This window comes from Bisbaumannia pacifica (assembly GCF_007989625.1).
GTDB lineage: Bacteria > Pseudomonadota > Gammaproteobacteria > Pseudomonadales > Halomonadaceae > Bisbaumannia > Bisbaumannia pacifica.
Genome location: NZ_BJUK01000024.1, coordinates 1 through 56,828 on the forward strand (window position 1 = coordinate 1; position 56,828 = coordinate 56,828).

Sequence of the window (56,828 nt, forward strand, 5' to 3'; positions counted from 1 at the left end):
TCTCTACGGCTCGCCGCGCGGCGCCCTGCGCCTGGCGTTGCTCGATCACTGCCTGCCCCGCCAGCTCGAGCTCGACGGCCAGCCGCTGCTCGACGTCGGCGGTGGCCTGGGCCAGATGGCCGCCTGGTTCGCCGCCCGCGGCCATGAGGTGACCCTGGCCGAACCCGCCGAGGAGATGCTGTCCCGGGCCCGGGCAGCCCTGGCGGGGCAGTCGGTGCGCTTCCTGCGGGAACCCCTGCAGCGGCTGCCCGAGGCGGCCCCGGGGCCCTGGCCGCTGATCGTCTGCCATGCGGTACTCGAGTGGCTGGCCGACCCCGAGGCGGCCCTGGCCACCCTGGCGAGCCTGCTGGCTCCCGGCGGTCAGCTCTCGCTGATGATCTTCAACCGGGATGCCCTGCGCTTCTCCAATGTGGTCAAGGGCAACCTGGAGAAGGCCCTGGCGGATCGCCTGGAGGGCGCCGGCCGACGCCAGCGCCTGACGCCCATCTCGCCGCTGACCCACGATCAGATCGCCACCTGGGCCGAGGCCCAGGGGCTCGAGATCACCGCCGTGGCGGGGATTCGCGTCTTCCAGGACTACCTGCGCGAGCGCCATCCCGACGAGGCACAACTGGAGCAGCTGCTGGCGCTGGAGCGGCGCTACTGCGACGTCGAGCCCCACTGGCGCCTGGGGCGTTACCTGCTCTACACCCTGCACAAACCCGAGTGACTGCCATGTCCGCCGAGACCCCCGTCTGCCAACTCCTCGAACGCCAGGAGCAGGACCACCGCCACTGGCTCTGGGTGGCCCCGCCCCGGGACGCCTGGTTGTCCCCGCAAGAGACTGCCCTGCTGAGTGGCGATGCCGCCCAGTCGGCCGACTGGCGCGCCCGGGGCGGCGTGGTTCACGACCCCTTCGCCACGACACCCCTGGGCGAGGTGCCGGGGGCGGTGCTGTTCTGGCCCAAGAGTCATACCCTGGGGGAGTGGTGGCTGCTGTCGCTCTGCCAGCGCCTGCCCGAAGGCACGCCGCTATGGCTGGTGGGGGAGAACAACGGCGGCATCAAGCGGGTGCTCAAGGTGCTGGCGGCCCTGGGGCTGGGCTGTCGCAAGCGCGACAGCGCCCGCCGTTGCAGCCTCTTCGAGACCCGGGTGGGGCGGGTGGCCCTGGATCCGGCCCTGGCCTGGCAGAGCTTCGAGGCCGAGGGGCTGACCCTGCACAGTCACCCGGGGGTCTTCGGCCATGGCAAGCTGGACGACGGCACCCGGCTGCTGCTGGAGACCCTGGCGCCGCGCCTGCCCGAGGGCCCCTTCCGCGCCCTGGACATGGGCTGCGGCGACGGCATCCTGGCCTGCTGGCTGGCCCGCCGCGGGGCCCGGGTCAGCGCCACCGATATCAACGCCTTCGCGGTGGAGGCGACCCGGCGCAGCCTGGCCGCCAACGACCTGGCCGGCGAGGTGGTGGCCGGGGACGTCTATTCGGGGTTGCCCGAGGGGGCGCGCTTCGAGCGCATCATCAGCAACCCGCCCTTCCATCAAGAGAGGGCCATCGACTATGGCCCGGCGGGGCGGCTGATTCGCGAGGCGCCGGCCTACCTCACGCCCGGCGGCGAGTTGTGGCTGGTGGCCAATGCCTTCCTGCCCTATCCCGACCTGCTCGAGGCGAGCTTCGGCGGCTTCGAGATCCTCGCCGACGATCGCCGCTTCCGGGTCTATCGGGCCATCAAGTGCTGATTATTTCGTGCCCGGCTCACGGTAGCGGATCTCGGTAATCAGATAGGTGGTCTCGCCGCCGGGGGCGGCCACCGTCACCTCATCCTCCTCCTCCTTGCCCAGCAGCGCCTTGGCCAGGGGCGCGTCGATGCTGATCCAGCGCTTGGCGGTATCGGTCTCGTCATGGCCGACGATGCGCAGGGTCATCGCCTCGCCGTTGTCATCCTCCAGGGTAACGAAGGCGCCGAAGTAGACCCGGGAGGTGTCCGCCGGCAGGCGATCCACCACCTGCAGTTCGTCGAGGCGCTTGGTGAGGTAGCGGATCCGCGCGATGACCCGGTTGAGTTCCTTCTTGTTGTAGGTGTAGTCGGCGTTCTCGCTGCGATCACCCAGTGCCGCCGCCTCGCCCACCTTGGTCGATAGGGCCGGGCGCTTGACTCGCGAGAGGTGGTCGAGGATGCCGCGCAGGCGCTCGGCGCCCTCGGCGGTGATCAGGTGGCTCTTGGGCTCCTGGCGCGGATCCTTGGCCGGATCGCGCCAGCGGGTCATATTACGACCTTTCATGAGGTTCTCCATTGGCTATTGCTGGGACCTTACTGCGCCGTTGGGCCGGCGCCAAGGGACGGCTACGACTTTGGTGGGCTAGGGTGTGATTCAAACGTTCGTTAGAGTGACGGTGGCGCCACCGTCACAATAACAAGCAAGGAGCCCGATCATGTCCAAGCGTCATGCCTTTCCCGCCCTGGCCCTGGGCGTCAGTCTCGTTTTCTCGCCGCTGGCCGTTGCCCAGCAGCAGGAGGTCGCCGAGCTGCGACGGCAGTGGGAGCGGATCACCACCCAGCCCGGTGAGCAGGGCGATGCCCTGGCGGCCCTGGCCGAGCGAGCCGAGACCCTGGTCGGGGAGTACCCCGAGGCCGCCGAGTTGCTGACCTGGCAGGGCATTATTCTCGCTTCCGAGGCCCGCGAGCGCGGCGGCCTGGGCGCCCTGAGCCGGGCCCGTGGCGCCCGTGAGGCCCTGGAACGGGCCGTCGAGCTCGACCCCCAGGGTCTCAACGGCTCCGCCTATGTGACCCTGGGGGCGCTCTATGACCGGGTGCCGGGGGGGCTGATCGGCTTCGGCGATGACGACACCGCCGAGGCGATGTTCCAGCGGGCCCTGGCGATTCGTCCCCAGGGCATCGACGTCAACTTCTACTATGCCGAGTTCCTCGTCGAGTCGGGACGCCAGGACGAGGCCATAGCACACGCCCGCCGCGCCCTGGAGGGCGAGACGCGCGGCGAGCGCCAGGCCTCCGACGAGGCGCTGCGTACCCAGGCCCGGGCCCTGCTGCGCCGCCTCGAGGGCTAGGAGAGGGCTGGCGGGGGAGAGAGGCGGTTGGCATCGCCGTCCCATGACCGGATAATGGCCCCTTCGTTGACCCCGGAGGTGTCATGGCCGATACCGGCGACCGATCCTTGACCCTGCTCAGGCCGCGCTTCGGCAATGCTGACGTGGAGCGCCTGGAGACCACCCGCCTGCATCAGGGCTTCTTCCGCCTGGAAGAGCGCACCCTGCGCCATCGCCTCTTCCAGGGTGGCTGGAGCCCTACCATCAAGCGCGAGGTGCATGTGCGCCGGGATGCCGTGGGGGTGCTGCCCTACGACGTGGAGCGCGATCGCGTGGTGCTGGTGGAGCAGCTGCGCGCCGGCGCCTTGGACGACCCCCAGGGCCCCTGGAAGCTGGAGCCGATCGCCGGCCTGGTAGAGGCGGGGGAGGCCCCCGCCGAGGTGGCCCGCCGCGAGGCCCTCGAGGAGGCGGGGTGCCGCCTCGCCGAGCTGATCGAGTTGCACAGCTACTACCCCAGCCCCGGCGCCTGCGACGAGCGGGTCACCCTCTACCTGGGGCTGACCGACAGCCGTGGGCTCGGCGGCGTACATGGCCTGGCCAGCGAGCACGAGGATATCCAGGTACATGTGCTACCCTTCGGCGAGGCCTGGGAACTCCTCGAGGCCGGACGACTCGACAACGCCATGTGCCTGATCGCCTTCCACTGGTTGGCACGGGAGCGGGCCGCATTGCGAGCACGGAGGTAACGCCATGGCAAGAGCCGCCTATGTATCCGACCTCAAGGGGCTGCAGGCCGAATGCAGCATCAACTACCTGCGCCTGTCGCGCCTGGTGGGGGAGCTTAGCCCCGGCGAGACTCGCGAGATCGCCCTGCGCGGTCGCGAACAGCGCTTCGGCTCCCTGTGGCTGGAGCTGGTCGAGGAGGCGCCTTATACCAGCCGCCTGCGGGTCTCCCAGAGCGGCATCATGGATGCCTTCGTCGAGCCGCCGCGCATGCTGGTGCACCTCTACCACGACGTGCGCATGGCCGAGGTCACCGACTTCCAGCGCCAGCGCCACTTCCACGGGCGCTATCGCTACCCCAATGCCCGCATGCATCAGCCCGACGAGAAGCTGCAGATCAACCGTTTCCTCGGCGAATGGCTGGAGCATGCCCTGGCCCACGGTCACTCCCTGGATCTGCCGGAGCTGAATTGATGCGTCTGGTGCAAGTCACCGATTGTCACCTGCATGCCGACCCCGAGGCTCGCTCCCGGGCCGGCGTGCCCCTGCGTCAGCTGCACCGAGTGCTGGAACACGCCCGGCGGCTGCGCCCCGACCTGCTGCTGGTCACCGGCGATGTCAGCCAGGACGAGACTCCCGCCTCCTATCGCCATGCCGCCGAGGCTTTCTCCGCCATGGAGTGCCCCTGGTTCTGGTTGCCCGGCAACCACGATCATGGCGACTTTATGACCGAGACTCGCGACTTCCATGACGAGCTCGACCTGGGCGCCTGGCGGCTGCTGATGCTCGATACCCGGGTGTTGGGGCGGCCCCATGGCGAGCTGGGAGCCGAGCGCCTCGCGGACTTGGCCGACAGCCTGACCCTGGACGAGCGCCCGACCCTGGTGGCCATGCACCATCCGCCCCTGGCCATCGGCTCCGCCTGGATGGACGCCATCGGGTTGGCCGACGGTGAGGCCTTCTGGGAGACCCTGGCGCCGCATCCTCAGGTCAAGGCGGTGCTCTGCGGGCATATCCACCAGGCCTTCGTCGGGGCGCGGCGCCTGCCCGAGGGCGAGGTGGCGGTCTATGGCACGCCCGCCACGACCGATCAGTTTCTCGGTGGCTCTCCCGAGTTCGCCATCGACCAGGCCTCGCGGCCCGGCTACCGGGTGATCGACCTGGATGGCGAGCGGCTGACCACCTGGGTCGAGCGGGTCGACCTCTGATGGCGTGCGCTTGCTTATTCCTTTGTAGGCTAAAAAGATAGTTCTTAATTCTTTGACGTTATTGTTGCGCCCTCAGTACCCTAGCTGGCATGACGCTGCCATGGCGCGTCCGCGGGCGCTTTTCCGGTCGATCGACCGCTAGCGCTCGGCGTCGACCGGCGCCACTGGCAGCCCACCCACGGCGATGCGCCGTCCCAGGTTACAAGAGGTTGCCAAGCCGCGATGCTTTCTCCCGAGCGACAGACCCATCTCAAGCAACTCGAAGCCGAGTCGATCCATATCATCCGTGAAGTGGCCGCCGAGTTCTCCAACCCGGTGATGCTCTACTCCATCGGCAAGGACTCCTCGGTGATGCTGCATCTGGCGCGCAAGGCCTTCTATCCCGGCACGCCTCCCTTCCCCTTGATGCATATCAATACCACCTGGAAGTTCAAGGAGATGATCGAGTTCCGCGACCGCATGGCCGCGGAGGCCGACATGGAGCTGATCGAGTACATCAACGAGGAGGGGCGGGCGGCCAATATCACCCCCTTCGATCACGGCAGCGCCAAGTACACCGACACCATGAAGACCCAGGCCCTCAAGCAGGCCCTGGACAAGTACGGCTTCGACGCCGCCTTCGGCGGCGCCCGCCGCGACGAGGAGGCCAGCCGCGCCAAGGAGCGGGTCTACTCCTTCCGCGACAAGTTCCACCGCTGGGATCCCAAGAACCAGCGCCCGGAGCTGTGGAGCCTGTTCAACGGCAAGATCAACAAGGGCGAGTCGATCCGCGTCTTCCCGCTCTCCAACTGGACCGAGCTGGATATCTGGCAGTACATCTACCTGGAGCAGATTCCTATCGTGCCCCTCTACTACGCCGCGCCGCGTCCGGTGGTGGAGCGCGACGGCATGCAGATCATGGTGGACGACGAGCGCCTGCCCCTGGAGCCGGGCGAGGTGCCCGAGGAGAAGTGGGTGCGCTTCCGGACCCTGGGTTGCTACCCCCTCACCGGCGCCGTCGAGTCCCAGGCCGCGACCCTGCCGGAGATCATCCAGGAGATGCTGCTGACCCGCACCTCCGAGCGCAGCGGCCGCGCCATCGACCACGATCAGGCCGGTTCCATGGAGAAGAAGAAGCGCGAAGGCTACTTCTAACGACGCGCCGGCGGTTCATCGGGTCACCAGCTTCCAGTAAAGGGTTTGAAGATGTCACATCAATCGGCACTGATCGCGGACGATATCGAACAGTATCTCCACGAGCACGAGAACAAGGATCTGCTGCGCTTTATCACCTGCGGCAGCGTGGATGACGGCAAGTCGACGCTGATCGGCCGGCTGCTCCACGATTCCAAGATGATCTACGAGGATCAGCTGGCGGCCATCACCCAGGCCTCCAAGACCAGCGGTACCACCGGCGAGGAGGTGGACCTGGCGCTGCTGGTGGATGGCCTGCAGTCGGAGCGCGAGCAGGGCATCACCATCGATGTGGCCTATCGCTTCTTCTCCACCGACAAGCGCAAGTTCATCATCGCCGACACCCCGGGGCACGAGCAGTACACCCGTAACATGGCCACCGGGGCCTCCACCGCCAGCCTCGCCATCATCCTGATCGATGCCCGTTACGGGGTGCAGACCCAGACCCGGCGCCACAGCTTTATCGCCGACCTGCTGGGCATCCAGCACCTGGTGGTGGCGATCAACAAGATGGACCTGGTGGACTTCGCCGAGCAGCGCTTCCACGAGATCGTCGCCGAGTACCAGCAGGTGGCCGAGAAGCTGAATGCCCGGGATATCCGCTTCGTGCCGATCTCGGCGCTCAAGGGCGACAACGTGGTCAACCCCAGCGAAGCGATGCCCTGGTACGACGGCCCGGCGCTGCTCGAGCTGCTCGAGGGCGTGGAGGTCTCTCGGGACCAGAACCTCACCGACCTGCGCCTGCCGGTGCAGTACGTCAATCGTCCCAACCTGGACTTCCGCGGCTACTGCGGCACCCTGGCCGCCGGTATCCTGCGCCCCGGCCAGGCCATTCAGGTGCTGCCCTCCGGCAAGCGCTCCACGGTGGCGCGCATCGTCACCCAGGATGGCGACCTGGAGGTGGCCTATCCCGGCCAGGCGATCACCGTGACCCTGGAGGACGAGATCGATATCTCCCGGGGCGACTGGATCGTCGCCGCCGATGCCGAGGTGCCCGGCTCCAATGTCTTCGAGGCGGACATCGTGTGGATGCACGAGGACGCCCTGACCCCGGGCCGCCTCTACGACTTCAAGCTGGCCACCCGGGACCTCTCCGGCCAGGTCAGCGCCATCGACTACCAGGTGGACGTCAATACCCTGGAGCACCACCCGGCGGAGCGCCTGGAGCTCAATACCATCGCCCGCTGCCAGGTGGAACTCACCGCCGAGGTGCCGGTGGACGACTATCGCCGCAGCCCGGGCACCGGCAGCTTCGTGGTGATCGATCGCCTGAGCAACGTCACCGTGGGCGCCGGCATGATCCGCGGCCTGGGGCAGGCCCGCCAGAGTCGGCCCGGCCAGGTGGACTGGGCCGCCTTCGAGCAGGACCTCAATGCCCTGGTGCGCAAGCACTTCCCGCACTGGGAGGCCAAGGACATTCGCGACCTACTCGGCTAAGTCGCCGCCGAGCGAATCCGGCACCAAGCGACGCCCCCGACGGTGACAACCGTCGGGGGCGTCTTTGTATGGGCCCGGTGCTTGGCCTAGCGGGCCAGTACCAGGGCCGGGGGCTCGCCATCGTCGCTGGTGGTTTCCCGGAGCTCGGCATCGAAGACCCTGGCCAGGCGGGCGGCGCTAAGCACCTCCTCGGGTGTGCCGGCGGCGATCCGTTGTCCCCTCTCCAACAGCCAGACCCGGTGGGCGAAGCGCCCCGCCAGGTTGAGGTCGTGTAGCACGCAGGCGATGGCCAGGCCGCGTTCGCTGGCCAGGCGCCGCAGCAGCCGCATCAGGCGCTGCTGCTGGCCGATATCCAGGGCACTGGTGGGTTCATCCAGCAGCAAGAGCCCCGGCGGGGACTGATCGGCAGTGGTGCCCGTCTCTCCCGCCAACTGGTCCGCCGCCAATTGGCAGAGCGCCCGGGCCACCAGGCAGCGCTGGGCCTCGCCGCCGGAGAGGCCGGTGATGCGCCGCTCGGCCAGATGGGTCAGGTCTAGGGCTGCCAGGCAAGCGTCGACCCGCTCTGGGGCGGCGTCGCTGCCGAGTGCCACCAGCTCGCGCACGCCCCAGTCGAAACTGGGGCGTACCTGCTGGGCCACCAGGGCGCGACGCCGGGCCAGGGCCTGGGGGGCCCAGGCGGTCAGCGGCATGCCATCCAGGCAGACGCTGCCCCGCTCCGGGGCACGGAAGCCGGAGAGCAGGGTCAGCAGGGTGCTCTTGCCGGCGCCATTAGGGCCGACGATGGCCAGCAGCTCACCGGGTAGCAGGCGGTCGCTGATGGGCTCGAGGCGTGGCGTGGTGGTAAAACCGGCGGAAAACAGGGTCAGCATAGGCGTCTCTCGGGCATAGGCGTCTCTCAGGCGCGGCGGCGCATCAGTAACCAAAGCAAGATAAAGAGCCGGGCCCTATTAGGGCGTCTCTCAGGCGCGGCGGCGTAGCAGTAACCAGAGGAAGTAGGGACCTCCCAGCAGGCTGGTCAGCAGGCCCACCGGGATCTCCGCGGGGCTGGCCAGGGTGCGGGCCAGGGTATCGGCCACCAGCAGCAAGAGGGCGCCACCTAGCATGGAGGCGGGGAGCAGCAGGCGATGCCCCGGCCCCAGCCAGAGGCGCAGGCAGTGGGGCACCAGCAGCCCCAGGAAGCCGATGATGCCGGCCAGGGCCACGCAGACCCCCACCCCCAGTGCGGTGGCCAGGATCACCCGACGCTTGAGGGCGCGGGCATCGAGGCCGGCGCCGTGGGCGGTGAACTCGCCGAGCTGCAGCAGGTCCAGGCCGCGGGCCGTACGCAGCAGCCATAGCAGCGCCGGGGGAATGCAGAGCAGTGCGCCGATGGCCGCCGGCCAGAGGGCGTGGGCCAGGCTGCCCATGCCCCACAGGCTTAGCTGGCGCAGCTGCTCGTCGCTGGCCACGAAGGCCAGCAGGCCGCCGAAGGCGCCAGTCAGGGTGTTGATGGCCAGCCCCGCCAGCAGCAGGGTAAAAAGCGCCTCCTGGCCGGGGCGTTGGGCGCCCAGGCGAAAGACCAGCAGGCAGACCGCCAGGGCCCCCAGGAAGCCGGCCAGGAACTGTCCGTAGAGACCGGAACCGCCCAGCAGCACGATCCACAGCGCCACGGCCAGGCCCGCGCCGCTGGCCAGCCCCAGCAGGCTGGGGTCGGCCAGGGGATTGCGAAACAGCCCCTGCATGGCGGCGCCGCTGCCGGCCAGCATGGCGCCCACCAGGCTGGCCAGCAGCAGGCGGGGCAGGCGCAGCTGCCACCATACCTGCCAGTCCGACGAGCTGGGCCACTCGCCCAGCAGCAGCCGCGGCGAAAGCCCCAGGCTGCCGCTGAAGGCGCCCAGCAGCCAGGCCCCCAGCAGGGCCAGGAGCAGGCCGGCCAGGGTGCCGGAGCGGGTCGGCCAGGCGGGGGAGGGCCAGGGCAGGGAAGGGCGTCGCAGGATCATGGCTCACCTCTTGCCGCTGCCGGTTGCTCCATGGCTAGGGATTCCAGGCGTTCATAGAGGGCCAGCAGGGGCGCCTGATGGAGAGGGCGGGCGCTCATGGGGTCGCCTCCGTGCTGGGCAGTTGCCCCATGGCCAGGCGCTCCAGGCGTTCGTAGAGTGCCAGCAGGGTCGCCGGGGTGCGCGGGCCGAAGCCCAGCAGCGCCTGATCATCGAAGACCACCAGGCGCCGGGCCTGACCCGCCGGGGTTAGGGCCAGCCCCGGCAGTTGCCAGAGGCGCGCCTCGCCGCCCATGGCCTCCAGGCCGCCGCGGGTGGCGATCACCACCTCCGGGGCCTGGCGGATCAGTGCCTCGCCCCCCACCGGCTGGTAGCCCGGCATCTCGGCGAAGGCGTTGGTCACCCCCACGGCATCCATCATCGCCTGGGCGGCGGTCTCGCGACCGGCGACCCGGGGCGTGGCACCGCCATGGCCGAGCAGGAACATCGCCCGCAGCGGCGGCAGTTCTGGCAGGGCGGCGAGTTCGGCGATCTCCGCCTCCAGGCGGCTGGCCAGGACCTCGCCGCGCTCCGCTTGACCGAGGGCGTCGGCCACCGCCCGCACCTTGGCGGGAATCGCCTCGAGGCGTGGCGGGGTGGCGATGCGGATCACCGTAACGCCGCTCGCCTCGAGCTGGGCCAGCACCTCCGCCGGGCCGGCCTGGTCCGCCACCAGCAGCCGCTCCGGGCGAAGCGACAGCACCCCCTCGGCGGCCAGCTGGCGCAGGTAGCCCACCGAGGGGAGCGCTTCGATCGCGGCCGGGAACTGGCTGGTATCGTCGCGACCGATCAGCCGCTGTGCCTCGCCCAGTTCGGCAACGATCTCGGCCAGGTCGCCGCCGAGTACCAGGTCCCTTGACGGCGGCTGCGCCGCCGTGGTCAGTGCCGAGATCGGCATCAGCCAGGCCAGGGCCAGGCGCACCAGCCAGCGGTTCATGCCACCGCCTCCTCGTCGCGCAGCTCGGCCAGCAGATCGCGCCAGTCGCCGCGTTCACCGCTGCCCTCGCGGCGTTCGGCGTAGAGCTGCAGGATCAGCTCGCCCTGGGCATCGAAGGCCTCCAGGCTGGTGACGCCGCCGTCCCGATTGGGCTTGTGTACCGACCAGACGCTGGCGATGGCGGCGTCGTCCAGGTGCAGGGTGAAGTCCTCGCCGAAGAGGTTCAGCCAGCCGCGCATCCGTTGGGGCGCCGGCAGCCGCCCGGTACGGATCTGGACGCAGCCGGGGCTGGCGACGAAGAGCATCAGCGGCAGTTCCCGCTCGGCGGCCCGTGCTAGGGCCGTGGCCACCGCCGTGGCGTCGAGGCGACGGGTAAAGCGCCCCTCCATCAGGGCATTGGCCTCGTGGCGGGCCAGGCCGTGGCGGCGCAGCAGGGTAAAGAACTGGTGGACGTCGCGCATCCGCGTCCAGTCGTCGGCCAGGCCCGGGGCCTCCGGCAGAGGCCGCGGCGCGGGATCTGCCGTGCCGGTAAAGACCGGCGGATGGGCGTTGCCGATGCTCTCCAGGGCCGGCCAGCCCTTGCCGGGCCAGGTCTCCAGGCAGAACAGCTTGAGCAGGGCGCGACCGTGGCGGTCGAAGACCTGCAGGCTCAGGCGCTCATGGGCCTCGCCCTGCGCATCGGGCAGGGTGTCACGGATCAGGCAGGCCCAGTGCCAGTGGGCGAACAGCAGGCGCATGTCCAGGCCGCCGGGGGCCAGCAGCAGGCCGGCCTGGGGGGCGCCGCCGAGCGCCGGGCACTCCCCCTGCTGTTCCAGCACCGCATGGCGGGAGCGGGTCAGCGCCTTGACCCGTCCCAGGGTATGGAAGCGCGCGGCGAGCTCCGCCGGCGTCAGGGACAGGCCGATGACATCGCGGCCCAGGCGGGCCGCCTGGAGGGCGCCCTCGCTGATCGACAGGCGTTGGGCGATATCGATGGCGGGCAGGCGCGGGGTGGCGCGGCGGGCGGCATCGAAGGCGGCCAGGATGGCACTCTGGTCGTGGGAGGGGGCGCGTTCGAGTTCGGGCATAAGAATCACCATTGCAGGCTGAGGTTGACGAGCAGGCTGCGGCCATCGCCGAGGCTGCCGTCGGGGCGATACCAGGTCTTGTCGGCGAGGTTGCGCAGCTTGAGGCTGGTCTCGACGCTGGCGTTGGGGGCCCAGGCCAGTTGCAGGTCGTGCAGCCCATAGCCGGGGGCCCGGGCGTCACCGGCGTCGTGGGATTCGGCGAAGCGGCCTCGCCAGCCCAGGGTCAGGTTCGGTGACGCGAAGTGATAGTCGAGGCCGACCAGGGCCTCCAGGGGCGTGAGCCGGCCCAGGGGGTCGCCGCTGTCGCGGTCGCGGCCGCTCACTTCAGCGAGGCCGAGCTGGGCGTGAAGGGGCCCAGGAGACCAGCTCAGGCGGGCATCGAAGCCCCAGAGGTGGGCCCGGGCGACATTGGCGGCCCGGGTGGTGCCAGCCAGGACATCCACCTCGCTATCGATGAAGTCATCGGCGCGGGTGTCGAAGTAGCTGGCGCGCAGGCCCCAGTCGCCGGTCTGCCAGGCGAGGCCGCTCTCCCAAGTGCGGCTGGTCTCCGGCCTGAGATCCGGGTTGGGCACCCAGAAGTTGTCTGGAAAGCAGAAGAAGGGGGAGGGGCAGAAGCCGGCGAAGTGGCGCTCGTCGGCGTAGAGCTCGGAGAGCGTCGGCGCGCGAAAGGCCTCGGCATAGCCGCTGTAGAGCATAAGGCCGTCGAGGGGGCGCCAGGCCAGGCGCAGCCGTGGCGAGACCTGAGTCTCGCGACTTTCTCGGCCGGCGCTGTCCTCGGCCCGGTAGTGATCGAAGCGAGCGCCCAGGCCGAGGTCGAACTCCCCGACCCCGCCGCTATCCAGGTAGCGGCCCACCGTCAGGGTGTCGTCCAGGTAGAGGGCGGCAGTGTCGATATCCGCCTCGGGGAAGCCACTGGCATCGTCCCCGGGGCGCTGGCGGGCGCGATCCAGTTCGGCGCCGAAGGCTAGGGTCTGGGTCAGCCAACCGTGCTCCAGGCGGTGGTAGCCGTCGCCCTGCAGCCCCAGGCGCGCCTGGGTGCGCTCGGCGGTGGGCTCGTCGATGGCCTGACGCGCGAAGGTCAGACGAGTCTCCCAGCGGGTGGCGACGTCGGGCTGCCAGCGGTGGCCGAGCTGGACGTTATCGCTGGTGACCCGGCGATCGCGCAACGGGTTGCTGGCATTATCGGCCAGGGCCTGGGGGTTAGCAGGCTGGGTGCTGTCCTCCCGATAGTGCTGCCAACTGGCGAAGAGGCGCTGATCCGGGGCGATCTCGAGACCGCCCTTGGCCAGCAGGCTGTCGAGGCTGGCGTCATCCGGGGCGGTGTCGCCGCCAGCGCGACGGATATCCCCAGACTTGCTACGCCCCAGCGCCAGCAGTCCATCCGCCTCGCCGAGGGTGGTATCGGTGCGGCCGAAGAGGGAGAGAGTGGCGCCCAGCTCGTTCCGATCGCTGGCACCGCGCAGGGCCAGGCGGCCACCGCGGGTCTCTCCGGGGCGCAGCAGGTCCGCCGCCTCCACGGTCTCGAAGCTGATTACCCCGCCCATGGCGTTGCCGCCATAGAGGCTCGACAGGGCGCCACGGGCCACTTGCACCTCGCGCAGCAGGGCCGGATCGAGGAAGAAGTTGCCGAGATGGCCGGTGGTGATGTCCTGGCGTACGCCATCGAGGCGCACCAGCACCCCGCCGCGGCCGAAGCCGCGCAGGCTCAGGGTCTGGCCGTTGCGGCGTCCCTGTCCGGCCACCTGCAGGCCGGGCAGGTCGCCGAGCAGCTCTTCGATACGCCCAGCGGTGCTTAGCGCCGGGTCATGGCGGTCGATCACATCGAGGATCAGTGGCGCCCGTGCGGGGTCGGTGGGGGCGCGGGTGCCGGTGACGACCAGCGGTGCCGAGGTTTCGACACGCTCGGTCGGCAGGGTATCGGCCAGCAGGCCGGGGGAGGGTATCAGCAGCGCCAGGGCGGTGCCGCAGCAGAGTGCTCGCTTCATGGGGATGACGTTGTCCTTGGGGCATGACGTCATCGAGCGGCTGGCTGGGCGTGGCCTGGCTGGCGGGTCTCGATGTGGGTTGGGATGAGTAGGGAAGAAGTCCGCTTCAGCAGGTCAGGATAAGCTTGCCATTGCGGGTCTCGCGGAGCTGATAGCGGCGCCCTTGGTGCTCGATCTCCAATGGTCCCCGGCCATCCAGCAACTCGCGGCTGGGGATACGGTTATCACGGATCACCAGGGTTCTGGCATCATGCGGTGCCTGGGGGAGGGCCTGATGGGGTAAGGGCCGGTCCATGGAGCCTCCTGAAGCGTCGGTAAACGATAATTATTATTATTTGTATCTTTCTCTTAGTCAAGCCCGGAACGGCGGGGCTCCCGATGGGTCGAAGCGAACAGAGCGATGGCGGAGGGCGGAAGACGTGATCTGGCTGCTGTTGGTGGGCGGGCTCCTGGCCCTCTTCCTGTTGCCCAATGCCTGGGCGCGCTGGGCATTGGCGCGCCATGGCGCTCCCCGGGACGACTACCCTGGCAGCGGCGGCGAGTTGGCCGAGCACCTGATCGAGCGCCTGGGCCTCGAGGGGGTGGCGGTGGAGGTCACCACGGCCGGGGATCACTACGACCCCGCGGCCCGGCGGGTGCGCCTGAGCCCGGAACATTTCGAGGGGCGGTCGCTGACCGCGGTTACGGTGGCGGCCCATGAGGTGGGGCACGCCATCCAGCATCACCAGGGCTATCAACCGCTGCTGGCGCGGACCCGCCTGGTGCGCCTGGCCCAGGGCGCCGAGAAGCTCGGCGCGGCGCTGATGATGGCCGCGCCGCTGCTGTTCCTCTTGACCCGTACCCCCACCGGCCTGGCCCTGGTGATCCTGGCCGCGGTGTTGAGCTTCGGCACCGCCGCCCTGGTGCACCTGATCACCCTGCCGGTGGAGCTGGATGCCAGCTACCGACGCGCCCTGCCGCTGCTCGAGGAGTATCTGCCTCCCTACGATATGCCGGCGGCCCGTCACCTGCTGACCGCCTGCGCCTTTACCTATGTGGCGGCGTCCCTGGCCAGCCTGCTCAACCTGGGGCGCTGGCTAGTGATCCTGCGGCGCTAGCTACGCCGCGTCGCGGCGAATCGCTCGGCGACCGTGCGTGGCAATAGCCGAGCGCCCACCGGGCGTTACGACGGGCGATTGGCGATGATGACCGCTCGGCGTGGGGCCGGGTAGCCCTCCCGGGTCTTGGTCGGGTCCTCGGGATCGAGGAAGTCGGCCAGGGACTGGAAGGTCATCCAGTCGGTGGCGCGCTGCTCCTCGGTGGTGGTGATCGCCTCGTCCACCACCCGGACATCGTCGAAGCCGCAGCGCTCCAGCCAGTGACACAGGGCGCGTGAGGAGGGCAGGAAGTAGACATTGGGCATGGCGGCGTAGCGCTCCCCGGGCAGCAGCACCGTGGTCTCGTCGCCCTCCACCACCAGGGTCTCCAGCACTAGCTCGCCCCCCGGGCGCAGGCACGCCTTGAGCTTGTGCAGATGTTCCAGGGGCGAGGGGCGGTGGTAGAGCACGCCCATGGAGAAGACCGTATCGAACCACTGCAGGTCGTCGGGGACCGCCTCGATGCCCACCGGCAGGAAGTGGGTGCGGTGGGTGTCGCGGTCGCCGACGAAGTGGCGTACCGCCTGGAACTGATAATAAAAGCGCGGCGAGGGGTCGATCACCAGCACGAAGGAGGCCCCGGCTCCGGCCATGCGCCAGCCGTGGTAACCGCTGCCGCCACCCACGTCGAGCACCCGGCGCCCGGCCAGGTCGGCCAGGTGGGGGGCCAGGCGCTGCCACTTCCAGTCGGAGCGCCATTCGGTGTCGATGGTGATGCCGCCGAGCCGATAGGGGCCCTTGCGCCAGGGGGCGAGTTTCCTCAGCAGGTTCTCGCACTGGCGGCGCTGGCTGTCGCCGAGGGCCACCTCGACGCTGACGGTGTCGGCGTCCAGGTAGGCCTCGCGCTCCTTGGGGAGCGGCGGCAGCTTGGCCACGGCCTTCTCCCAGGCCGGCAGGTCGCCATAACGCTTGCGGTCGAGGCCCTGGGCCAGCTGTTCCGGCAGGCGGGCCAGCCAGGTCTCCAGGCCCTGGTCGAGGAAGGCGCGGTAGAGGTCGCGATGGGAGTTGTTCATGGGGTCCTTAAAAAGTGCACCAGCCGCTGGCCTCCATCAGCCGGTAGCGCCAGTAGCGCCAGGCCGTGGCGTCGTCCCGGGCCGGGAAGGGGCGGCTGTGGGTTTCTCCGTGGCGATTATGCCAGTAGCGCAGGAAGCTTGCCCGGGCCCGGCGGATCACCGGATGGTCCGCCGGCGCCTGCAACTGGATATTGGCCTCGAAGTTGTTGTCGTCGAGGCTGCGTCGGCTAAGGTTCGCCGAGCCCAGCAGCAGGGTGGCGTGGTCCCCGGGGCGTTGGTGAAGCAGCCACTTGCCATGCCCTTGGGACTCGGCGTCGCCATACCAGCGGATGGCCAGGCCACGGCGGGCCAGCTCCCGGGCCGCCGGCCGGTTGGGCAGGCCGGGGCTGGCGCGGCCGAAGTGGCGGTCATTGGGGTCCAGCAGCACGCGGATCGCCACGCCGCGCCGCCGGGCGGCCAGCAGGGCGTGGATCACCCGGCGGTGGGCCAGGTAGTAGGCGCATACCCAGAGGCGGTCGCCGGGGCGGGCCTCGGCGAGCAGCCTCAACAGGGTGTCGCGGATGGCCCCTTCGGTTAGCAGGCGCAGCCGCGGCAGGGTCGCAGGAGCGTCGGAGGGCGGGGCCGGGCAGGGCGGTAGCCAGGTGAGGCCGGAGCGCCGCGCCAGGGTCAGTTCACTATGCAGCAGGTCGAGCGCCACGGGGCCGCCCAGGCTCAGGGCGGCGTTGCGGTAGTCGCGGCTCGCCTCGTCGGCATTGGCCGACCCCACCACCGCCCGCCAGCCGTCGCCCTCGTCCACCACCAGGGTCTTGCGATGGTCGGCGTTGAGGTTGAGCAGCGCCAGGTAGCTGCGCAGGGAGACCCGACCGGGCCCCAGGGGATCGGGCAGCCAGCCGCCCCGGGGCGAGTTGCCCAGAGGCCGAAACAGCCCCCGCCAGAGTGCCGACCAGCTCGGGTTGGGATCGCGTCCCGGGGTCAGGTCGCAGCTGACGAGCCGAATGCCGGCGCGACGCAGGCGTTCCAGATGAGGCGCCTCGCGGCCGCCATAGCGGTGATTGATGGGGTCCACCAGGACCACCGCCTCCAGGGCCGGGAGGCGGGCCTTGCGCTGGATCAGTGCCCGGCACAGCGCCCGCCCCAGGGGACCGTCGTCGAGCAGGAAGAGGTCGATCACCACCAGGCGGCGGGCCTGGGCGATCAGTCGCCGCCACTCGGCGAAGATGGCCTGGCGCCGCTGGCGGCGGCCCGAGGTATCCGCATAGGTCTCGTCGAGTAGCAGGCGCGGGGCGTCGGCGCTCCGCCAGGGCCCCACCACATGCAGGCCCGGCGGCAGGGGCTTGCGGCTGTGCCACCAGGCGGTGGCCAGCCAGGCGCCGCCGAGGGGCAGCAAGAGGGCGAGCAGGGTCGGCGACATGGAGAGCCTCCCGGCCTCGCCGATGCCCGCTACTCCTTGAAGGCGATCAGCGAGGCGAAGTTGAGGAACTGGAACCAGGTCAGGCTGCGCGAAAAGCCGGCCTCGGCCAGGCGCGCATGGTGCGCCTCCAGGCTATCGGGGATCAGCACGTTCTCGAGCGCCGTGCGCTTCTGGCTGATCTCCAGGTCACTGTAGCCGTTGGCGCGCTTGAAGTCGTGGTAGCGCTCCACCAGCCAGGCGTTCTCCTGCTCGTCGGCGGCCTTGATTTTCTCGGAGAGGATCAGCACCCCGCCGGGCTCCAGGGCCTCATGCAGGCGGCGCATCAGGGCGTCGCGATCCTCGGGCGGCAGGAACTGCAGGGTGAAGTTGAGCAGGATCATGCCCGCGGGCCGGTAGTCTAGGGTACGAATGTCCCCCTCCAGCACCGTCATGGCGTGCTCGGGGCACTCGCTACCCAGGGTCTCCCGGGCCCGGCTCACCATGGCCGGAGAGAGGTCCACCCCGGTGTAGTCGAAGGCCGCCGGCGGCAATCGCCCGGCCAGGGCCAGGCCGGCGGCCCCCAGGGAGCAGCCCAGGTCGTAGACCCGGGCGCCGTGGCGCAGATGACGTTCGCCGATCACTCCGAGCATGCCGAGGATCTGGCCATAGCCCGGCACCGAGCGGCGAATCATGTCGGGAAAGCAGGCGACCACCTGCTCGTCGAAGGAGAAGCGCGCGACCCGGTCCAGGGGTGTGGAAAAGATCGCGTCACGGTAAGATGCGTCACTCATGGCATGGTGGGCCCGGGGGAAATACGGCCATTCTACTGCGTGTCGCGGGATGACACGACCCCGGCGAAATCCGGTGATGGACGCCACCAGGCGTTGAGGCCCGGGGCTATCCTGGGCGCGGGCAACGTCGCGAAGACGCCGTAACCCCCTCCCTGGGCGCTCGGCATTCTCGTCCCCGATAGTGACGCTTCGCTCCGGCCTGCTCCCCGCGTCCCTGGTCAGCTCTATGGCAGTGCCCCCAGGCAAAGCCGTACCGACAGCCCTTCAAGGAGAGAGAGTTATGCCGTCAGCGTCACCCCTGTCGCGGCGTCCCGCCTGGCGGGCCCTGGTTGCCCACCGCGAGGCCCTGGGGGAGGTGCATCTCAAGACGCTGTTCGCCGAGCAGCCCGGCCGCCACCGGGCCTTTACCCGCAGCGCCGCGGGGCTGACTTTGGACCTGGCCAAGCAGCGCTGGAGCCCCGAGACCCGGGAGCTGCTGCTGGCCCTGGCCCGGGAGGCCGGCGTGCCCCGGGCCATCGGCCGGTTACTCGATGGCGAGCGGGTCAATATCAGCGAGGATCGCCCGGCCCTGCATACCGCCCTGCGCCTGCCCGCGTCGGCCTCCCTGGTGGTAGAGGGCGAGGACCTGGTGCCGGCGGTGCATCACACCCTGGCGCGCATGGAGGCCATGGTAACCAAGCTGCATGCGGGCCAGTGGCGGGGCGCCACCGGCAAGCCGATCCGTGACGTGGTCAACCTGGGGGTAGGGGGGTCCGACCTGGGGCCATTGATGGTGACCCACGCCCTGGCCGATTTCCGCGCCGAGGGGAGCCAGGCGCTGGAAGTGCACTTCGCCTCCACCATGGACGGCTCCCAACTGGCCGACTACCTGGGGCGCCTCAATCCCGAGACCACCCTGTTCGTGCTCTCGTCGAAGTCCTTTACCACCATCGATACCCTCTCCAATGCCCGCACCGCCCGGGACTGGCTGCTGGCGCGGCTCGCCGGCGAGCGTGTCGGCATGCCGGCGGCGCTGGTCATGCGCCAGCACTTTATCGGCGTCTCGGCGAGCCCCGAGAAGATGCACGATTGGGGCATCGATGACGCGCACCAGTTAGAGTTCTGGGAGTGGGTCGGCGGACGCTATTCGCTTTGGGGGGCCATCGGCCTGCCCATCGCCCTGGTGGTGGGCATGGACCACTTCCGGGAGCTGCTGGCCGGGGCCCATGCCATGGATCGTCACTTCCGCGAGGCGGAACTCGCCGACAACCTGCCGGTATTGCTGGCCCTGGCGGGGATCTGGAACGTCAACTTCCTGGATATCCGCGCCCACTCCATCCTCCCCTACGACGGCCGCCTGGAGTACTTCGCCGCCTACCTCGAGCAGCTGGAGATGGAGTCCAACGGCAAGTCGGTGACCCACGACGGCCATCAGTTGGACTACGCCACCTGCCCGGTGCTCTGGGGCCAGTTGGGCCCCAATGCCCAGCACGCCTTCTATCAGTTGCTGCACCAGGGCACCCAGGCGGTGGTCTGCGACTTTATTGCGCCGCTGCGCCGCTATGACGAGGTGGCGGACGCCGCCACCCGGGCCCACCTCAAGGAGCAGCACCGCCTGACCCTGGCCAACTGCTTCGCCCAGTCGCGGGTGCTGATGCTCGGCGACGAGGCCCTGGCGGATGGCGACGCCCAGCCCAGCCACAAGCGCTACCGGGGCAACCAGCCCTCTACCACCCTGCTGCTGGAGCGCCTGACCCCGGCCACCCTGGGGGCGCTGATCGCCCTCTACGAGCACAAGGTCTATGTCCAGGCGGTGATCTGGGACATCAACCCCTTCGACCAGTGGGGGGTGGAGCTGGGCAAACGCATCGCCGGCGAGACCGAGCGGATCCTCGCCGGCCGCCGCGGCCAGGAGGCCATGGACGACTCCAGCCGCGGGTTGATCGAGGCCTTCTGGGCCGCCGAGGCGGAAGCGCCATGAGCAGGACTATCCAGACGAGGTGCCTCGGGGCCCCAAAGGCCGCGGCTACTCTGGGGGCAGGCACCCGGCAGGCCGGACCCTCGCGAAGACCCTGTGAACCCCTCCCTGGGCGCTCGACTTTTTCCTGCGGCGCTCTCGCATCCGGCTTCGCTTGCAGGGCCGGGGTAGGCCATCCATGGCCTACCCGTTCGGAAGGGCCTTCCTCATCCCTGAAAAAGACGCTTCGCTCCGGCCTGCCCCCAGCGCCCCTTGTGCCTTCATTCGACGGCAAAGCTGGTGTCAGATGTTGTGTGCTGGTTATTCATCCAGGGGTTGCGGTATGCTAAGCGCGCCGCGACACGGGGAGCCGGCCTCGGGCCTGCTCTATCTGCATGGTTTCAATAGTGGCCTGGGCTCTCCTAAGCTGCGCCTGATGGTGCGGGCCGGCGAGGCCCTGGGCCTGGCCTGCGCCGCCCCCCAGCTGCCCCATCGCCCCGAGGCGGCCCTGGCCCTGGCTGAGGAGGCGCTCGGGGCGTTGGGCCCTAGGCCGTTGCTGGTGGGCAGCTCCCTGGGAGGCTTCCTGGCCAGTTGCCTGGCCGAGCGACACGGCCACGCGGCGGTGCTGATCAACCCGGCGCTGCGGCCGGCGGCGCTGATGGCCGACTGGATCGGCGAGGACTTCGTCAACGACCATACCGGGGAGGCCTTTCGCCTCACGGTGGCCCACCGGGAGGCGCTCCTGGCCATGACCCCCGAGCGGCTGACGCCGGAGCACTACCTGCTGCTGCTGGGCACCGCCGACGAGGCCCTGGACTGCCGCGAGGCCTTCGCCGCCTACCGCGGCGCCGCCACCCTGCTGCATCCCGGCGGCGATCACGCCTTCACGGCGCTGGCCGACTACCTGCCGGCGGTCCTCGCCTGGGGCGGCCATCGCCTGACCCCGTCCCAGGCGGCGAGTCTCGTCAGGGCGTTGGAGCAGGAAGCGCCGTCCGGCGATACCATGGGCATCGATAACGACTAGCGACCGGAACATTTATGACGCAATACAGTGCCAGCTCCATCGAGGTACTCTCCGGACTCGAGCCGGTGCGCAAGCGCCCCGGCATGTACACCGACACCAGTCGCCCCAACCACCTGGCCCAGGAGGTCATCGACAACAGCGTCGACGAGGCCCTGGCCGGCCATGCCCGGGAGATCAGCGTGCGCCTCGGCGAGGATGGGCGCATCGAGGTGGCCGACGACGGTCGCGGCATGCCCATCGATATCCACCCGGAGCATGGTGTCTCCGGGGTCGAGCTGATCCTTACCAAGCTGCACTCCGGCGGCAAGTTCTCCGACTCCAGCTACCGCTTCTCCGGCGGCCTGCACGGGGTCGGGGTCTCGGTGGTCAATGCGCTCTCCACGCGCCTGGAGGTCGAGGTGTGCCGCGACGGCAGCCGCCACGCCATCGCCTTCGAGCGGGGCGAGAAGGTCGCCGACCTGGCCGTGATCGGCAGCTGCGGCAAGCGCACCACCGGCACCCTGGTGCGCTTCTGGCCCGAGGCGAGCTACTTCGATAGCCCCAGGCTGGCGCTGGGGCGGCTGAAGCACCTGCTGCGGGCTAAGGCGGTGCTCTGCCCGGGACTCAAGATCACCCTGGTGGAGCCCGACGGCACCGAGAGCGCCTGGCAGTATGAGGATGGCCTACGCGACTACCTGGCCCAGTCCACCGATGGCTATGAGGTGCTGCCCCAGGCGCCCTTCGTGGGCCACTTCGCCGATGACGACCAGGCGGTGGACTGGGCGGTGCAGTGGCTGCCGGAGGGCGGCGAATCGCTGCAGGAGAGCTACGTCAACCTGATCCCTACCCCCCTGGGCGGCACTCATGTCAATGGCCTGCGCTCGGGGCTGCTCGAGGCGCTGCGCGAGTTCTGCGACTACCGCAGCCTCCTGCCCCGGGGCGTCAAGCTGACCGCCGACGACCTCTGGGAGCGGGTCGCCTTCGTGCTCTCGGTGAAGATGCTCGATCCCCAGTTCGCCGGTCAGACCAAGGAGCGCCTCTCCTCGCGTACCGTGGCGGGCTTCGTCTCCGGGGTGGTCAAGGACGCCTTCTCGCTGTGGCTCAACCACCATGTCGACCAGGCCGAGGCCCTGGCGGAGCTGGTGATCAGCGCCGCCCAGCGGCGCCAGAAGAGCGCCAAGAAGGTGGCGCGCAAGAAGGTCACCTCGGGCCCGGCACTGCCCGGCAAGCTGGCGGACTGCTCCGGCCAGGACCCCGCCACCAGCGAGCTGTTCCTGGTGGAGGGCGACTCCGCCGGCGGCAGCGCCAAGCAGGCTCGGGATCGCGAGACCCAGGCGATCCTGCCGCTGCGCGGCAAGATCCTCAATACCTGGGAGGTGGACAGTCACGATATCTACGGCTCCCAGGAGGTGCATGACATCGCCGTGGCTATCGGCCTCGACCCGGGCAGCGACGACCTCTCCAAGCTGCGCTACCACAAGGTGTGCATCCTCGCCGACGCCGACTCCGACGGCCTGCATATCGCGACCCTCTTGTGCGCGCTCTTCGTGCGCCACTTCCCGGCCCTGGTGGACGCCGGCCACGTCTATGTGGCCATGCCCCCCCTCTACCGCATCGACCTGGGCAAGGAGGTCCACTACGCCCTGGACGAGAGCGAGAAGGCGGCCACCCTGCGCAAGCTGGAGGGCAAGCGCGGCACCCGGAAGGCCGGCCCCATCAACGTGCAGCGCTTCAAGGGCCTGGGCGAGATGAGTCCCCTGCAGTTGCGCGAGACCACCATGGCTCGGGACACCCGGCGCCTGGTGCAGCTGACCCGGGACGACGGCGACGGCACCCTGGAGATGATGGACATGCTGCTGGCCAAGAAGCGTGCCGCCGACCGCAAGAGCTGGCTCGAGGACTACGGCAACCTCGCCGATATCGAGGTGTAGCGCCAAGCGCCAAGGGCGAGCGGCGCCGGGGACAGGTCGGAGGGGAGGTCCTATGCCAGGGATGGCATCGGTAGCGCCCAGGGATGGGTTCACAGCGCCTCCCCGAAGGCCTGTCGCCGGATCAGCCGTGACTCGGAGCCACTGGTGCCGATGAGTGTGCAGAGGGATGATCCCTCGACGATTCCACAAGTGTGAACAAGGCCACCGTGCTATGACCATGGATATCCAGGTGGCGGAGGGCGACGTCGAACGCCTTTCGCTGCGCGAATATACCGAGAAGGCGTACCTCGACTACTCGATGTACGTCATCCTCGACCGGGCGCTGCCGCATATCGGCGACGGCATGAAGCCGGTGCAGCGGCGCATCGTCTACGCCATGCGCGAGCTTTCGCTCTCCGCCAATGCCAAGTACAAGAAGTCGGCGCGCACCGTCGGCGATGTGCTGGGCAAGTTCCATCCCCACGGCGACAGCGCCTGCTACGAGGCCATGGTGCTGATGGCCCAGCCCTTCAGCTACCGCTACCCGCTGGTGGATGGCCAGGGCAACTGGGGCAGCCCCGACGATCCCAAGTCGTTCGCCGCCATGCGCTACACCGAGGCGCGGCTCTCCAAGTTCAGCGAGGTGCTGCTCTCGGAGCTGGGCCAGGGCACCGTCGACTGGACCCCCAACTTCGATGGCACCATGAACGAACCCGTGGTGCTGCCGGCGCGGCTGCCCCATGTGCTGCTCAACGGCGGCACCGGCATCGCCGTGGGCATGGCCACCGATATTCCGCCCCATAACGTCTCTGAGGTGGTCGAGGCCACCTGCCATCTGCTGCGCCATCCCGAGGCCACCACCAGCGACCTGATCGAACATCTGCCGGCGCCGGACTTTCCCAGCGCCGCCGAGATCATCACCCCCCGCGCCGACCTCAGGAAGCTCTACGAGAGCGGCCGCGGCTCGGTGAAGCTACGCGGGCGTTACGTCCTCGAAGAGGGCCGGGTGGTGGTCACCGCCTTGCCCTACCAGGTGAGCGGCGCCAAGGTGCTGGAGCAGATCGCCGCCCAGATGCAGGCCAAGAAGCTGCCCATGGTCGCCGACCTGCGCGACGAGTCGACCCATGAGGAGCCCACCCGCCTGGTGATCGAGCCGCGCTCCAACCGGGTCGATATCGAGGCGCTGATGGCGCACCTGTTCGCCACCACCGACCTGGAGAAGAATATCCGGGTCAACCTCAATGTCATCGGCCTCGACGGCCGGCCCCGGGTGATGCCGCTGCCGGAGCTGCTCGGCGAATGGCTGCGCTTTCGCCGCACCACGGTGCGCCGGCGCCTGGAGCATCGCTTGGGCAAGGTGGAGGAGCGCCTGCACCTGCTCGAGGGCCTGCTGATCGCCTACCTCAATATCGACGAGGTGATCCGCATCATCCGCGAGGAGGACGAGCCCAAGCCGGCCCTGATCGAGGCCTTCGGCCTCTCGGAACGCCAGGCCGAGGCGATCCTCGAGCTGCGCCTGCGCCACCTGGCCAAGCTCGAGGAGATGAAGATCCGCGGCGAGCAGGACGAGCTGAGCAAGGAGCGCAAGCGCCTCCAGGCCCTGCTCGGCAGCGAGGCCAAGCTCACCGACCTGATCGAGCGGGAGCTGCGCGAGGCGGCCAAGGACCACGGCGATGCGCGGCGTTCGCCGCTGGTCGAGCGCCAGGAAGCCAAGGCGCTCTCCGAGGTGGAGCTGATGGGTGCCGATCCCATCACCGTGGTGCTCTCCGAGAAGGGCTGGATCCGCGCCGCCAAGGGGCACGAGATCGACCCCGAGGGCCTGGCCTTCAAGGCCGGCGACCGCTTCCTGCTGGCGGCCCGGGGCAAGACCAACCAGCCCCTGGTGCTGCTCGACGACACCGGTCGCGCCTATACCCTGGCCGCCCATAACCTGCCCAGCGCCCGCAGCCAGGGCGAGCCGGTCACCGGCCGGGTCAACGTGGCCGCCGGTGCCCATATGGCGGGGCTGATGCTGGCCCCGCCCGAGGCGCGCTTCCTGCTGGCCTCCGACGGCGGCTATGGTTTCGTGGCGCGCCTCGATGACCTGACCGGCAAGAACAAGGCCGGCAAGGCGGCCCTGAGCCTGCCCAAGGGCTGTGCCGTGCTACCGCCGCGGCATATCCCCGAGGGCAACAACGTCCGAGTGGCGGTGGTCTCCAACGAGGGGCGCCTGCTGGTCTTCCCCCTGGAGCAGCTACCGGAGATGGCCAAGGGCAAGGGCAACAAGATGCTCGATATTCCCGGGGCCCGGGCGGCACGCCGCGAGGAGCTGGTGCGGGATATCGCCCTGCTGGCCGAGGGCGATGCCCTGGTGATCCACGCCGGCAAGCGTCACCTCACCCTCAAGACGGCGGATCTCGACTACTATGCGGGCGAACGCGGCCGGCGTGGCAGCAAGCTGCCCCGGGGCTTCCAGAAGGTGGATAAACTCGAGAGCTTGAAGCCGGAGGCTTGAAGCTTGCAGAAACAACCGGCTCGGCGCTGGAGATGGGACGCTTCCCGCCTCCGGCTGCTGGCTCAAGACTGGGGTTAACATGACACGACGAGTATTGATTCGCGCCACCGGGGCGGCACGCCCCGGCCAGCTGGCCGGGCTGGGCAAGGCACTGGCCCGCAGCGGGGCGCGGCTGCTGGACATCAACCAGAGCGTGACCTTCGGCATGCTCTCCCTGGAGGCCCTGGTAGGCCTCGACCACGAGAGCGACCTGGAGGCCCTGTTGGGGGAGGCCGGGGACGAGCTGGGCCTGGACGTCCAGGCGATCCAGGTAAGCGCCGAGGACTACCAGCGCTGGAGCAGCCATGCCAGCCAGCCGCGGCTGATCCTGACCCTGCTGGCGCCGCATCTGCCGGCGGGCATCCTCGCCGAGGTGGGGGCGCTGACTGCCGAGCACGGCCTGACCGTGGAGCTGATCCACCGCCTCTCCGGCCGCGAGCCTCTTGACGGTGGCGTGCCCGTTGAGCATGACGTCATCCAGGGCGCCTGCGTGGAGTGCTGGCTGCGCGGCGAGGAGGTCGATCTCGACGCCCTGCGCGAGAAGGCCCTGGCGCTGGGTGCCATGCATGGCGTCGATATCGCCATCCAGGAGGACTCCATCTGGCGTCGCCACCGGCGCCTGGTCTGCTTCGATATGGATTCCACCCTGATCCAGGCCGAGGTGATCGACGAGCTGGCCCGCCGCCACGGCGTCTACGACGAGGTGGCCGAGGTCACCGAGCGGGCCATGCGCGGCGAGCTGGACTTCCAGCAGAGCTTCCGCGAGCGGATGGCGAAGCTCCAGGGCCTCGACGAGTCGGTGCTCGCCGAGATCGCCGAGGAACTGCCGCTGATGGACGGCGTCGAGCGGCTGATGACCCAGCTCAAGCGCCTGGGCTACCGCACGGCGATCCTCTCCGGTGGCTTCACCTACTTCGCTCGCCACCTGCAGCAGAAGCTCGGCTTCGATGAGATTCATGCCAACGAGCTGGTGATCGAGAACGGCAAGGTCACCGGCGAGGTCAAGGAGCCGATCCTCGACGCCGACCGCAAGGCACTGTTGCTGCGCGAGATCGCCGAGCGCGAGGGGCTGGCCCTGGAGCAGACCATCGCCGTGGGCGATGGCGCCAACGACCTCAAGATGCTGGCCACCGCGGGGCTGGGTATCGCCTTCCGCGCCAAGCCGCTGGTCCGCGCCCAGGCCAACCACTCCATCTCCACCCTGGGGCTGGATGCGGTGCTCTATCTAATCGGCTATCGCCAGGGGGACCTGGAGAAGTAAGGGAATCGACCTTGTGTGGAACGCTGGGGGGGCTGGCGGCATGCGACATCTAATCGGCTATCGCCGGGAGGACCTGGAGAAGCCTTAAGCCATTATCGCCTGCCGAGAGGGAGAGGCCCGCGTTGCGTGGAAAACCGGGGCTGGCGGGGCGCGCGCCGCTGGCGTAGGGTCGAGGGACTTCCCCAGGTCGCCGGAGGCCGCCATGACCGCATCACGTTTCACCCCGGAACTCCTCGATGAGCTGCACCTGCTCTGCCTCTACAACCTGAGCACCACCCAGGAGGGGCTCAAGGTGCACGCCTCCAGCGCCGCCCCCGGCCTGGTGGCCGCCGCCGGCCGGCTGCATGCCAAGGGCCTGCTCAGCCAGGCCGATGGCGGCTACCTCACCTCCCTGGGCCGCGATGCCGCCGCCCACGCCCAGGACCTGCTGGGCATCCTGGAAAGCGATAGCGTGACCACCTGAACGCTCGGCCCTGGTCATTGCCGAGAGCGTGGCCAGGGTTAGCCCCGTTTCCAGCAGGCTTGCCCTACTTCTTCACGATTCCTGCCCTTGCCATCCCGGGGCGATAGGGGATAATCCACGGCATCCCGTGACCCTAGCCAATTTCCGTCTGCCGTGACCGATTCGCCCATGACCTCCCTGAGCACCTGGCGCGGCCGCTTCGAGCGGCTGCGCAGTAACAAGGTCTTCGAGACCTTCGTGATCGCCATCATTATCCTCTCGGCGCTACTGATCGGCGCCAAGACTTATGAGGAGACCTCGCGCTTCGAGCAGGCGCTGCTGGTCTTCGATACGGCGGTGACGATCTTCTTCCTGGTCGAGATCCTGATCCGTATCGGTGCCGAGCAGCGCCTGCGCGACTTCTTCAGGAAAGGCTGGAACGTCTTCGATTTCCTGATCGTCACCGCCAGCCTGATTCCCCTGGACGACTCGGAGATGGTGCTGCTGGCGCGGCTGCTGCGCATCTTCCGGGTGCTGCGCCTGGTGTCGATGATCCCGGAGCTGCGCATCCTGATGGTGGCGCTGGTCAAGTCGATCCCGCGCATGGGCTATGTGGCCCTGCTGATGTTTATCATCTTCTATATCTACGCCGCCATCGGCAGCTTCCTGTTCGCCGAGGTGGACGAGTTCCTGTGGGGCAATATCTCCATCGCCATGCTCACCCTGTTCCGTGTCGCTACCTTCGAGGACTGGACCGACGTGATGTATGCCACCCAGGAGCTGTACGCCTGGAGCTGGATCTATTACCTGACCTTTATCTTCCTCAACGCCTTTATCTTCCTCAACATGATGATCGGCATCGTGCTGGACGTGATGCAGAAGGAGAGCCTGGCCATCGAGCTGGAGAACGGCGAGGGGGAGGCCGCGGAGCTGCATGGCCTGCGCGACGACGTGCGCGATCTCAAGGCGCAGTTGTCGCGGATGGAGGAGGCGCTCCAGCGCCGCGGTAGTTGACAGCGTCGGCCGTTCCTGATTTTCTAGAGGCCATGAACATCACATTTTGCCGCCTCAGCCTAGACCTACGACTACTAGCCGACCGCTAAGCGTGTCGGGCGATGCCGTGCATCGCGAAGTCGTTTTCTAGTCTCGAGGTTGCAAGATGTCCATTACCCCCAGTTTTTCTTCCGTATGCCGTGCCCAGGCCGCGATCATCCGCATGATCGTGGCCCGAGTGCTTTCTGACGCCCCGGTCGGCCCCTGTGCCACCGGGGCGTCGCCGTTTCTGCCCCCTCGCCAGGAGATGCCCGCATGATGCTCAAGGACCCGTCCATCAAGTACCGCCCCTTCGTCGCCGTGGACCTGCCCGATCGCCAGTGGCCGAGCCGGCGCATCGAGACGCCGCCGCAGTGGTGCAGTGTCGACCTGCGCGACGGCAACCAGTCGCTGATCGATCCCATGGACGCCGAGCGCAAGCAGCGCTTCTTCGACATGCTGCTCAAGATCGGCTTCAAGGAGATCGAGGTGGGGTTCCCCTCCGCCTCCCAGACCGATTTCGACTTCGTGCGCTCGCTGATCGAGGAGGACAAGATTCCCGATGACGTCACCATCCAGGTGCTGACCCAGGCGCGCCCGCACCTGATCGAGCGTACCTTCGAGGCCCTGAAGGGGGCCAAGAACGCCATCGTTCACGTCTACAACGCCACCGATCCGGTCTTCCGCCGCGTGGTCTTCAACGTCGACAAGGCCCAGTGCACCCAGATCGCCGTGGACGCCACCACCCAGATCCGCGCGCTGATGGAGGCCGCCCCGGAGACCCACTGGACCTTCCAGTACTCGCCGGAGCTCTTTACCACCACCGAGATGGACTTCGCCAAGGAGGTGGTGGAAGCGGTGATGGCTGCCTATGGCGCCAGCGCCGAGAAGAAGATGATCGTCAACCTGCCGGCCACCGTGGAGGCGGCGACCCCCAATAACTATGCCGACCAGGTGGAGTGGTTCTGCCGCCACGTCAAGGATCGCGAGGCGCTGATCGTCAGCGTCCACCCGCATAACGACCGGGGCACCGGGGTGGCCGCCGCCGAGCTCACCGTGATGGCCGGCGCCGACCGCGTCGAGGGCACCCTGTTCGGCAACGGCGAGCGCACCGGCAACGTCGATCTCGTCACCCTGGCCATGAACCTCTACACCCAGGGCGTGCATCCGGGCCTCGACTTCTCCAACATCACGCCGATCATGCGTGAGGTGGAGTACTGCAACCAGCTGCCGGTGCACCCTCGCCATCCCTATGTGGGCGACCTGGTGTTCACCGCCTTCTCCGGCTCCCATCAGGACGCCATCAAGAAGGGCATGGCCGAGCGTCGTGCCAACCCGGAGGCGGTCTGGGAGGTGCCCTACCTGCCCATCGACCCGCTCGACGTGGGGCGCAGCTACGAGGCGGTGATCCGCGTCAACAGCCAGTCCGGCAAGGGCGGGGTCTCCTACCTGCTGGAGCAGGAGCATGGCATCGAGCTGCCGCGGCGCCTGGCCATGGAGTTCAGCCAGGTGGTGCAGGAGGTGGCCGATCGCACGGGCAAGGAGATCACCTCGCAGATGATCTACCAGGCCTTCGCCGACGAGTACCTGGCCCAGGAGGCGCCCCTGGCCCTGATCAATCACCGCCTCTCCTCCGAGCCGGATAGCCCCCGGGTGGTACTGGAGGCGGCCATCACCGTGGACGGCAAGCCCCAGAGCGTGCGCGGCGAGGCCAATGGTCCCCTGGCTGCCTTTATCAAGGGGTTGGCGGCGGCCGGTCATGACGTGGAGGTCATCGACTACCACGAGCACTCCCGCGGCCAGGGCGCCGACGCCGAGGCGATCGCCTATGTGGAGGTGCGCATCGACGGCGAGGCGGTGTTCGGCGTGGGCACCGACGAGAGCATCACCAGCGCCTCGATGAAGGCGGTGGTCGGCGCCATCAACCGCCGCGCCTCGAGCGCCGCGCCCGCGGCCAATGTGACCGCCGAAACGCTGGCCTGAGGCCATCGGCTCGAAGCTTGAAGAAACCCCGATAAACTCAGCCCCCATGCCGAGCCCTCGGCATGGGGGCTGAGTTTTCTGCCGGCTTCTAGCGTCCGGCTTACAGGGGGGTCTTGCTCGCCTCGCCGGGCACTTCCCGGGCCAGGGTCGGCATCAGGAAGCCTGGCAGGACTTGCCTGAGGCCCGCGACCAATTCACGGGCCTGGTCGTCGGGAACGTCGAAGTGGGCCGCGCCGGCCACCGGGTCGAGCACATGCAGGTAGTAGGGCAGGACGCCGGCCTCGAAGAGTCGTTCGGAGAGCGCGGCCAGGGCCTCTACCGAGTCGTTGACGCCGCGTAGCAGCACGCTCTGGTTGAGCAGGGTCACCCCTGCACTCTTCAGGCGGGCACAGGCCCCGATCAGCGCCTCGTCGATCTCGTTGGCATGATTGATATGCAGCACCAGCACCTTCTGTAGTCGGGTGGCGGAGAGCCAGCCGAGCAGGGTGTCGTCGACCCGCTCGGGGATCACCACCGGCAAGCGGCTGTGGATCCGCAGGCGCTTGAGGTGGGGGATGGCGTCGAGGCGCGCCACCAGCCAGGCCAATTGGCGATCGCTGGCGGCCAGGGGGTCGCCGCCGGAGAGGATCGCCTCGCGGATGGAGGCGTCGCCGCGCAGGGTGTCGAGGCTTGCTTCCCACTGGGCCCGGGAGGGAGCGTTCTCGCCATAGGGGAAGTGGCGACGGAAGCAGTAGCGGCAGTTGATGGCGCAGCTGGGGCTGGCAATCAACAGGACCCGGCCGGCGTATTTGTGGATCAGCCCCTTGGCCGGGGTATGCTCGGCCTCCTGGAGCGGGTCGGCCAGGTAGCCCGGCACCTCGAGCGTCTCCTCGCCCAGCGGCAGTACCTGGCGCAGCAGCGGGTCGTGCGGGTCGCCGGGGCGGATGCGCGCCAGATAGGCCTTGGGCACGCGCACCTCGAAGAGTTCATGGCCGGCCTCGGCGCCGGGCAGCCAGGCCGGGTCCAGGTCGAGGCGCCGGCAGAGTTCCACCGGGTCGCGGATCACCCCGGCCAGCTGACGCTGCCAGGGGGCGCGCTCCTGAGGGAGGGCGAGGGGGACGCTCTGCACATCGGCCGGGCTTCGGGTTATCATGCGGCACACCAATTGCGGGCGGGCGCCACGGCGCCCGTCGATACATTTCCTGCGCCGCCGCCATGGCGGGGCGCCGATCATTCAGCGAGGAATCATGGCGAACTATTCTACCAACGAATTCAAGGGCGGTCTGAAGGTAATGCTGGACGGCGACCCCTGCGCGATCCTCGAGAACGAGTACGTCAAACCGGGCAAGGGCCAGGCCTTCAACCGGGTCAAGCTGCGCAATCTGATCAGCGGCCGGGTCTGGGAGCGCACCTTCAAGTCCGGCGAATCCCTGGAGGGCGCCGATGTCCTCGAGCTGGAGATGGAGTACCTCTACACCGACGGCGAGATGTGGCACTTCATGAAGACCGACGGCTCCTTCGAGCAGTACGCGGTGGAGAAGAAGGCCCTGGGCGATACCGAGAAGTGGCTCAAGGAGCAGGTCGCCTACACCGTGACCCTGTGGAACGACAACGCCATCAACGTCACGCCGCCCAACTTTATCGAGTTGGAAGTGGTCGAGACCGACCCGGGCCTCAAGGGCGACACCGCCCAGGGCGGCTCCAAGCCGGCGACCCTCTCCTCCGGCGCCGTGGTGCGTGTGCCGCTGTTTATCAACCAGGGCGAGGTGCTGAAGGTCGATACGCGTAACGGCGAGTACGTCTCCCGCGCCTGACAGTCTGCTGTCAGGGCTATTGCGCTCGCTCATACGGCGTTGAATCCCGGGACGGCTTGCTCATTTAGCGCTGCTAAACTCCGCCGCCTTACCCGCCCGGGATTCGCCTGGCGACCCACAGTTAGGTGGGGAGTACGTGGGCCCGTAGGGAACCTAGCCCTGAGCATTGCTGATGACGCTCTGAGCAGCGACTGTTCGTCGAAGATGGCCACGCCAAGGCGTGGCCATGGTGTTTCTGGAGGCTGTGATGACCAATGACTGGCACCCCTCGGCGTCTCTCGAGACCCTGCGCCAGCGGGCGCGGCTGCTGGCCGAGGTGCGCGGCTTCTTCGCCGCGCGTGGCGTGCTGGAGGTGGAGACCCCGGTGCTGGGCCATGGCGGCAGCACCGATGTAGGGCTGGCGTCGCTGAGTTGCGAGGCGACGACCCCCGAGGGGCGCGAGCGCCTCTGGCTGCAGACCTCGCCGGAGTTCGCCATGAAGCGCCTGCTGGCCGCCGGCGCCGGCCCCATCTATCAGATCGCCCGCAGCTTCCGGGACGGCGAGGTGGGGCGCCGCCATAACCTCGAGTTCAGCATGCTGGAGTGGTATCGCCCGGGCCTGGCCCTGGACGCCTTGATCGAGGAGACGGTGGCGCTGATCCAGGCCGTGCTGGGGCGGGACCCGGGGCCGGTGCGGCGGTGGCGCTATCGGCAGTTGTTCCGCGAGCAGCTGGGAGTCGACCCCTTCACCACGCCGCTCGGCGAGCTTCGCCGGCTGGCCGCGGCGCGGGGCGGCCTCTCCATGGACGAGGCGTCCCGGGATGACTGCCTGGACCTGCTGCTGAGCCTCGAGATCGAGCCGACCCTGGGCCGCGACGGCCTGGACGTGGTGGTGGACTACCCGGCCAGCCAGGCGGCCCTGGCCCGGCGCCATCGGGACCCGGAGGATGGCGAATGGGTGGCGGGGCGCTTCGAGGTCTATCTGCAGGGGCTGGAGCTGGCCAACGGCTATGACGAGCTCACCGATGCCGCGGAACAGGCGGCGCGCTTCGCCGAGGACAATGCCGCCCGGCGTGCCCGGGGCCTGCCCGAGGTCACCGTGGACCGGCGCCTGCTGGACGCCCTGGCGGCGGGCATGCCGGCGGGAAGCGGCGTGGCCCTGGGCCTCGACCGGCTGATTCAGTTGGCTCTGGGCAAGGCCAGCGTGGCGGAGGTCATGGCCTTCGCCACGCCACGCTGTTGACCCGATGGCTCTTTAGCCATTATCCGCCAGATGGGGCAGGCGGCTAAGGCGCTCGCCCATTTTTACCGAGATATCGGGGACGAGCTCCTCGAAGTCGATCTCCTTCGCGAAGCACATCACCACCGTGGAACCGAGCTTGAAACGGCCCATCTCGGCGCCCTTCTCCAGGGTGATGGGCTCGTCGAAGCGAATCGTTTGGACCCGCCCGGAGAGGGGGGTGATCTGCCCGGCCCACACCGTCTCGATGGCGGCGACGATCATGGCCCCCACCAGCACCATGGCCATGGGGCCCTCCTCGGTATCGAAGAGACACACCAGGCGCTCGTTACGGGCGAAGAGGTTGGGCACATGGTCGGCGGTGGCCCGGTTGACCGAGAAGAGCCGGCCCGGCACATAGACCATCTCCCGGAGGGTGCCGGTCAGCGGCATATGCACCCGGTGGTAGTCTCGGGGCGAGAGGTAGATGGTGGCGAAGCTGCCCTGGCGGAAGGGCGCGGCGCGATGCATATCGCCGCCCAGCAGGCTGGTGATCGAGAAGGCCTGGCCCTTGGCCTGGATCAGAGTGCCATGATGGGTCTCGCCGAACTGGGAGAGGGTGCCGTCGGCGGGGGAAATCAGGCCCGACTCGATGGGCCGCGCGCCTTCCCGGAGGGGCCGGGTGAAGAAGTCGTTGAAGCAGGCATAGGCCCCGGGATCGGGCTCCCGAGCCTCGCTCATGTCCACCCGGAAGCGGCGGATAAAGGCCTTGATCAGCAGTTGCTTGAGCCAGCCGACGCGGGTCTCGGCGAGCCGCCCCACCAGCCGCGAGAGCAGGTGGTGGGGCAGGGGGTACTGGATCAGGGCGAATAACTTGGATGGCGACACGAAAGGACGATCTCATCAAAAGGGGGTTAGGGATTATGGCTTCTCTACCGGCGTATCATCGCGATTGCCCCACTCCTTCCAGGAGCCGGGGTAGGCGCGCATCTTCTCGAAGCCCAGGGCCTTGCCCACCAGCCAGGTGAAGCCGCTGCGGTGGTGGCTCTGGCAGTGGGTGACCACTTCCATGTCCGGGGTCAGGCCCAGGGCCTCCAGCTCGGTGATCAGCTCCGCATAATCGCGAATACGCAGCTGACGCGCCTTGTCCATGGCCTCGGTCCACTCCAGGTTGACCGCGCCGGGAATATGCCCGAGACGCCGGTTCTGCCCCTTCTCGCCGCGGTACTCCTCTGGCGAGCGGGCATCCCAGACGGCGAAGCCCTTGTCGCTGAGGCGCTCCTGGAGGCTCTCCCGATCGATGGCGACATCGGGGTTGAGGATCGCCGCCTCGTACTCGCTGGGCACGGGGGCCGTCGGGGTGGTCTCGCTGGGCAGGCCCTCGGCGCGCCAGGCGTGGATGCCGCCGTTGAGGTAGGAGTAGCGGCGGTGGCCGATCAGCTCCAGGGTCCACAGCAGGCGGCCGGCCCAGCCTCCGCCCTCGTCGTCGTAGGCCACCACATGGGTGTCCCGGGTCAGGCCCAGCTCGGAGAACAGCGCCGACAGCGCCGCCTCATCGGGGACCTCGTTGGGCACCTCGCCGCTGCCCACGAGCAGGCGGCGATAGTCGAGGAAGCGGGCCCCGGGCACATGGCCCTCGGCGTAGCTCTCGGGCTTGAGGGGCACATCGATAATCAGCAGCTGGGGGTCGTCCAGCACCTCGGCGAGCCGGTCAGGCTCGACGATCAGCGGCAGAAGATTGGCTTCGGAGCTCATGGCACCCTCCTTGTCTCGGTTGCTGCGAAGGATAATGGCATATTGCCGGCGTCCGGAGCGACACCGCCGCTCAACGCCCTTCGTCCTCGAGGCTCTCGAGGATGCGCCGGTAGCTGTTGAAGCGCTCGGCACGGACCTCGCCGCGCTCCACGGCCTCGAGCAGGGCGCAGCCGGGCTCCTGCCGGTGGCGGCAGTCGCGGAAGCGGCACTGCCCCAGCAGCTCGCGAAACTCTACGAAGCCCTCGGTGACCTGCTGGGCATCCAGGTGGGTCAGGCCGAACTCGCGGATCCCCGGCGAGTCGATCAGCTCGCCGGCCGCGTTATCGTCGTCATCGAAGGCGTAGAGGCGGGCGGTAGTGGTGGTGTGGGTGCCCTTGCGCGAGTCCTCGGAGAGGGCGCCGATGCGCAGGGTCTCGTCGGGCAGCAGGCGGTCGATCAGCGACGACTTGCCGACCCCGCTCTGGCCGACGAACACCGAGGTGCGCCCGGCCAGCCGCGCCCTCAGGGCGTCCAGGCCGCTCTCCTCGGCGGTGGTGGTGGTCACCACCGGGTAGCCCAGCGCCTCATAGTGGCCGAGCAGGGTCATCAGCTCGCCGCCGCCCGGCGGCAGCAGGTCGGTCTTGTTGAGCACCAGCACTGGGGCGATACCGGTGGCCTCGGCGGCCACCAGGTAGCGGTCGATCAGGTTGGCATGGGGCGCGGGCTCCACGGCGAAGACGATCAGGATCTGGTCGATATTGGCCGCCACCGGCTTGAGCTGCCCCCGAGCGTCGGGGCGCTCCAGCACGCTGTCGCGTTCGCCCCGGGCCACCACCACGCCGCTGCCGTCATTGGCGGCGCGCCAGATGACCCGATCCCCGGTGACCAGGGGCTCCAGGTTGGCGCGCAGATGACAGCGGTGCAGGGGGCCGCCTTCGGCGGGGCGCACGTCCAGGCTGCGGCCGAAGTGGGCGATCACTCGCCCGTTGCGCTCGGGGCCATATTCGCCGGCCTCCAGCTTGTCGGCATCCTGGGCATCGCGCTTGGCGGCGCGCTCGGCGCGCTCGGCCTGAATCTTCTCGATGCGCCAGCGCTGCTGGCGAGTTAGCTTGCGTTTGCTCATGGGCCGCCCGAGGTCTGTACAATGGGGGCATTGTACGCATAGACCACCCGCTTAGACACCGGGCCGGCGCGCGATCGGCGGCCCCGAGAAGGAAAACACGCACCATGGCTACGACCCCCGACGCCACCCCCCGCAAGGATCTGCTGGTCTGGATCGACCTGGAAATGACCGGCCTCGACCCCGAGAAGGAGCGCATCATCGAGGTGGCGACCCTGATCACCGATAACGAGCTCAACCTGATCGCCGAGGGGCCGGTGATCGCCGTGCACCAGCCGGAGCACCTGCTGGCCGGGATGGATGCCTGGAACCAGAAGACCCATGGCGAGTCGGGCCTGGTGGCCAGGGTGCGCCAGAGCACCATCGAGACCCGGGCGGCGGAGCGGCGCACCCTGGAGTTCCTGCGCGCCCATGTGGCCCCGGGCAGCTCGCCCATGTGCGGCAATAGCGTGCACCAGGATCGCCGCTTCCTGGAGCGCGAGATGCCCGAGCTGCTGGCCTTCTTCCACTACCGCAACCTGGATGTCTCTACCCTCAAGGAGCTCGCCAAGCGCTGGAACCCGGCGGCCCTGAAGGGCTTCGAGAAGCGCAACACCCACCAGGCCCTGGACGATATCCGCGAGTCCCTGGCGGAGCTGGCCCACTACCGCAACACCTTCCTGCAGCTGGCACCGCCGGCGGCCGACGAGGAAGAGCAGTAAGCGCTTAGCCTTCGGTGGCGATACGCCGCTCTCGCTTGTCCCGCTGGCGGGCCAGGGCCCAGCGCACATGCTCGCGGACCAGGTCGGAGGGGTAGGCCAGGCGCGCCTCGAGGGCCGCCTCCGTCGCCTCGCTCCAGGGCGCATTGCCGAGTCCCACCGCCAGGTTGCGCAGCCAGCGCTCGTAGCCGATACGGCGGATGGGACTACCCTCGGTCTTGCTTAGGAACTCCTCCTCGCTCCAGGCGAACAGGCGCAGCAGGTCGGTGCGGTCCAGATCATGGCGGGGGGCGAAATCCGCCTCGTCGCTAAGGCGGGTGAAGCGGGTAAAGGGGCAGACCAGCTGGCAGTCGTCGCAGCCATAGACCCGATTGCCCATGGCTTCGCGGAACTCCTCGGGAATCGCCCCGTGCAGCTCGATGGTGAGGTAGGAGATGCAGCGCCGCGAGTCCACCACCTTGTCGTCGACGATGGCGTCGGTGGGGCAGGCGCTGCGGCAGGCACTGCACTTGCCGCAATGCTCGCTCTCGAAGGGCGGGTCCACCGGCAGCGGCAGGTCGGTATAGAGTTCGCCGAGGAAGAACAGCGACCCGGCGCGGGGGTTGAGCAGCATGGCATTCTTGCCGAACCAGCCGAGGCCGGCCTTCTGGGCCAGGGCGCGCTCCATCACCGGGGCCGAGTCGACGAAGGCGCGGTAGCCGAAGGCCCCCACCTCGCCCTCGATACGCTTGGCCAACTGGGCCAGGCGCTTGCGAATCAGCTTATGATAGTCGCGACCCAGGGCGTAGCGGGAGACATAGGCCTTCTCCGGCCGGCCGAGCAGGCGGGTGGTCTCCACCTCCGGCGGCAGGTAATCCATGCGCACGCTGATCACCCGGAGGGTCCCCGGCACCAGCTCCTCGGGGCGGGTGCGCTTGGTGCCATGCTTGGCCATGAAGCCCATCTCGCCGTGGTGACCCGCCGCCAGCCAGCGCGCTAGGTAGCGCTCGTGGGTGGCCAGGTCGGTATCGGTGATTCCCACCTGCTGAAAGCCCAGCTCGCGGCCCCAGGTCTTGATGGTGGCGGCGAGGGCAGCCGGGTCGAGGGCGTCCGGGGCGAGGTCATCGGGGGCTGGCATGATCGTGAAACTACCGAGAAAGCGGGAAGGGGCTGGGCGTGGCGCAGGCACACCCTACACTAGACTCAAATCCTCGTCATGGGGAGTCATGATGCCGTACAGTCCCTCTCCCTGGCGTGAGGCCCGGGGCTACCCTGGGGCAGGCCCCGGAAGGCCGGATCCTCGCGAAGACGCTGTCGACCCGTCCCCGGCGCCCCTCAGCAAGATCTATTCCGATGGCGAAGGGAGGCAACAATGAATCCAGGCAGGCCGCTCTATCTGGCCGAACAGGTTCGCGAACTGGATCGGCGCACCATCGCCGCCGGTGTCGAGGGCTTCGCTTTGATGCACAAGGCGGCTCAGGCCGCCTATCGCGTACTGCGGGCGCGCTGGCCCGAGGCGCGCCACCTCAGCGTGTTGTGCGGCGCCGGCAACAACGCCGGCGATGGCTATGTGATGGCGGCCCTGGCCGCCGCGGAGGGGCTCCAGGTGCAGCTGCTGGCGCTGCGCCCGGTGGAGCGCCTCGTCGGCGATGCCGCCCGGGCCGCCGAGCTCGCCGTGGCCAGGGGCGTGATCATTACCCCCTGGACGGCCCAGGCGCGGCTCGAGGGCGAGGTGATCGTCGATGCCCTGCTGGGCACCGGGCTCAGCGGCGAGGTGCGCGAGCCCTTCCTGGGCGCCATCGAGCGGATCAATGCCGCCGGGCGGCCGGTACTGGCGGTGGATATCCCCTCCGGACTCTGTGCCGATAGCGGCGCCGTGCTGGGCGCGGCGGTATCGGCCAGCGCTACCGTGACCTTTATCGGCGACAAGCTGGGGCTGCATACCGGCGCCGGCCCGGCGCGAGTCGGTGAGTGCTATTTCAAGCGTCTCGGCGTCGATGCCGAGGCCCATGGCGACCTGGCGCCGGTGGCCCGCCTCCTGGACGAGGCGCTGATCGGCGAGGTCGTGGCGCCGCGTCCTCGGGATGCCCACAAGGGCGACTGCGGTCACCTGCTGGTGATCGGCGGCGCCCCGGGCTTCGGTGGCGCGGCGCTGCTGGCCGCCGAGACGGCGGCGCGGCTCGGGGCCGGCAAGGTGAGCCTGGCCACGGCGCCGGAGCACGTCACCGCCAGCCTGGTGCGCTGTCCCGAGGTGATGGTGCATGGGGTACGAGGCGCGCCGGAGCTGGCGCCCCTGCTGGCGGGGGCCGATGCCATCGTGGTGGGCCCCGGGCTGGGGCAGGGGCCCTGGGGGCAGGGGCTGCTGCAGGCGACCCTGGCGGCGGGCAAACCGCTGGTGGCGGATGCCGATGCCCTCAATCTGCTGGCTCGGGGACTCAGCGAGGCACGACCGCCGGCCTGGATCCTCACGCCCCACCCGGGGGAGGCGGCGCGGCTGCTGGGCGGCGACGCCGCCGGCGTGCAGGCCGACCGCGCCGGTAGCCTGCGCGAGATCGCCGCGCGCTTCGCCGCCGTGGTGCTGCTCAAGGGAGCGGGCAGCCTGGTGGGGGAGGATGACGGGGCGCCCCTGGCGCTCTGCCCTTACGGCAACCCCGGCATGGCCAGCGGCGGCATGGGCGATGCCCTCTCCGGGATCCTGGGCGCCCTGCTGGCCCAGGGGCTGGCGCCGCGAGCCGCCGCCGAGGTGGGCATGCTGCTGCATGCCCGGGCCGCGGATCTCGCCGCCCGGGCCGAGGGCGAGCGTGGTCTGCTGGCCGGCGATCTGGCATCCTATGCGCGACGCTTGATCAACGGGGTAGGGTGGAACTAGATGATGCGGGTCAGACTGCTCGATGAAGAGGCGCAGGTCGCCTTCGGCGAGGCACTGGGGCGGGCCCTGGAAGGGCGGGGGCGCGTCTACCTCAGCGGCGACCTGGGGGCCGGCAAGACCACCCTGACCCGAGGCATCCTGCGTGCCCACGGCCACCGTGGGGCGGTGAAGAGTCCCACCTATACCCTGGTGGAGCCCTACGAACTGGGCGAGTGGCGCCTCTACCACTTCGATCTCTATCGCCTCGGCGACCCCGAGGAACTGGAGTTTATCGGGGCCCGGGACCTCTTCGATGACGATGACCTGTGCCTGGTGGAGTGGCCCAGCCGCGGGGAGGGCTGGCTGCCGCCCGCGACCCTGGAGATTCATCTGCGCCTGGCCGAGCCGGGACGCGAGGCAAGCCTGGTCGCCGGCGATGCCCGGGGCGAGGCGGTGTTGGCGCGTCTCGCCGATGCCTGGCCCATGACCGATTGAGGCAGCCCTTTTCCCCATGGACGACCGGAACCCCCTATGATCCCTGGAGCCTTGCCATTTCGCCGACTCCGCCGACGGCTGCTGCCCTGGTTTGTCCTGGCGCTGCTGCTGGCGCCGTCGGCGCAGGCCACCGAGGTCAACAACCTGCGCCTCTGGGCCGCCCCGGATCATGCGCGGCTGGTCTTCGACCTCTCGGCCCCCGCCGAGGCCAATGTGTTTGTCCTGGAGAACCCGCGACGCCTGGTGATCGACCTGGCGGATACGCGCCTGGCGGCGGATCCGGCGCGTCTCGACCTCTCCGGTAGCGCCATCGGCGGCGTGCGCAGCGGTGTGCGCGACGGCGACGACCTGCGCATCGTCCTCGACCTGGAGCGCGAGGTGGCGCCCCGGGACTTTACCCTGGCCCCCAACGATCAATACGGCCATCGCCTGGTGGTGGACCTGGAGTATCCCGGCGAGAGCGCCGTGGAGGATCCCATCGATCCCATCGAATCGATGATCCGCGAGCAGGAGATGGCCGCCCGGGCGGGGGAGGCGGCGTCGACGGCCTCCACCGAGGCGCCCGTGGCGCGGCAACCGGCCCAGCCCCATCCGCGGCGCGATATCATCATCGCCGTGGATGCCGGTCATGGCGGCGAGGATCCCGGTGCCATCGGCCCCTCGGGGACCCGCGAGAAGGACGTGGTGCTGGAGATCGCCCGACGGCTGCAGCGCCTGGTGGACGAGGCCCCGGGGTTCCGCGCGGTGATGATCCGCGACGGCGACTACTATGTGGGGCTGCGCCAGCGCATCCGCATCGCCCGGGAGCAGCGCGCCGACTTCTTCGTCTCGGTACACGCCGACGCCTTCAATAGCCCGCGCCCCCAGGGTAGCTCGGTCTATGCCCTCTCCCAGAGCGGCGCCACCTCCGAGGCGGCCCAGTGGCTGGCGGACAGCGAGAACCGTGCCGACCTGATCGGTGGTGTCGACGGCAACCTCTCCCTCAACGACCATGACGAGGTGCTGCGCGGGGTGCTGATGGACCTCACCCTGACCGCCACCCTCAACGACTCCCTGGCCATCGGGGGGCGGGTGCTGGATCGTTTGGGGCGGATCAATCGCCTGCACAAGTCGCGGGTGGAGCAGGCCGGCTTCGTGGTGCTCAAGTCGCCGGACATTCCCTCCCTGCTGGTGGAGACCGGCTTTATCTCCAACCCGGACGAGGAGCGCCGCCTGCGCGACCCCGGTCACCAGCTGAGCATGGCCGAGGCGATCTTCGCCGGGGTGCAGGAGCACTTCCAGCGTAACCCGCCCCCCACCAGCCTGCTGGCCTGGCAGCGCGACCAGAATCGCGGCGGTGCCGGTAACGAATACCGCATCCAACCCGGCGATACCCTCTCGGAGATCGCCGATCGGCACCGGGTCTCCCTCGGCGCCTTGCGGCAGGCCAATGCCATTAATGGCGATGTGATCCGGGTCGGCCAGGTACTGCGGATACCGCAATCCTAGATAGCGCGGCGAAGAGGGAAGACATGCCTCTTCTGCCTTCCTTATCCCCTCTGCCGCTGGTATGGAGTGATATGTCAGAACAGCGACCCATCCGCATTCTCGATCCCCGGCTGGCCAACCAGATCGCCGCCGGCGAGGTGGTGGAGCGTCCCGCTTCGGTACTCAAGGAGCTGGTGGAGAATGCCGTGGATGCCGGCAGCCGGCGGATCGAGCTGGAACTGGAGGCCGGCGGCGCGCGCCTGATCCGGGTGCGTGACGATGGCGGGGGGATCGCCGAGGCGGACCTGCCCCTGGCGCTGTCCCGACACGCCACCAGCAAGATCGCCTCCCTGGAGGAGCTGGAGGGCGTGGCCAGCCTCGGCTTTCGTGGCGAGGCGCTGGCCTCCATCGCCTCGGTGTCGCGGCTGGAGCTGATCTCCAATACCGACGACGACCCCCAGGCGGGCTGGCGGGTGGTGGCCGAGGGGCGCGAGATGGAGCCCCGGGTGACCCCGGCGCCTCACCCGCGCGGCACCACGGTGGCGGTGCGCGACCTGTTCTTCAATACCCCGGCACGGCGCAAGTTCCTGCGCACCGAGAAGACCGAGTTCGGCCACGCCGAGGAAGCCTTCCGGCGCCTGGCGCTATCCCGTTACGATATCGGCTGGAGCCTGCGCCACAACCAGAAGACCCTGCATCAGTTGCGTCCCGCCGCGGACGCCGCCGGTCGCGAGCGGCGCATCGCTGCCCTGCTTGGCAAGGGGTTCCTGGAGAACGCCCTGGCCCTGGACCTGGAGGCCAATGGCCTGCGCCTGTGGGGCTGGGTGGGGCTGCCCACCTTCTCCCGGGCCCAGGCCGATCAGCAGTATTTCTTCGTCAATGGTCGGGTGGTGCGCGATCGCCTGGTCGCCCACGCCATCCGCCAGGCCTACCGGGACGTGCTCTTCCACGGCCGTCACCCGGTCTTCGTGCTCTACCTGGAGCTCGACCCCAGCGTGGTGGACGTCAACGTGCACCCCACCAAGCACGAGGTGCGCTTCCGGGATGGCCGCCTGGTTCATGATTTCCTCTTTTCCAGCCTGCATCGCGCCCTGGGCGAGGCCCGCCCCGGCCATCAGGAAGCCGAGGAAGCGGTGGAGGCGGGTGCCGAGGCGGCGACGACCGTCGCGGCGCCGGGCGTGGCCGAGGCGGCGCCCCGCTGGCAGCAGCAGCCCATGGCCCTGGGCGGTGGCGACGAACGCGAGCGCCACCCGGGGGCCGACAAGGTGCGCCAGTTTATGGCCGGCTATCGGGCGCTGCACCCGGATCATGAGGAGAGCCTGCTGACGCCCCAGCCGGCGCCGCCCGGTGGCGCGGCGGCGGCCCAGGCCCGCGGCGAGGCGGGGGGGGGCGAGGGCACCTCTCTCCGGCCCATACCGAGCGCGCCGCCGCGGCCGAGCCTGCCGGAGGAGGACCCCACCCAGGCGCCGCCGCTGGGCTATGCCATCGCCCAACTGCAGGGGGTCTATATCCTCGCCCAGGGGCGCCGCGGCCTGGTGGTGGTGGATATGCACGCCGCCCATGAGCGCATCACCTATGAGCGGCTCAAGACCCAGGTCCACGGTGGGGCCCTGGAGGCCCAGGCGCTGCTGGTGCCGGTGTCGCTGGCGGCCAGCGCCGCCGAGGTGGCCACCGCCGAGGCGGAGCGCGAGGCCTTCGCCCGCCTGGGGGTGGAGCTCGACGTGGCCGGCCCGGAGACCCTGCTGGTGCGCCAGGTGCCGACCCTGCTGGCGGAGGCCGACGTCGAACCGCTGATTCGCGACATGCTCGGCGACCTGGAACGCTACGGGCGCTCGGATCGCCTCGAGGCGCATATCAACGAACTGTTGGCCACCATGGCCTGCCATGGCAGCGTGCGCGCCAACCGCAAGCTATCGATCGCCGAGATGAACGCCCTGCTGCGGGACATGGAACGCACCGAGCGCAGCGGTCAGTGCAATCACGGCCGGCCCACTTGGTTCGAGATGTCGATGCACGAGCTCGACAAGCGCTTTTTGAGGGGGCAGTGATGAGCGCCGCCCGCCGCCCGCCGGCGATCCTGCTGATGGGGCCCACCGCCGCCGGCAAGACCGATCTGGCCATCGCCCTGCATGAACGCCTGGGCTGCGAGCTGATCAGCGTCGACTCGGCGCTGATCTACCGTGGCATGGATATCGGCACCGCCAAGCCCTCGGCCGCGGAGCTGGCCCGGGCGCCCCATCGGCTGGTGGATATCCGCGACCCCGCCGAGGCCTACAGCGCCGCCGAGTTCCGCGAGGATGCCCTGGCGGCGATGCACGAGATCACCGCCGCCGGCAGGATTCCGCTGCTGGTGGGGGGCACCATGATGTACTTCAAGCGCCTGGTGGAGGGGGTGGCCGAGATGCCCGCCGCCGACCCGGCGCTGCGCGCCGCGCTGGAGGCGGAGGCGGAGCGCCGCGGCCTACAGGCCTTGCACGAGGAGCTGGCGCGGGTCGATCCGAGGCTCGCCGCCGAGCTGCATCCGCACAATCGCCAGCGCCTGCTGCGCGCCCTGGAGGTCTACCGTCTCAGTGGGCGGCCGCTCAGCGCCCTCTGGGCGGAACAGCGGCGAGAAACCTTGCCCTGGCGCACGCTGTCGATAGGAGTGGCGCCCGCCGAGCGTCGCGTCCTGCACGAGCGTATCGGCCGGCGCTTCGAGGCGATGCTGGCACAGGGCTTCCTCGACGAGGTGGCGACGCTGAAGGCGCGGGGCGATTTGCACCTGGATCTGCCCTCCATGCGCTGCGTCGGTTACCGTCAGGCCTGGGAATATCTCGACGGCCGCTACGATCGCCAGGCCCTGATCGACAAGGGCACGGCGGCCACGCGGCAGTTGGCCAAACGGCAATTGACCTGGCTGCGCGGCTGGCCGGAACTGCACTGGCTGGAAGGGCAGCGGGGCGATGCCCTGGAGCGGGTCCTGAAACTCGTGCGCCGCTTTAGTAGTTAGCGTAAGATACGGTGTTCGGTTGGCCGCTTGCCGCGCCGTATACTCGGGCCGCCCCTGGTCGGTGGCCCACATAACATGACATCAATGCAAAATTAGAGACAGTTAGGGAGAGCAAAATGTCCAAAGGACAGTCCCTTCAAGACCCGTATCTGAACATCCTGCGCAAGGAGCGCATTCCGGTGTCCATCTTCCTGGTCAACGGCATCAAGCTGCAGGGTCAGATCGAGTCCTTCGACCAGTTCGTCATCCTGCTGCGCAACACCGTGAGCCAGATGGTCTATAAGCACGCCATCTCCACCGTGGTGCCGTCCCGCAATGTGCGCCTGCCGGCTCAGGACCCCGCGGCGGCGCCGGACTCTTGATCGCGAGGTAGTGATTGTTTTTTGAACGCCCCAACGCCGGTGAAACGGCGGTCCTCGTCCATGTCGACTTCCAGGACGAACGCGAGCGCGAAGATCCGGGTGAATTCCTGGAGCTGGTGCGCTCCGCCGGTGCCGAACCGGCTACCCTGCTTAACGGTAGCCGGAGTCGGCCCGATCCCCGCACCTTTATCGGCAGCGGCAAGCTCGAAGAGCTTCGCGAGCTGCTGGCGGTGCATCATGCCGAGCTGGTGATCTTCAACCACGGCCTGAGTCCTTCCCAGGAGCGTAACCTGGAGCGGAGCCTCAAGTGCCGGGTGCTCGATCGTACCGGCCTGATTCTCGATATCTTCGCCCAGCGGGCGCGTACCCACGAGGGCAAGCTGCAGGTGGAGCTGGCCCAGCTGGAGTACATGTCCACCCGGTTGGTGCGCGGCTGGACCCACCTGGAACGCCAGAAGGGCGGTATCGGCCTGCGTGGCCCCGGTGAGACCCAGTTGGAGACCGACCGCCGCCTGCTGCGGGCGCGCATCAAGGCGATCCACAAGCGCCTCGACAAGGTGCGCAGCCAGCGCGACCAGAATCGTCGCGCCCGGGCTCGGGCGGAGATCCCCAGCGTCTCCCTGGTGGGCTATACCAACGCCGGCAAGTCGACGCTGTTCAACGCCCTGACCGAGTCCGGCGTCTACGCCGCCGACCAGCTCTTCGCCACCCTGGACCCGACCCTGCGTCGCCTCGAGATCGACGACGTGGGGCCGGTGGTGCTGGCGGACACCGTGGGCTTTATTCGTCACCTGCCCCACAAGCTGGTCGAGGCCTTCCGGGCCACCCTCCAGGAGGCCGCCGAGGCGACCCTGTTGGTGCATGTGATCGACGCCGCCGACCCCGACCGCGAGCTCAACGTGGAGCAGGTGGAGGCGGTGCTCAAGGAGATCGGCGCCGACGCGATTCCCTGCCTGCGGGTGATGAACAAGATCGACCTGCTGGACAGCGCGCCGCGCATCGAGCGCGATGGCGAGGGGCGCCCCGAGGCGGTATGGCTCTCGGCCCAGAGCGGCCAGGGGCTCGAGCTGCTCGGCGAGGCGCTCTCCGGTTGCCTGGCCGGCGACGTGGTGGATGCCGAGCTGACCCTGGCCCCTGCTCAGGGGCGGCTGCGCGCCGCCCTGCACGAGCTGGGCGCGGTACGTCAGGAGCGTTTCGACGAGCACGGCCAGACCCGGCTCGAGATTCGCCTGCCACGGCGCGATTTTTTGCAGTTGATGGCGCGTCTCGGCGAGAATGCCGACGACTACCTGCCCCCGGCGCAGCGCGAGCCGCGCGCGGAGTGGGAGCTCTAGAAAGCGTTGTGCTGAGACGGAGGGGCGTGAGAGCGACCCTCCGGCGGACGGATTCAATGCATAGTGTGGAGACGACGTATGGCTTGGAATGAGCCTGGTGGTGGCAAGCAGCATGACCCCTGGAGCGGGGGCGGTCGTCGCGGTGGCGGCGGCGGTGGCGGTGGTAACGGGGGCAATCAGGGCCCGCCCGACCTCGACGAGGCGCTGAAGAAGTTTCAGGACAAGCTCAATGGCATGCTCGGTGGCCGTGGCGGCAAGGGCGGCGGTCGTGGCGGCAAGGGCGGCGGCGGTCGTCGCAACACATTCGCCTTGCCGGGCCTGCTGGTCATCGTGGCCCTGGCGATCTGGGCCGCCTCGGGCTTCTACCTGGTCGATCAGTCCGAACGCGGCGTGGTGCTGCGCTTCGGCAAGTTCCAGGAAGTGGTCAGCCCCGGCTTGCACTGGAATCCGCCGCTGATCGACGACGTGCGCATGGTCAACGTGACCCGGGTGCGCTCGCTGACCCAGACCCAGTCGATGCTGACCCGCGACGAGAATATCGTCGAGGTGGAGATCTCGGCCCAGTACCTGGTCGCCAGTCCGCGGGACTTCGTGCTCAACGTGCGCAACCCGCAGCTCTCCATCGAGAATGCCCTGGACAGTGCCCTGCGCCATGTGGTCGGCGGCACCGAGATGATCGATATCCTCACCTCGGGCCGTGAGATCCTGGGCAGTTCCGTGGCCAGCCGCCTGCAGTCCTACCTGGACAGCTACGGCACCGGTATTCGTCTGCAGACCATCAACATCGAGTCCACCTCGGCGCCGGCGCCGGTGATCGATGCCTTCGATGACGTGATCCGCGCCCGCGAGGATCGCCAGCGCACCATCAACGAGGCGATCGCCTACGCCAATGCGGTGATTCCCGCCGCCCAGGGCCAGGCCCAGCGCATCATCGAGCAGGGTCAGGGCTATCGCGAGTCGGTGGTGGCCGAGGCCCAGGGTCAGGCCAACCGCTTCCTGTCGTTGCTGACCGAGTACCAGAGCGCGCCGGAGATCATGCGCGAGCGCCTCTACCTGGATGCCATCAGCGAGGTGTTGAGCGGCACCGACAAGGTCCTGCTGGATGTCAGCGACAGCGCGCCGCTGATGTACTTGCCGCTGGATCAGCTGCGTTCCGGCGCGAGCGGCCGGACGTCGTCGAGTGGGCAGTATGACCAGGACGAGCGACTCGACCCCCAGGTGCTGGAGCGCCTGCGCAGCAGCAGTAGCCAGACATCATCCGGCAACCAGAGCAGTGGTATTCGCAGGGAGGGCCGCTAAGTGATCAATAACCGTTCCTTGCTGATCGTCGGTGGCCTCGCCGCCGCCGCCTGGCTGGCCAGCAACAGCCTCTATGTGGTCGATGAAACCGAGCGTGCGGTCAAGCTGCGCTTCGGTGAGGTGATCGAGGAGAACATCCAGCCTGGGCTGCACTTCAAGGTGCCCATCACCCAGACGGTGCGCAAGTTCGACACCCGGGTGCTGACCCTGGACACCGACCCCAGCCGCTACCTGACCCTGGAGCAGAAGGCGGTGATCGTCGACTCCTACGTCAAGTGGCAGGTGGTCGATCCCACCCGCTACTACGAGGCCACCGCCGGTGACGAGCTGATGGCGGTGCGCCTGATCCAGCCGCGGGTGGACGAGAGCCTGCGTAACGAGTTCGGTCGCCTCAACCTGCAGCAGATCATCGCCGAGCGCCGCGACGAGCTGATGTCGGGGCCCACCGAGGACCTGAATGCCTTGCTCCGCGACGAGCTGGGCGTGGCCATCCTCGACGTGCGCGTCAAGCGGATCGACCTACCGGAAGACGTTTCCGCGGCGGTCTACGACCGCATGCGCTCCGAGCGCGAGCGGGAGGCCCGCGAGTGGCGTGCCCAGGGCCAGGAAGAGGCCGAGCGCATCCGCGCCAACGCCGATCGCCGCCGTCAGGTGCTGCTGGCCCAGGCCACCGAGCGCTCCGAGACCCTGCGCGGTGAGGGTGATGCGGAAGCCGCGGCCGTCTATGCCCAGGCCTACCAGCAGGATGCGGAGTTCTTCTCCTTCTACCGCAGCCTCAACGCCTACCGTGAGACCTTCGGCGGTGACGGCAACATGATGGTGTTGGAGCCCTCCAGCGACTTCTTCCGCTACCTCGGGGACCCCAGGGGCGGGGGCGAGTAAGGCCCCACCCCGGCGATCGCGGTCGCCGGGGTTTATCCCGGGGCCAAACGTGGTAGACTCCCGAAACCGGGCGTGGCCCGGTTTTTTTGTGGCCCGAGATCGGCGTATCCCGGGCCTGGAACCGACTCCCTACGGGGCCCGGCAGGCAGATGCCGGGCCTTCTTCCGGCCTTCTTATCGGGCGGCACGTGGCCGCGTCGCGCCCGGGCCAACGAATACTGGCAGGACAGAACACATGACCATCGCTGACCGCTGGCTGCTTCCCGACGGCATGGACGAAGTGCTGCCGCCTCAGGCGGCGCGGATGGAGGAGCTGCGTCGCGCGCTGCTCGATCTCTATCATCGCTGGGGCTATGACCAGGTGATGCCGCCGCCCGTGGAGTTCCTCGACTCCCTGTTGACCGGCACCGGCACCGACCTGGAGCTGCAGACCTTCAAGCTCACCGATCAACTGACCGGCCGCATGATGGGCGTCAGCGCCGACGTCACCCCCCAGGTGGCGCGCATGGATGCCCACTCCCTGCATCGCCAGGGCCCGGTGCGGCTCTGCTACTGCACCAATGTGCTGCGTGCCACCGCCGACCAGCATCAGGGCGGTCGCAGCCCGGTGCAGGTGGGGTTGGAACTGTTCGGCCATGCCGGTCTCGAGGCCGACCTGGAGGTCCTGCGCCTGGCCCTGGGGTCGCTCTCTGCCGCCGGGGCGGACGAGATGCACCTGGCCCTGGGGCATATCGGTATCTATCGCAGCCTGGTGCAGGCCGCCGACCTGGAGCCGGCCCGCGAGCGGGCGCTCTTCGAGGCCCTGGAGCTGAAGTCGCCGGGCGAAGTGGCGGCGCGGGTCGCCGAGAGCGTTGAGGATCCGGCCCTGGCCGAGATGTTCCTGGCGCTGGTCCACCTGCATGGCGGTCCCGAGGTGCTCGAGCAGGCCCGCGAGGCCTTCGCCGAGGCGCCGGCACCGGTGGGCGCCGCCCTGGATCAGCTGCGCGAACTCTGCGCCGGGGTGGCCGCCGATTACCCGCAGGTAACCCTCTACTTCGACCTGGCCGAGCTGCGCGGCTATCAGTACCACACCGGCATGATGTTCGCCGCCTATGTGCCGGGCTATGGCCAGGCGCTGGCCAAGGGCGGGCGCTATGATGATACCGGGCGGGTCTTCGGGCGCGCGCGTCCGGCCACCGGTTTCTCCATGGACCTCAAGCTGCTGGCCTCCCTGGCGGTGGACGAGCCCCCCTGCGATGGCATCTGGGCCCCCGCCGAGGAGGACGCGGTCCTGGCCGAGGTGGTGGCGCGGCTGCGCCAGGACGGCGAGCGGGTGATCCAGGCGCTGCCCGGTCAGCGAACCGGCCCGGCCGAGCACCGCTGCAATCGCCGGCTGGTGCGCCTGGGCGAGGATTGGCAGGTCTCCCCCCTGGCCTGAACGGAATGCGAGGCACCCGGTACCCGTCGCGTGAGTTGCGCCGACGCCGCCGGGGTGCTATTGGCGGATTCTTCGATCAAGAGACGAGAGCAATGGGCAAGAACGTAGTCGTACTGGGCACCCAGTGGGGTGATGAAGGCAAGGGCAAGGTCGTCGACCTGCTGACCGAGTCGGCCAGCGCCGTGGTGCGCTTCCAGGGTGGCCATAATGCCGGCCACACCCTGGTCATCGACGGCGAGAAGACCGTCCTGCACCTGATTCCCTCCGGGATCCTGCGCGACGACAAGACCTGCGTGATCGGCAATGGCGTGGTGCTGTCGCCGGAGGCGCTGATCAAGGAGATCCGCGAGCTGGAGGCCAAGGGCGTGCCAGTGCGCGAGCGCCTGCGCCTGTCGCCCTCCTGTCCGCTGATCCTGCCCTATCATGTGCGCCTGGATCAGGCCCGCGAGAAGGCGCGTGGCGTGGCCAAGATCGGCACCACCGGCCGCGGCATCGGCCCGGCTTACGAGGACAAGGTGGCGCGTCGCGGCCTGCGCCTGGGCGACATGCTGCATCGCGAGCGCTTCGCCTCCAAGCTGGGCGAGGTGCTCGACTACCATAACTTCGTGCTGACCCAGTACCACGGCGAGGCCCCGGTGGACTTCCAGCAGGTGCTGGACGAAGCCATGGAGATGGTCGAGGAGCTGCGTCCGATGGTCTGCGACGCGGTCAGCCTGGTGCACGACTTCCGCAAGAAGGGCGAGAACATCCTCTTCGAGGGTGCCCAGGGCTCGCTGCTGGATATCGACCACGGCACCTACCCCTTCGTGACCAGCTCCAACACCACCGCCGGCGGCACCGCCACCGGCTCCGGCGTCGGCCCCCTCTACCTGGACTACGTGCTGGGCATCACCAAGGCCTACACCACCCGGGTCGGCTCCGGGCCTTTCCCCACCGAGCTGTTCGACGAGTTCGGCCGCCATTTGGCGGAGAAGGGCCACGAGTTCGGTGCCACTACCGGCCGTGCCCGCCGCTGTGGCTGGTTCGATGCGGTGGCCCTGCGCCATGCGGTGCAGATCAACTCCGTCTCCGGCCTCTGTCTGACCAAGCTCGACGTCCTCGATGGCTTGGAGAATATCCGCGTCTGCGTGGGCTATCGCAGCAAGGACGGCGACGTCCTGGATGCCCCGGTGGACTCCGAGGGGTACGAGGCCATCGAGCCGGTCTACGAGGACCTGCCGGGCTGGAGCGAGTCGACCCTGGGTGCCAAGCGCCTGGAAGACCTGCCGGAGAACGCCCGCGCCTATATCCGTTACCTGGAGCAGCAGGTGGGCACGCCCATCGATATCATCTCCACCGGCCCGGATCGCAACGAGACCATCGTGCTGCGTAACCCGTTCGAGGGCTGAGCCGCCGGTTCCAGAGGGTCAACGAGAGGGTGCCCTGTGGGCGCTCTCTCCAGACCGATATCCTCTCCACCGGCCCGGACCGCAGCGAGACCATCGTGGTGCGCAACCCGTTCGAGGGATAAGGCTGGCAAAGCCTCCGGCGCTGAGGCCCGGGGCTACCCTGGGGGCAGGCCACTGCGCGAAGACGCTGTGAACCCGTCCATGGGCGCTCGACTTTTTCGTCCCTGAAAAAGACGCTTCGCTCCGGGCTGCCCCCAGCGCCCCTCGGCCATTCCAGTGAGGGTGGCCCAAGTGCTGGAAGATCTACTTGAAGAGGGCGCCCCGGGGCGCCCTTTTTCGTGGGCGGTCGATAGGCATTGCCAATGAGAATAATTGGCGTTAATGATTCGAACGCCGTCGAACCGGCGTCGATCATGGCGTTTTGCGTCGCCCCTCTTCACAAGCCGAACCATAGAGGACTAAAATGGTACCCAATTCGAGTGGGGTGCCTGCGGGGTGCCCGTCACGGGGGTAGGAACAACGGCATGATGAAGCTCTCCAGGCTGACCGACTACGCCGCGGTGGTGATGGCCCAGATCGCCCGCCAGCCGCAGCAGCCCCATGCGGCGGCGGAGCTGGCCGAGGCGGTGAAGCTGCCACATCCCACCGTCAGCAAGACCCTGAAGATGCTGGTCAAGGCCGGGCTCCTGGAGTCCCAGCGCGGCGCCCAGGGCGGCTATCGCCTGGCGCGGCCGGCCCACGAGATCACCGCCATCGACATCATCACCGCCATCGAGGGCCCCGTGGCCATGACCGAGTGCAGTCAGAGCGATGGCGACTGTGACCTGCTCGACACTTGCGGGGTGGCCGACAACTGGCAGCGCGTCTCGCTGGCGGTGCGCACCCTGCTCGATAGCGTGACCCTGGCCCACCTGGCCCAGACCGCGCCCATCAAATTACCGGTCCGGCTGCCCATCCAGAGCATCGATCTGGGCGCCACCGCCGACACCTGAATTGCCCAAAGGGCTCGAACGCAACCGCCCGGGAGGGGGAAAGACCATGGCTAGTGAGGAAATGGAACAGCTGGTCCGTCGCGACTACAAGCAGGGCTTCGTGACCGATATCGAGAGCGATACGGTGCCGCCGGGTCTCGACGAGGGCACCATCGCCTTTATCTCCCAGAAGAAGGGTGAGCCGGAGTGGATGCTCGAGTGGCGTCTCAAGGCCTACCATCAATGGCTGAAGATGACGCCGCCCTCCTGGGCGCACCTCGATTATCCGCCCATCGACTATCAGGCGATCTCCTACTACAGCGCCCCCAAGAAGCCCGAGGATCGTCCCCAGAGCCTCGACGAGGTCGACCCCAAGCTGCTCGAGACCTACGAGAAGCTGGGCATCCCCCTGCACGAGCGGGCGGCGCTGGCCGGGGTGGCGGTGGACGCGGTCTTCGACTCGGTGTCGGTGACCACCACCTTCAAGGAGAAGCTGGCCGAGGCCGGGGTGATCTTCTGCTCCATCTCCGAGGCGATCCGTGAGCACCCGGAGCTGGTCAAACAGTACCTGGGCACCGTGGTGCCCACCTCGGACAACTACTTCGCGGCGCTCAACTCGGCGGTCTTCACCGACGGCTCCTTCGTCTTCGTCCCGGAAGGCGTGACCTGCCCCATGGAGCTGTCCACCTACTTCCGCATCAACGCCGCCAACACCGGCCAGTTCGAGCGCACCCTGATCGTCTGCGAGAGTCGCGCCCAGGTCTCCTACCTGGAGGGCTGCACCGCGCCCCAGCGCGATGAGAACCAGCTCCACGCCGCGGTGGTCGAGCTGGTGGCCCTGGAGGACGCCTATATCAAGTACTCCACGGTGCAGAACTGGTACCCCGGCGACGAGGACGGCAAGGGTGGCATCTACAACTTCGTCACCAAGCGCGGCGACTGCCGCGGCGACCGCTCGCGGATCAGCTGGACCCAGGTCGAAACCGGCTCCGCCATCACCTGGAAGTACCCCTCCTGCGTGTTGCGCGGCAAGGACAGCATCGGCGAGTTCTACTCCGTGGCGGTGACCAACGGCCGCCAGCAGGCCGATACCGGCACCAAGATGATCCACCTGGGCGAGGGCAGTCGCTCCAGCATCATCTCCAAGGGGATCTCCGCCGGCCGTAGCAACCAGGCCTACCGTGGCCTGGTCAAGGTGGGGCCGCGGGCCAAGGGCGCGCGCAACTTCACCCAGTGCGACTCCCTGCTGATCGGCGACCAGTGTGGCGCCCACACCTTCCCCTACCAGGAGATCGGCAACGCCACCGCCACCGTGGAGCACGAGGCCACCACCTCGAAGATCGGCGAGGACCAGCTCTTCTACTGCCAGAGCCGGGGCATCTCCGAGGAGGACGCGGTGAGTATGATCGTCAACGGCTTCTGCAAGGACGTCTTCCAGGAGCTGCCGATGGAGTTCGCGGTGGAGGCCGAGGCCTTGCTGAATGTCACCCTGGAAGGTGCCGTCGGTTAAGGAGACGGCTGCACGACGCCGGCCTCCAGTAGGAGCCCGCTTCAGCGGGCGCAAGGCTTCCCTCGCGAGGCCGGCCAGCGTCCCAAAACCGTCGCTTATAACGCGCCTAGTCAGCCGTCAAGCCATATAACGTTTCCCCAGTCGCCGCGGCGGCTGGCCAGATCAAAAGGTAGTCACGATGCTCGAAGTCAAGGATCTCCACGTCACGGTCGAGGGCAAGCATATCCTCAAGGGCCTCAACCTCACCGTCGCGGCGGGCCAGGTGCACGCCATCATGGGCCCCAACGGCGCCGGCAAGTCGACCCTATCGGCGGTGATCGCCGGCAAGGAGGGCTATGAGGTGACCCAGGGCAGCATCACCTTCGACGGCCAGGACGTGCTGGAGATGGAGATCGAGGAGCGCGCACGCAAAGGCCTGCTGCTGGGCTTCCAGTACCCGGTGGAGATTCCCGGAGTGAAGAACATCTACCTGCTCAAGGCGGCCCTCAACGCCAAGCGCGAGGCCGAGGGGCTGGGCGAGATCCCGGCGCCGGAGTTCATGAAGCTGATCAAGGAGAAGATCGCCTTTATGAAGATGGACGCCAGCTTCCTGCAGCGCGCCGTCAACGAAGGCTTCTCCGGCGGCGAGAAGAAACGCAACGAGATCCTGCAGATGCTGGTCCTGCAGCCCAAGCTGGCGCTGCTCGACGAGATCGATTCCGGCCTCGACATCGATGCCATGAAGGTGGTGGCCGACGGCGTCAACTCCCTGCGCGCCGCCGATCGCGCCATCCTGATGGTCACCCACTACCAGCGCCTGCTCGACCATATCACCCCCGACGTGGTGCATGTGCTGGTGGACGGCCGCATCGTCAAGTCCGGCGATGCCGAGCTGGCCAAGGAGCTCGAGGCACGGGGCTATGACTGGGTGCTGGAGGAGTCCGCGGCATGAGTGAGGTACAAGGCTTTCTCGACCGCCTGAGCGAGCGCGCCGCGGCCCGCGGCGCCGAGCCCACCTGGATCGCCGCCCGGCGCCAGGCGGGCGCGGCACGCTTCGAGGCGCTGGGCTTCCCGGACCGCAAGGTGGAGGCCTGGAAATACACCGACGTGCGCGGCATCGCCCGGGGCGATTTCGCCCTGGCCGAGTCGGCGGACTTCTCGCCGGCCAGCGCCGCCGCCCTGACCCTGCCCATCGCGGCGCATCGGCTGAGCTTCGTCGACGGCGTCTTCGCTCCGGCCCTCTCCGACCTGGGCGAGCTGTCCGCCGGGGTCAGCGTCGAGCGGCTCTCCCAGGCCCTGGCCGCCAACCACGAGGCGGTGGGCGGCGCCCTGGGGCGCCTGGCCGGGGTCGACTTCTCGCCCTTCACGGCCCTCAATACCGCCTTCGCCGAGGAGGGCGCGGTGATCCGCCTGGCCCCCGGCGCGGTGGTGGAGCGCCCCATCGTCCTGCAGTTTCTCTCCAGCGCCGGGGCGACGCCGCGGATGAGCCATCCGCGGGTGTTGGTAACGGCCGGCGCACGCAGCCAGGCGACCCTGATCGAGCACCAGGTGGGCGAGGAGGGCGCCGCCAACTTCTCCAACCTGGTCAGCGAGGTGCTGCTGGAGCGGGGGGCTATCCTCACCCACTACAAGCTCCAGGAGCTGCCCCAGACCGATCACCACATCGCCAGCCTGCACGTGGATCAGGCCCGGGACAGTCGCTTCACCTCCTTCAACCTCAACCTGGGCGGGGCCCTGGCGCGCAACGATATCGTCAGCGACCTCAACGGCCAGGGCGCCGAGGCCAACTTCTTCGGCCTGTTCTTCGGCCAGGGACGCCAGTTGCTGGATACCCATACCCTGGTCAATCACAATGCGCCCCTGACCTTCTCCAATGAGAACTACAAGGGCATCCTCGACGACCGCGCCCGCGGCATCTTCAACGGCAAGGTGATCGTCAAGCGGGATAGCCAGAAGATCGAGGCCCACCAGAACAACGCCAACCTGTTGCTCTCCGACCGGGCCGAGATCGATACCAAGCCGGAGCTTGAGATCTACGCCGACGACGTCAAGTGCTCTCATGGCGCCACCACCGGTCAGCTCGACGAAGAGGCGGTCTTCGCCCTGCGCGCCCGGGGCATCGACGAGGCCACCGCCCGGGGCCTGCTGACCCTGGCCTTCGCCGGCGAGGTGATGGAGCAGGTGGCCATCGACGCCGTGGCCGAGCGGGTCGAGCTGGCCGTGGCCGGCAAGCTGCCGGAGCGTTTCAACCTGGCCGGGCTGGTGGAAGCCGCCGTGGCCCTGCACGAGGAGTAAGCCATGAGCGATCTCGCCGCGCCCGCCGAGGCGACCGTGCTGGATGTGGCCCGAGTGCGCCGCGACTTCCCGATCCTCGATCGGGAAGTCCATGGCAAGCCGCTGATCTATCTGGATAACGCCGCCACCAGCCAGACGCCGATCCAGGTCATCGACTGCCTGGATGACTACTACCGGCGGCTCAACGCCAATATCCATCGCGGCCTGCATACCCTGGCCGACGAGGCCACCGCGGCCTACGAGGGCAGCCGCGACAAGGTTCGCGACTTCCTGGGCGCCGCCGATCGCCGCGAGATCGTCTTCACCCGGGGTACCACCGAGGCCATCAACCTGGTGGCCAATGGCTGGGGTCGGGCCCACCTGCGCGCCGGCGACGAGGTGCTGGTGTCGCGCATGGAGCACCACTCCAATATCGTGCCCTGGCAGCTGCTGGCCGAGGAGCTCGGCATCGTCATCAGGGTAATCCCGGTGGACGAACGCGGCGTGCTGGACCTCGCCGCCTACCGGACCCTGTTCAGCGAGCGCACCAAGCTGGTGGCGGTGAACCATGTCTCCAACGCCTTCGGCACCATCAACCCGGTGCGCGAGCTGGCCGAGGAGGCTCATCGCCATGGTGCCCTGATCCTGGTGGATGGCGCCCAGGCGACCCCGCACCAGGTGGTGGACGTCCAGGCCATCGGCGCCGACTTCTACGCCTTCTCCGGTCACAAGGTGTATGGCCCTACCGGCATCGGCGCCCTCTACGGGCGCCTCGAGCTGCTCGAGGCGATGCGTCCCTGGCAGGGCGGCGGCGAGATGATCGCCACCGTCTCCTTCGAGGCCGGCACCACCTATGCCCCGGTGCCCCACAAGTTCGAGGCCGGCACCCCGGCCATCGCCGAGGGCGTGGCCCTGGGCGCGGCCCTGGACTGGGTCACCGCCACCGGCCTCGAGGCCATCGGCGCCTGGGAAGACCAGTTGCTGAGGCGTGCCACCCTGGGGGTGTCGCGCATCGATGGCCTGCGCCTGCTCGGCACCGCTCCGGACAAGGCCGGGGTGCTCTCCTTCGTGGTGGACGGGGCCCATGCTCAGGACATC

51 protein-coding genes (1 of these 51 running past the window's edge) are annotated in these 56,828 nt (G+C 68.6%); 36 read left to right on the forward strand and 15 right to left on the reverse strand.

What is annotated here, in order from left to right; all coding sequences use genetic code 11:
* Both HPA02_RS11030 and HPA02_RS11035 read left to right on the forward strand, forming a co-directional pair.
* Window positions 1-709: methyltransferase domain-containing protein (locus HPA02_RS11030; RefSeq protein WP_146803251.1), on the forward strand; the 709-nt coding region annotated here is incomplete at its 5' end.
* A gap of 5 nt (window positions 710-714) precedes the next feature.
* On the forward strand, window positions 715-1,713 hold the full coding sequence (locus tag HPA02_RS11035; protein ID WP_146803252.1) for a methyltransferase: 999 nt from the start codon (window positions 715-717) through the stop codon (window positions 1,711-1,713).
* Here the strand turns inward: HPA02_RS11035 and greB are convergent, their stop codons facing one another.
* Complete coding sequence (gene greB, locus HPA02_RS11040) at window positions 1,714-2,256, reverse strand: transcription elongation factor GreB (RefSeq protein ID WP_146803253.1); 543 nt, start codon at window positions 2,254-2,256, stop codon at window positions 1,714-1,716.
* A 151-nt stretch (window positions 2,257-2,407) separates the two neighbouring features.
* Between greB and HPA02_RS11045 the strand changes: the two genes are divergently transcribed.
* The 6 genes from HPA02_RS11045 (at window position 2,408) to cysN (ending at window position 7,560) form a co-directional block, all read left to right on the forward strand.
* Complete coding sequence (locus HPA02_RS11045) at window positions 2,408-3,040, forward strand: tetratricopeptide repeat protein (RefSeq protein WP_146803254.1); 633 nt, start codon at window positions 2,408-2,410, stop codon at window positions 3,038-3,040.
* A gap of 83 nt (window positions 3,041-3,123) precedes the next feature.
* Window positions 3,124-3,765 (forward strand): NUDIX domain-containing protein, encoded by a 642-nt coding sequence (locus HPA02_RS11050; RefSeq protein WP_146803255.1) that lies wholly within the window; start codon window positions 3,124-3,126, stop codon window positions 3,763-3,765.
* A gap of 4 nt (window positions 3,766-3,769) precedes the next feature.
* Complete coding sequence (locus HPA02_RS11055) at window positions 3,770-4,216, forward strand: DUF1249 domain-containing protein (protein WP_146803256.1); 447 nt, start codon at window positions 3,770-3,772, stop codon at window positions 4,214-4,216.
* Window positions 4,216-4,950, forward strand: coding sequence for a metallophosphoesterase (locus HPA02_RS11060; protein WP_146803257.1), 735 nt, complete (start codon window positions 4,216-4,218; stop codon window positions 4,948-4,950). Before HPA02_RS11055 ends, HPA02_RS11060 begins: the two co-directional genes overlap by 1 nt.
* Window positions 4,951-5,172: 222 nt before the next feature.
* Complete coding sequence (gene cysD, locus HPA02_RS11065) at window positions 5,173-6,084, forward strand: sulfate adenylyltransferase subunit CysD (RefSeq protein ID WP_146803258.1); 912 nt, start codon at window positions 5,173-5,175, stop codon at window positions 6,082-6,084.
* A 51-nt stretch (window positions 6,085-6,135) separates the two neighbouring features.
* Complete coding sequence (cysN, locus tag HPA02_RS11070) at window positions 6,136-7,560, forward strand: sulfate adenylyltransferase subunit CysN (RefSeq protein WP_146803259.1); 1,425 nt, start codon at window positions 6,136-6,138, stop codon at window positions 7,558-7,560.
* A gap of 86 nt (window positions 7,561-7,646) precedes the next feature.
* On the opposite strand, the gene HPA02_RS11075 is transcribed toward cysN, so the two are convergent.
* The 6 genes from HPA02_RS11075 to hemP form a co-directional block, all read right to left on the reverse strand.
* Window positions 7,647-8,429, reverse strand: coding sequence for an ATP-binding cassette domain-containing protein (locus HPA02_RS11075; protein WP_146803260.1), 783 nt, complete (start codon window positions 8,427-8,429; stop codon window positions 7,647-7,649).
* Between the two features lie 90 nt (window positions 8,430-8,519).
* Window positions 8,520-9,539, reverse strand: coding sequence for a FecCD family ABC transporter permease (locus HPA02_RS11080; RefSeq protein ID WP_146803261.1), 1,020 nt, complete (start codon window positions 9,537-9,539; stop codon window positions 8,520-8,522).
* Window positions 9,540-9,633: 94 nt separating this feature from the next.
* Entirely contained in the window at window positions 9,634-10,512 is an 879-nt protein-coding gene (locus HPA02_RS11085; RefSeq protein WP_146803262.1) for a heme/hemin ABC transporter substrate-binding protein, read from the reverse strand.
* Window positions 10,509-11,579, reverse strand: coding sequence for a ChuX/HutX family heme-like substrate-binding protein (locus tag HPA02_RS11090; protein WP_146803263.1), 1,071 nt, complete (start codon window positions 11,577-11,579; stop codon window positions 10,509-10,511). The genes HPA02_RS11085 and HPA02_RS11090 overlap by 4 nt, the downstream gene beginning before the upstream one ends.
* A gap of 5 nt (window positions 11,580-11,584) precedes the next feature.
* Entirely contained in the window at window positions 11,585-13,564 is a 1,980-nt protein-coding gene (locus HPA02_RS11095; RefSeq protein ID WP_146803264.1) for a TonB-dependent receptor domain-containing protein, read from the reverse strand.
* Window positions 13,565-13,670: 106 nt separating this feature from the next.
* The gene (gene hemP / locus HPA02_RS11100) at window positions 13,671-13,859 is read right to left on the reverse strand and encodes a hemin uptake protein HemP (protein WP_146803265.1); all 189 of its coding nucleotides are present in this window, start codon (window positions 13,857-13,859) and stop codon (window positions 13,671-13,673) included.
* Window positions 13,860-13,986: 127 nt separating this feature from the next.
* Between hemP and HPA02_RS11105 the strand changes: the two genes are divergently transcribed.
* The gene (locus HPA02_RS11105) at window positions 13,987-14,661 is read left to right on the forward strand and encodes a zinc metallopeptidase (protein ID WP_146803301.1); all 675 of its coding nucleotides are present in this window, start codon (window positions 13,987-13,989) and stop codon (window positions 14,659-14,661) included.
* 65 nt (window positions 14,662-14,726) lie between these two features.
* On the opposite strand, the gene cmoB is transcribed toward HPA02_RS11105, so the two are convergent.
* From cmoB to cmoA, 3 genes are read right to left on the reverse strand one after another with little or no spacing between them, the layout of a single operon-like run.
* On the reverse strand, window positions 14,727-15,713 hold the full coding sequence (gene cmoB / locus HPA02_RS11110) for a tRNA 5-methoxyuridine(34)/uridine 5-oxyacetic acid(34) synthase CmoB (RefSeq protein ID WP_146803266.1): 987 nt from the start codon (window positions 15,711-15,713) through the stop codon (window positions 14,727-14,729).
* Window positions 15,714-15,720: 7 nt separating this feature from the next.
* Window positions 15,721-17,124: a phospholipase D-like domain-containing protein gene (locus tag HPA02_RS11115; RefSeq protein ID WP_146803267.1), complete on the reverse strand. Its 1,404-nt coding sequence runs from the start codon at window positions 17,122-17,124 to the stop codon at window positions 15,721-15,723.
* A 29-nt stretch (window positions 17,125-17,153) separates the two neighbouring features.
* A complete protein-coding gene (gene cmoA / locus HPA02_RS11120) occupies window positions 17,154-17,894 on the reverse strand; it encodes a carboxy-S-adenosyl-L-methionine synthase CmoA (protein ID WP_146803268.1) in 741 nt (246 codons plus the stop codon).
* 280 nt (window positions 17,895-18,174) lie between these two features.
* Between cmoA and pgi the strand changes: the two genes are divergently transcribed.
* From pgi to leuA, 8 genes are all read left to right on the forward strand, one after another.
* Complete coding sequence (pgi, locus tag HPA02_RS11125; RefSeq protein ID WP_146803269.1) at window positions 18,175-19,854, forward strand: glucose-6-phosphate isomerase; 1,680 nt, start codon at window positions 18,175-18,177, stop codon at window positions 19,852-19,854.
* Window positions 19,855-20,173: 319 nt separating this feature from the next.
* Complete coding sequence (locus HPA02_RS11130; RefSeq protein ID WP_146803270.1) at window positions 20,174-20,854, forward strand: YqiA/YcfP family alpha/beta fold hydrolase; 681 nt, start codon at window positions 20,174-20,176, stop codon at window positions 20,852-20,854.
* Between the two features lie 14 nt (window positions 20,855-20,868).
* Window positions 20,869-22,764 carry a DNA topoisomerase IV subunit B gene (gene parE / locus HPA02_RS11135; RefSeq protein WP_146803271.1) on the forward strand — a complete coding sequence of 632 codons (1,896 nt, stop codon included), beginning with the start codon at window positions 20,869-20,871 and terminating at the stop codon, window positions 22,762-22,764.
* Between the two features lie 211 nt (window positions 22,765-22,975).
* On the forward strand, window positions 22,976-25,237 hold the full coding sequence (gene parC, locus HPA02_RS11140) for a DNA topoisomerase IV subunit A (protein ID WP_146803272.1): 2,262 nt from the start codon (window positions 22,976-22,978) through the stop codon (window positions 25,235-25,237).
* Window positions 25,238-25,316: 79 nt separating this feature from the next.
* The gene (gene serB / locus HPA02_RS11145) at window positions 25,317-26,537 is read left to right on the forward strand and encodes a phosphoserine phosphatase SerB (RefSeq protein WP_146803273.1); all 1,221 of its coding nucleotides are present in this window, start codon (window positions 25,317-25,319) and stop codon (window positions 26,535-26,537) included.
* Window positions 26,538-26,739: 202 nt separating this feature from the next.
* Window positions 26,740-27,000, forward strand: coding sequence for a TIGR02647 family protein (locus tag HPA02_RS11150; protein ID WP_146803274.1), 261 nt, complete (start codon window positions 26,740-26,742; stop codon window positions 26,998-27,000).
* Between the two features lie 168 nt (window positions 27,001-27,168).
* Window positions 27,169-27,993 carry an ion transporter gene (locus HPA02_RS11155; protein ID WP_146803275.1) on the forward strand — a complete coding sequence of 275 codons (825 nt, stop codon included), beginning with the start codon at window positions 27,169-27,171 and terminating at the stop codon, window positions 27,991-27,993.
* 294 nt (window positions 27,994-28,287) lie between these two features.
* A complete protein-coding gene (gene leuA / locus HPA02_RS11160; protein ID WP_146803276.1) occupies window positions 28,288-29,994 on the forward strand; it encodes a 2-isopropylmalate synthase in 1,707 nt (568 codons plus the stop codon).
* Window positions 29,995-30,094: 100 nt separating this feature from the next.
* Here leuA and epmB read toward each other — a convergent pair whose 3' ends face one another.
* Window positions 30,095-31,126 (reverse strand): EF-P beta-lysylation protein EpmB, encoded by a 1,032-nt coding sequence (gene epmB / locus HPA02_RS11165; RefSeq protein WP_146803277.1) that lies wholly within the window; start codon window positions 31,124-31,126, stop codon window positions 30,095-30,097.
* Window positions 31,127-31,220: 94 nt separating this feature from the next.
* Between epmB and efp the strand changes: the two genes are divergently transcribed.
* Both efp and epmA read left to right on the forward strand, forming a co-directional pair.
* Window positions 31,221-31,787 (forward strand): elongation factor P, encoded by a 567-nt coding sequence (gene efp, locus HPA02_RS11170; RefSeq protein ID WP_146803278.1) that lies wholly within the window; start codon window positions 31,221-31,223, stop codon window positions 31,785-31,787.
* A gap of 247 nt (window positions 31,788-32,034) precedes the next feature.
* Entirely contained in the window at window positions 32,035-33,009 is a 975-nt protein-coding gene (gene epmA, locus HPA02_RS11175) for an EF-P lysine aminoacylase EpmA (RefSeq protein ID WP_146803279.1), read from the forward strand.
* A 12-nt stretch (window positions 33,010-33,021) separates the two neighbouring features.
* On the opposite strand, the gene asd is transcribed toward epmA, so the two are convergent.
* From asd to rsgA, 3 genes are all read right to left on the reverse strand, one after another.
* Complete coding sequence (gene asd, locus HPA02_RS11180) at window positions 33,022-33,873, reverse strand: archaetidylserine decarboxylase (RefSeq protein WP_146803280.1); 852 nt, start codon at window positions 33,871-33,873, stop codon at window positions 33,022-33,024.
* A 33-nt stretch (window positions 33,874-33,906) separates the two neighbouring features.
* Window positions 33,907-34,740 carry a sulfurtransferase gene (locus tag HPA02_RS11185; RefSeq protein ID WP_146803281.1) on the reverse strand — a complete coding sequence of 278 codons (834 nt, stop codon included), beginning with the start codon at window positions 34,738-34,740 and terminating at the stop codon, window positions 33,907-33,909.
* A gap of 70 nt (window positions 34,741-34,810) precedes the next feature.
* Entirely contained in the window at window positions 34,811-35,842 is a 1,032-nt protein-coding gene (gene rsgA, locus HPA02_RS11190) for a small ribosomal subunit biogenesis GTPase RsgA (RefSeq protein WP_146803282.1), read from the reverse strand.
* A 104-nt stretch (window positions 35,843-35,946) separates the two neighbouring features.
* Here rsgA and orn point away from each other — a divergent pair, with 104 nt between their 5' ends.
* The gene (gene orn, locus HPA02_RS11195; protein WP_146803283.1) at window positions 35,947-36,540 is read left to right on the forward strand and encodes an oligoribonuclease; all 594 of its coding nucleotides are present in this window, start codon (window positions 35,947-35,949) and stop codon (window positions 36,538-36,540) included.
* A gap of 4 nt (window positions 36,541-36,544) precedes the next feature.
* Here orn and queG read toward each other — a convergent pair whose 3' ends face one another.
* Complete coding sequence (queG, locus tag HPA02_RS11200) at window positions 36,545-37,654, reverse strand: tRNA epoxyqueuosine(34) reductase QueG (RefSeq protein ID WP_146803284.1); 1,110 nt, start codon at window positions 37,652-37,654, stop codon at window positions 36,545-36,547.
* A gap of 234 nt (window positions 37,655-37,888) precedes the next feature.
* Between queG and HPA02_RS11205 the strand changes: the two genes are divergently transcribed.
* The 16 genes from HPA02_RS11205 to HPA02_RS11280 form a co-directional block, all read left to right on the forward strand.
* The gene (locus tag HPA02_RS11205; RefSeq protein ID WP_146803285.1) at window positions 37,889-39,385 is read left to right on the forward strand and encodes an NAD(P)H-hydrate dehydratase; all 1,497 of its coding nucleotides are present in this window, start codon (window positions 37,889-37,891) and stop codon (window positions 39,383-39,385) included.
* Window positions 39,386-39,388: 3 nt separating this feature from the next.
* Window positions 39,389-39,859: a tRNA (adenosine(37)-N6)-threonylcarbamoyltransferase complex ATPase subunit type 1 TsaE gene (tsaE, locus tag HPA02_RS11210; RefSeq protein WP_146803302.1), complete on the forward strand. Its 471-nt coding sequence runs from the start codon at window positions 39,389-39,391 to the stop codon at window positions 39,857-39,859.
* A gap of 36 nt (window positions 39,860-39,895) precedes the next feature.
* Window positions 39,896-41,347 (forward strand): N-acetylmuramoyl-L-alanine amidase, encoded by a 1,452-nt coding sequence (locus HPA02_RS11215; protein WP_146803286.1) that lies wholly within the window; start codon window positions 39,896-39,898, stop codon window positions 41,345-41,347.
* A 71-nt stretch (window positions 41,348-41,418) separates the two neighbouring features.
* Window positions 41,419-43,374 carry a DNA mismatch repair endonuclease MutL gene (mutL, locus tag HPA02_RS11220; protein ID WP_146803287.1) on the forward strand — a complete coding sequence of 652 codons (1,956 nt, stop codon included), beginning with the start codon at window positions 41,419-41,421 and terminating at the stop codon, window positions 43,372-43,374.
* Entirely contained in the window at window positions 43,374-44,315 is a 942-nt protein-coding gene (gene miaA, locus HPA02_RS11225) for a tRNA (adenosine(37)-N6)-dimethylallyltransferase MiaA (RefSeq protein ID WP_146803288.1), read from the forward strand. The genes mutL and miaA overlap by 1 nt, the downstream gene beginning before the upstream one ends.
* 116 nt (window positions 44,316-44,431) lie before the next feature.
* On the forward strand, window positions 44,432-44,677 hold the full coding sequence (gene hfq, locus HPA02_RS11230; protein ID WP_146803289.1) for an RNA chaperone Hfq: 246 nt from the start codon (window positions 44,432-44,434) through the stop codon (window positions 44,675-44,677).
* Window positions 44,678-44,691: 14 nt separating this feature from the next.
* Complete coding sequence (gene hflX, locus HPA02_RS11235) at window positions 44,692-46,011, forward strand: ribosome rescue GTPase HflX (RefSeq protein ID WP_146803290.1); 1,320 nt, start codon at window positions 44,692-44,694, stop codon at window positions 46,009-46,011.
* A 78-nt stretch (window positions 46,012-46,089) separates the two neighbouring features.
* Entirely contained in the window at window positions 46,090-47,310 is a 1,221-nt protein-coding gene (hflK, locus tag HPA02_RS11240) for an FtsH protease activity modulator HflK (protein WP_146803291.1), read from the forward strand.
* On the forward strand, window positions 47,311-48,192 hold the full coding sequence (gene hflC / locus HPA02_RS11245) for a protease modulator HflC (protein WP_146803292.1): 882 nt from the start codon (window positions 47,311-47,313) through the stop codon (window positions 48,190-48,192).
* Between the two features lie 234 nt (window positions 48,193-48,426).
* Entirely contained in the window at window positions 48,427-49,608 is a 1,182-nt protein-coding gene (locus tag HPA02_RS11250; RefSeq protein WP_146803293.1) for an ATP phosphoribosyltransferase regulatory subunit, read from the forward strand.
* A 92-nt stretch (window positions 49,609-49,700) separates the two neighbouring features.
* Window positions 49,701-50,996 carry an adenylosuccinate synthase gene (locus HPA02_RS11255; RefSeq protein WP_146803294.1) on the forward strand — a complete coding sequence of 432 codons (1,296 nt, stop codon included), beginning with the start codon at window positions 49,701-49,703 and terminating at the stop codon, window positions 50,994-50,996.
* Between the two features lie 524 nt (window positions 50,997-51,520).
* A complete protein-coding gene (locus tag HPA02_RS11260) occupies window positions 51,521-51,988 on the forward strand; it encodes an SUF system Fe-S cluster assembly regulator (protein WP_146803295.1) in 468 nt (155 codons plus the stop codon).
* Window positions 51,989-52,034: 46 nt separating this feature from the next.
* On the forward strand, window positions 52,035-53,477 hold the full coding sequence (gene sufB / locus HPA02_RS11265) for a Fe-S cluster assembly protein SufB (RefSeq protein WP_146803296.1): 1,443 nt from the start codon (window positions 52,035-52,037) through the stop codon (window positions 53,475-53,477).
* 178 nt (window positions 53,478-53,655) lie between these two features.
* Window positions 53,656-54,408 (forward strand): Fe-S cluster assembly ATPase SufC, encoded by a 753-nt coding sequence (gene sufC / locus HPA02_RS11270; RefSeq protein ID WP_146803297.1) that lies wholly within the window; start codon window positions 53,656-53,658, stop codon window positions 54,406-54,408.
* Window positions 54,405-55,751, forward strand: coding sequence for a Fe-S cluster assembly protein SufD (sufD, locus tag HPA02_RS11275; protein ID WP_146803298.1), 1,347 nt, complete (start codon window positions 54,405-54,407; stop codon window positions 55,749-55,751). Before sufC ends, sufD begins: the two co-directional genes overlap by 4 nt.
* Before the next feature lie 3 nt (window positions 55,752-55,754).
* Window positions 55,755-56,828: the 5' portion of a cysteine desulfurase gene (locus HPA02_RS11280; RefSeq protein ID WP_146803299.1), read on the forward strand. The gene runs 180 nt beyond the window's last position; the window shows 1,074 of its 1,254 coding nt (coding positions 1-1,074); it begins with the start codon at window positions 55,755-55,757; the stop codon falls past the right edge of the window.

Coding starts and splice junctions, on each gene's coding strand:
- HPA02_RS11035 (WP_146803252.1), top strand. CDS start 715: ATGTCCGCCGAGACCCCCGTCTGCCAACTCCTCGAACGCCAGGAGCAG.
- greB (WP_146803253.1), bottom strand. CDS start 2,256: ATGAAAGGTCGTAATATGACCCGCTGGCGCGATCCGGCCAAGGATCCG.
- HPA02_RS11045 (WP_146803254.1), top strand. CDS start 2,408: ATGTCCAAGCGTCATGCCTTTCCCGCCCTGGCCCTGGGCGTCAGTCTC.
- HPA02_RS11050 (WP_146803255.1), top strand. CDS start 3,124: ATGGCCGATACCGGCGACCGATCCTTGACCCTGCTCAGGCCGCGCTTC.
- HPA02_RS11055 (WP_146803256.1), top strand. CDS start 3,770: ATGGCAAGAGCCGCCTATGTATCCGACCTCAAGGGGCTGCAGGCCGAA.
- HPA02_RS11060 (WP_146803257.1), top strand. CDS start 4,216: ATGCGTCTGGTGCAAGTCACCGATTGTCACCTGCATGCCGACCCCGAG.
- cysD (WP_146803258.1), top strand. CDS start 5,173: ATGCTTTCTCCCGAGCGACAGACCCATCTCAAGCAACTCGAAGCCGAG.
- cysN (WP_146803259.1), top strand. CDS start 6,136: ATGTCACATCAATCGGCACTGATCGCGGACGATATCGAACAGTATCTC.
- HPA02_RS11075 (WP_146803260.1), bottom strand. CDS start 8,429: ATGCTGACCCTGTTTTCCGCCGGTTTTACCACCACGCCACGCCTCGAG.
- HPA02_RS11080 (WP_146803261.1), bottom strand. CDS start 9,539: ATGATCCTGCGACGCCCTTCCCTGCCCTGGCCCTCCCCCGCCTGGCCG.
- HPA02_RS11085 (WP_146803262.1), bottom strand. CDS start 10,512: ATGAACCGCTGGCTGGTGCGCCTGGCCCTGGCCTGGCTGATGCCGATC.
- HPA02_RS11090 (WP_146803263.1), bottom strand. CDS start 11,579: ATGCCCGAACTCGAACGCGCCCCCTCCCACGACCAGAGTGCCATCCTG.
- HPA02_RS11095 (WP_146803264.1), bottom strand. CDS start 13,564: ATGAAGCGAGCACTCTGCTGCGGCACCGCCCTGGCGCTGCTGATACCC.
- hemP (WP_146803265.1), bottom strand. CDS start 13,859: ATGGACCGGCCCTTACCCCATCAGGCCCTCCCCCAGGCACCGCATGAT.
- cmoB (WP_146803266.1), bottom strand. CDS start 15,713: ATGAACAACTCCCATCGCGACCTCTACCGCGCCTTCCTCGACCAGGGC.
- HPA02_RS11115 (WP_146803267.1), bottom strand. CDS start 17,124: ATGTCGCCGACCCTGCTCGCCCTCTTGCTGCCCCTCGGCGGCGCCTGG.
- cmoA (WP_146803268.1), bottom strand. CDS start 17,894: ATGAGTGACGCATCTTACCGTGACGCGATCTTTTCCACACCCCTGGAC.
- pgi (WP_146803269.1), top strand. CDS start 18,175: ATGCCGTCAGCGTCACCCCTGTCGCGGCGTCCCGCCTGGCGGGCCCTG.
- HPA02_RS11130 (WP_146803270.1), top strand. CDS start 20,174: ATGCTAAGCGCGCCGCGACACGGGGAGCCGGCCTCGGGCCTGCTCTAT.
- parE (WP_146803271.1), top strand. CDS start 20,869: ATGACGCAATACAGTGCCAGCTCCATCGAGGTACTCTCCGGACTCGAG.
- parC (WP_146803272.1), top strand. CDS start 22,976: ATGACCATGGATATCCAGGTGGCGGAGGGCGACGTCGAACGCCTTTCG.
- serB (WP_146803273.1), top strand. CDS start 25,317: ATGACACGACGAGTATTGATTCGCGCCACCGGGGCGGCACGCCCCGGC.
- HPA02_RS11150 (WP_146803274.1), top strand. CDS start 26,740: ATGACCGCATCACGTTTCACCCCGGAACTCCTCGATGAGCTGCACCTG.
- HPA02_RS11155 (WP_146803275.1), top strand. CDS start 27,169: ATGACCTCCCTGAGCACCTGGCGCGGCCGCTTCGAGCGGCTGCGCAGT.
- leuA (WP_146803276.1), top strand. CDS start 28,288: ATGATGCTCAAGGACCCGTCCATCAAGTACCGCCCCTTCGTCGCCGTG.
- epmB (WP_146803277.1), bottom strand. CDS start 31,126: ATGATAACCCGAAGCCCGGCCGATGTGCAGAGCGTCCCCCTCGCCCTC.
- efp (WP_146803278.1), top strand. CDS start 31,221: ATGGCGAACTATTCTACCAACGAATTCAAGGGCGGTCTGAAGGTAATG.
- epmA (WP_146803279.1), top strand. CDS start 32,035: ATGACCAATGACTGGCACCCCTCGGCGTCTCTCGAGACCCTGCGCCAG.
- HPA02_RS11185 (WP_146803281.1), bottom strand. CDS start 34,740: ATGAGCTCCGAAGCCAATCTTCTGCCGCTGATCGTCGAGCCTGACCGG.
- rsgA (WP_146803282.1), bottom strand. CDS start 35,842: ATGAGCAAACGCAAGCTAACTCGCCAGCAGCGCTGGCGCATCGAGAAG.
- orn (WP_146803283.1), top strand. CDS start 35,947: ATGGCTACGACCCCCGACGCCACCCCCCGCAAGGATCTGCTGGTCTGG.
- queG (WP_146803284.1), bottom strand. CDS start 37,654: ATGCCAGCCCCCGATGACCTCGCCCCGGACGCCCTCGACCCGGCTGCC.
- HPA02_RS11205 (WP_146803285.1), top strand. CDS start 37,889: ATGAATCCAGGCAGGCCGCTCTATCTGGCCGAACAGGTTCGCGAACTG.
- tsaE (WP_146803302.1), top strand. CDS start 39,389: ATGCGGGTCAGACTGCTCGATGAAGAGGCGCAGGTCGCCTTCGGCGAG.
- HPA02_RS11215 (WP_146803286.1), top strand. CDS start 39,896: ATGATCCCTGGAGCCTTGCCATTTCGCCGACTCCGCCGACGGCTGCTG.
- mutL (WP_146803287.1), top strand. CDS start 41,419: ATGTCAGAACAGCGACCCATCCGCATTCTCGATCCCCGGCTGGCCAAC.
- miaA (WP_146803288.1), top strand. CDS start 43,374: ATGAGCGCCGCCCGCCGCCCGCCGGCGATCCTGCTGATGGGGCCCACC.
- hfq (WP_146803289.1), top strand. CDS start 44,432: ATGTCCAAAGGACAGTCCCTTCAAGACCCGTATCTGAACATCCTGCGC.
- hflK (WP_146803291.1), top strand. CDS start 46,090: ATGGCTTGGAATGAGCCTGGTGGTGGCAAGCAGCATGACCCCTGGAGC.
- HPA02_RS11250 (WP_146803293.1), top strand. CDS start 48,427: ATGACCATCGCTGACCGCTGGCTGCTTCCCGACGGCATGGACGAAGTG.
- HPA02_RS11255 (WP_146803294.1), top strand. CDS start 49,701: ATGGGCAAGAACGTAGTCGTACTGGGCACCCAGTGGGGTGATGAAGGC.
- HPA02_RS11260 (WP_146803295.1), top strand. CDS start 51,521: ATGATGAAGCTCTCCAGGCTGACCGACTACGCCGCGGTGGTGATGGCC.
- sufB (WP_146803296.1), top strand. CDS start 52,035: ATGGCTAGTGAGGAAATGGAACAGCTGGTCCGTCGCGACTACAAGCAG.
- sufC (WP_146803297.1), top strand. CDS start 53,656: ATGCTCGAAGTCAAGGATCTCCACGTCACGGTCGAGGGCAAGCATATC.
- sufD (WP_146803298.1), top strand. CDS start 54,405: ATGAGTGAGGTACAAGGCTTTCTCGACCGCCTGAGCGAGCGCGCCGCG.